Genomic DNA, 57,671 nt, shown 5'->3' on the forward strand with positions numbered 1-57,671 from the left:
AATAAAACCGTTGTTTTATTGTAACATAGTTCCAATGGAGTATAAAACTTATTTTTGCGCCGTAGCATGTAGAAGTTTGTAATTTTGCACCGAATGGCGTTGGAAAATGATATAATGATAGACAAATTGTTGAGGGAATAGAGGAGAAAACGGGATGGCCAATTACCGTATTTTATTAGCGGATGATGAATTAGCGCTTCGGTTTTTATTAACTGAAACTCTAGCAGACGAAGGCTACGAAATAACGGAAGCCGAGGATGGCAAAGAAGCGCTGTTAAACATACAAATCACCCAATATGACTTAATCATTTTGGATTATATGATGCCGGAGCTAACGGGAGTGGAAGTATGTGAATGGCTGCGCAATCAGTCGAACCCAAACCAAGCTACTCCAGTTATATTGCTGACCGCTAAAGCATTGGAGAAAGACCGCGAACGTGCGAAAAAGGCTGGGGTTAGCTCTTATATTGTGAAGCCGTTCAGTCCGCTTCAGCTGGTTGATACAGTTCAGCAATTGATTGAGAGCAGGCAGCAGGATGTTTAGTAACTATCTATTTTGAAATGACTGGAAGTGAAAGGTTTGCGTCAATTATCGCCTGAGGAACGCTTGCAAAAGGAAGCAAGACTGATGAAGGAAGGGCGTAAGCGGTATGTGGATGAGCTCCGCAAACAGCTGAAGGAGTTTCACGACATGGGTGAGGTTTGCGAGTCCGAGCGTACGCTTGAGACAGCCAAGCGTATCTATAGAGTGGTACATACGATCAAGGGCAGCGCACCTATATTTGGTTTCATGCGCATTGGTTTTGTTGCTGAGAAGCTTGTCCGTCTCTGGGAATGGACTCAAGATTCGGCTAACGACTGGGATGCTGAACGAATTGCATTGGAATTCCAGCATGGTGTACACGCCGGGGCGCAGTGGAAGCAGCAGCTGCTCATGGAGTTTGATCTATATTGTCAGGAGATGGAACTGGACGAGCATCAGGAGCAGTTCGGGAAGCTCACGCTTGCTCCTTCGGGGGGCAGGCTGCTCATAATAGATGATGATGAGGCTCTTCGTTCTTATCTAGTGCGGCGATTAAAACTGGAAGGCTATGAGGTGGATCATGCTGCTGATGTTGTAACAGCTCAGAAGCTGCTTCGCGAGCATAATTACGATCTGATCACCTTGGATCTGATGATGCACCCGCAGTCTGGCTATGAACTGTTTGAATTTGTGAAAGAGGACCCCACTTTAAAATGGGTACCGCTCGTAGTGCTATCCGGCCGGGATGATATTCATGATAAAGTGCGTTGTTTTTACTTGGGCGCGGATGATTTCGTCACTAAGCCTTTTCAATATGAGGAATTGAGCGCACGCATCTACAGTCTGCTCAAGCGCACCAAAAACTTCGAGCAGATGGCGTTTCGCGACCCTTTGACAGGTATTTATAACCGCAGGTTCTTCGATCATCAAATTCAGGTGGAGCTGCAGCGGGTGACCCGCTATCCGGCTCCGATTTCACTTGTATTTATCGATATTGATAGATTCAAATCTATAAACGATACGCATGGGCATCACGTAGGGGATTTGGTGCTGCAGGGATTGGCGCATGTGCTGCAAAAGCATCTGAGGTCAACCGACCTGATTGCGCGTTTCGGCGGGGAAGAGTTTGTGGTTGTACTTCCGGGAAGTACAGCACCGGATGCGCAAAAATCGATTGAATTCATTCTGCAGCAAATTCGTTCCGAACCGGTGGCTCAAAATGATGGACTTATCTTTCATATTACTTTCTCTGCGGGTATCTCTGCATGGTCCCAGGGAATGACTATAGAAGAGTGGATTAAGCGTTCCGATGATGCCATGTATGCTGCGAAGCAGGCTGGAAGAGACCGTGTCATGATTTATGCTGATGAGATGGGTGAATTTGGTTCTTCCTTGTCGGATGGAGCCGATGAGCATCGTCTGACGGTTTTAATCGCCGATGATGACCGTATTCTTCGCTCGATTCTGGTCTCTAAGTTGCAGCATCTTCCGGTCAGCTTCCTGGAAGCATCGGATGGTGAAGAGGCCTACAGCATTCTTACGCGACAGTCCGTTGATTTGTGTATTTTGGACGGCGTGATGCCTCGATTGGGAGGGTTTGAACTGTTGGATAGGTTCGAGAAGGAATGCTCAAAGCCGTCGAATTTGTCCATCTTGATGTTGTCCGGACGAAGCCGTGAGGATGAGCCAGCGAAGGGAATGTCGGCGGGGATAGATGTGTTCATGCACAAGCCGTTTTCGATGGTGGAACTTGAAATGAAAGTCAAGCAGCTGCTTCATATCCAATAAGGATTAATAGCTCATACTTTATTATGATAGTCGTTGAAAATGAAAAGCCCCTTGCTTCCGCTGTGGAAGAAGGGGCTCATTTCTTATTACAGGTCGTCCCAGTTCATGTTGGACGATTTACTGTAGTTGGTCACTTTCTGCTCGAAGAAGTCCGTTTTTATGCCGTTCATGTTACTGAACGTTTCAACCCATTTCATCGGATGGTCTACAACTTCTGGGAACAAAATTTCGAGACCAAGGTTTCTCAAGCGCTCGTTAGACAAGTACTTGATGTATTGATCAATGATTTCGTTGCTGAGGCCGTTAATGTTGTTGTTAGTAATATATTGGCCCCATTCGATTTCATGCTGAACAGCGGTTCTCATCATTTGACGCAGCTCTTCGACGAGCTCGTCGGTGAAAACTTCCGGATTTTCCTTACGGATTTCCCGGAAAATATTTTGGAACAACGCCAGATGGGTAAGCTCATCGCGTTGAATGTACTTAATTTCGGATACAGTGCCTAGCATTTTACCTTGACGTCCGAGTGCGTAGAAGAAGCTGAAGCCGCTATAGAAGTAAATGCCTTCCAAAATATAGTTGGCCATAATGGTTTTCATCAGGTTCGGCGTAGACGGTTCCTCGATAAAGTTTTCATACAAGTCGGTGATGAACCGGTTGCGGCGCAATAAGTGCTTGTCTTCACGCCATTGGTTGTAAATATCGTCACGCGCTTCAGCTGAAACTACGCTATCCAGAATGTATGAATAGCTCTGGCTATGAACAGCTTCTTGGAACGTTTGTACCGTTAGGCACAGATTAACCTCGGATGCCGTAATGTATTCGTTAATGTTAGGCAGGTTCGCTGTTTGCAGTGAGTCTAGGAAAATAAGGAAGCTGATGATTTTATCATAGCTTTGGCGCTCTTGAGGCGACAAGAATTTGTAGTCTTTAGCGTCTTGAGCCAAAGGAATTTCTTCTGGAATCCAGAAATTGTTCATCATCGTACGATACATTTTCGTAGCCCAATCGTACTTTACATTGTTAAGCTCAATCAGATTCGTCGTATTACCACCGATCATGCGGCGTTTACCCCAGTCACGATCACCGTGCTCGTTAAACAATTTTTTCTTCTGTAATTGGTCCAAAGAAGAGCTACCCCCTAAATCCCCCTGCAAGGGGGACCCCATGGGGCTCTGCCCCCTGGACCCCCTCGGCTATGGGAGTTACTTGTTGTTGGTTTGGAGCGCGTCCGTACCCCTGATATTCGGCTTTTTCGCCGATATCAGGGGTACACGCTTTACGTTGGTGCGATAGTGCGTTTTGGTGTCAGGTTGGTGGAGCTGGGCGCTTACGTAAGTGCTTGCTCATTCGCTGTCGCTAATGAGAGGGCACCTACACGCTTAACGTCCTGAAGGTTTGGGCAGGGAAGGAAAGAGAGGCAGTTCGCTTCGCTGCTGCCAAAACCAAGAGCCCAAGAGCCAAACCCCAAACTCACAGAACCTAACCTGCTACATTACTTGTAATGCTTACATTATTATGCCATTATGCCGAGCAGCTTACGCAATCTTCCACTTCAAGGCTTTTATTACGTACGTAGTAAACAGTTTTTAAGCCGTTTTCCCAAGCAGCCATATACAGCTCCAGGAATTCTTTAGCAGAAAGTTCAGGAGTGATGTACAGGTTGAATGATTGTGCTTGATCGATATGACGTTGACGAACGCCAGCGGCTTTAATACTCCAATGTTGGTCAATACGATGAGCTTCTTTATAGAACCACATCGTTTCGGCATTCAAATTAGGAGCAGTTTGCGGAATGACCGCGTTTTTCTTTTCTTCCACGAAAAACTTGTTGAAGATCGGGTCAATACCGGCGGTAGATCCTGCGATCAACGAAGTGGAAGCCGTAGGAGCGATAGCGAACATCCAAGCGTTACGCACGCCATTTTTAGCAACTTGTTCTTTCAATTCGAGCCATTCCGGGCTGTTGTATCCGCGGTCTTCAAAGTAAACGCCAGTTTGCCATTCGCTGCCTTCGAATAATTTGAAGGAGCCTTTTTCTTTAGCGATTTCCATAGAAGCCTTGATCGCGTAGTAGTTCATCCACTCATAAACTTCATCCGCTTTTGCAATATGCTCATCGGATTCCCATTGGATTTTCAGCTGAGCTAGCATTTGATGATAGCCACTAGAGCCGAGACCGACAGCACGGTATTTTTTATTCGTAATTTCGGCTTGCGGGATAGGGTAGTGGTTCAAATCGATAACATTATCCATCATACGCATTTGCGTAGTTACGACACGCTCGATATCTTCTTTCGTGTACACGCGACCCAAGTTAAGGGAAGACAGGTTGCACACGACGAAGTCGCCACTCTTCACTTGATTCGTGATAATGCCGTCTTCATGGTGGCTTTGAACCAGCTCGGTTGGGCTCATGTTCTGGCAAATTTCAGTACACAGGTTAGAGCAATATACCATACCTGCATGTTTGTTAGGATTAGCTCGGTTGACGGTATCGCGGAAGAACAAGAAAGGTGTTCCTGTTTCGAACGAGCTCGTCATAATGCGCTTCATGATGTCGATAGCAGGAATTTCTTCTTTAGAAATTTTATCGTCATTTACGCACTCCCAATAGCGGCGTTCCCATTCCTCGCCCCAACTGTCTTCGATCGAGTAGCCTTTTGTTTTACGAACCTCATGAGGGTCGAACAAGTACCAAGTGCCTCTCTCTTTAACAGTTTTCATGAACAAATCGGGGATACAAACGCCAGGGAAAATGTCGTGAGCTTTCATACGATCATCGCCGTTGTTTGTTTTCAAGTTAAGGAAATCGAGAATATCTTTATGCCATACGTCCAGGTACACGGCTACCGCACCAGAGCGCACGCCTAATTGATCTACCGCGACAGCTGTATTATTGTAGTTTTTGATCCACGGCACTACGCCGCCTGCAACGCCCTTGTAACCGCGAATGTTTGAGCCGCGGCTGCGCACCTTGCCGACATAGATTCCCATGCCGCCGCCATGCTTGGATACTTGAGCAAAGCTTTGGTCTACGTTATAAATGCCCCACAGGTTGTCCGGCACAGTATCAATAAAGCAGCTGGACAGCTGATGCAGCGGTTTGCGAGCATTAGCCAGCGTCGGTGTAGCTACGGTCATTTCCAGGTTGCTGAGCACATCGTAGAATTGTTTGGCCCATTTAAGCTTGTCCGCTTCTTTCATGGCCAAATGCATGGCTACGCCCATGAACAATTCCTGCGGCAGCTCCAGAACTTCTTTGTCTACACCGCGAATCAAGTAACGGTCGGACAATGTTTTGAGACCAATATAGTTTAAGAGGTAGTCGCGCTCCGGTTTGATATAAGCGCCCAGCTCTTGAATTTCTTCCTTGGAATAGTTCTCGACTATGTATTTTCCATACAGTCCCATATCGGTTAAGTAAGTTATGAGGGAATACAGGTCGCCGTAGCCGAAGTGGCCATATTTACGGTTCAAACGGGCTTCCTTGTACAAATCGTAGGTGAGAAGCTTTGCAGCGACATACTGCCAGTTCGGTTGTTCGACGCTTGTTTTTTCCACAGCTACTTGTATAAGCAAACGTTGAATTTCTTTAGTAGAAATACCGTTGCGGAACAGTGGCAGCAATGCGGTTTCCAGCTCCAGCTGATCGCATTCCGGGTAAGATTCGCAGGCGAAATCGATAACCTTCTTCATTTTGGAGAAAACAAGTTCTTCCTTAGTTCCGTCTCTCTTTACGATAATCATAAAACCTACTCCTTTTTGAGCAAAGATGGGAAAAATGCGCATTGAAAAAGCATGCGGCCTGCTTAGAAATAAGCGGGCGCATGCCAGCAGCTAAGTAAGCCTAATTGGCAATGCATTGATGTGGTGCGGGTTCGCACGGCATGTACTACCGAATCTATGAAACCGCTGAAAGCGAATTGTGTCGTTTATGAGAGATATTCCCACAATATATAGTTGTGTTTGAAGCTGTAAATTGAATTTACCTCAATATATGGTGTCTGTCAATTGAATAATTTTCGACAAATACTACGGTTTAGGAGGTGCTTTACTAGCTCTAAAATGGGGGAATTCCCGTGGATAAGGGCTATTTTGGGCTTAAATCAGCTTGCAGGAAGACTCCAATTAGCGGTTTTTTCGACATAAAAATAGGAGCTTAGACCTACGTGTGCTATCTCTACTAATTCTAATGCTAGTTCAGTATAAACAAGATAGAAGTGAGAATCAATCTCAATAATATAATTTGTCTTATAACTTCCGAAGATCTGAGGAAGGAATTTCTAATAACCAATAGAATATATGTTCGTATAAATTATTATGGAGGTTCTGTCCGTATGATTCCATATTCCAAAAAACAATTAGCTCGATCTTACGATGCTGATGCTATACGTCGTTCGCAATCGTCCATAGCGGATTGGAAAGCTGGTGAGAGACGATATTTTGTAGGCCGTTTACGTGAGCAAGGCGGCAAGACAATATTGGAGATAGGGGCAGGGACGGGGAGGGATAGTCTTTATTTCAAGGAATGCGGATTTGAGGTTACCTGTATTGATTTATCAGAAGAGATGGTTCGTCATTGTAAGGAGAAGGGTTTGAATGCAGAGGTGATGGATTTTTATCAGCTTGATTTTGCAGATCAATCGTTTGATGCCGTTTACGCTTTAAACTGTTTATTGCATGTGCCGAAGCCGGAGCTGGGACAAGTGTTTGCTGAAATCCGCAGAGTGTTAAAAGCTGATGGCCTGTTCTACATGGGTGTATACGGGGGCCGTGACTCGGAAGGGGTGTGGGAGAACGATACGTGCGAGCCTAAACGATTCTTTTCCTTCTATACGGATGAAGCCGTTCAAGTAACGGTCAAAACGTATTTCGAGCTGGATTACTTCCGCGTAGTCCCTCTTCAGCCGGACGAGCCCCATTTTCAATCCTTATTATTAATTAATAAATAAAAGAAGCCCTGCAGTGTTTGCTGCAGGGCTTCATAATCTGTTGAGAAGTCAATTGATTCATCAAATATAAGGACGGTAAACGCTCAGAAGCCCTGCAGCATCATCTGCAAGGCTTCACCGCCTCAGCCGAACTGTGCATGATGAAGCTTAGCATACGCGCCTCCTACGGCAAGGAGCTCTTCGTGACGGCCTTGCTCGGCAATACCGTCCTCATTGACGACGATGATTCGATCAGCGTGACGGATCGTCGCGAGTCTGTGGGCGATGACGAGCGTTGTGCGGTTTGCCGACAACTCGCTAAGAGCTTGTTGGATGACCGCTTCCGTCTCGGTATCGAGGGCAGATGTCGCTTCATCGAGTATAAGGATCGGCGGATTTTTGAGGAACATCCGCGCGATGGCCAGGCGCTGCTTTTGCCCGCCTGACAGCTTAACGCCACGCTCGCCTACGGGCGTGTCCAGCCCGAGCGGCAGTGAGTCGATGACTGCCTCCAGATGTGCTCTGCGGGCGGCAGCGACGATCTCGGCTTCGGTTGCGCCGAGCTTGCCATAGGCGATGTTGTCGCGGAGCGTGCCCGCGAACAGGAATACATCCTGCTGCACAATGCCGATTTGTGCGCGCAGGGAGCGCTGTGTCATCTGACGGATGTCGATGCCGTCGATGGAGATGCTCCCGCTCTCGATTTCATAGAAGCGGGGGATGAGGCTGCACAGTGTCGTCTTGCCGGCTCCGGAAGGGCCGACGAAGGCGACTGTTTCGCCGGCGCGGATATGCAGATCGACGTCCTGCAGCACATGTGCATGATTTTCGTAGCCGAAGGTAACTCCATTGAATTCAATATCCCCGCGTAGCTTTTTAACGTCAACCGCATTCGGAGCATCGGCCACATCCGGCTCCACATCCATAATTTCAAGGAACCGCTTGAATCCGGCCATTCCCTTCGGATACTGCTCCAGAAGCGCAGTTATTTTCTCGATCGGTTTGAAGAAGATGTTGACGAATAGGAGGAAGCCGACGAGTTCACCGTAAGACATGCCGCGGTAAATGACGAGCCAAGCCCCGCACAGAAGCACGAGCAGAGTAATGAGCCTCATGAGCAAATACATACCGGAGGAGCTGTAGGCGATGATCCAATACGACTGCAGCTTGGCAAAGCGGTACTTTTTGTTGTTTTCCGCAAACTTCTTAATTTCGTGCTGCTCATTTGTAAACGACTGTACGACGCGAATACCGGCTACACTGTCTTCTACCTGTGCGTTTACATCGGCAATATTGGTGTACATTTGATTGGCGGCCTTAACCAGCTTCCCGTTGCAAAGAACGATGAGCCATATTAATAAAGGCAAAGCAATAAAAGTAATGCAGGCTAGCTGCCAGTTCAAGTAAAGCATAATGGAAAAAGCACCGATAAAGGTCATGACGGCAATAAACAAATCCTCCGGACCGTGGTGCGCCACTTCCCCGATTTCGAATAGATCGTTTGTCATTCTAGACATCAGGTGTCCGGTCTTATGATTATCGAAAAAGCGAAACGATAATTTTTGCACGTGCTGAAACAGCTTTTGACGCATGTCGAACTCAATTTGAATCCCCAGCTTATGTCCCCAATAAGTCACGACAAATTGCAGCCCGCTGCTTATCAAATACATAGCGAGCAGCCCGGCGCCCGCCCACAGGATCCAAGGCCAGTTATGATCAGGCAGGAGCGTATCGACGATCCATTTGACGGCAAGGGGGAAGCACAGCTCAAGCAGCGCCACGAATAAAGAGGCTGTAAAATCGACGGCGAACAGCTTCCAATGAGGCCGATAGAAGGCAATAAAACGGCGTATCACAAAAGATTCATTCCTTTCCATAACAATGTATTTCCGTATTTTAATGGGGAAAAGGCTTTCCGGCAAGATAAGAGATCGTCATAATTATTTTTTCCATCTCCGAGAGTATGACATTACGGTGAAAAGTTTGGTTAGCCCCGTCCGAGTATGCTACATTAGAAAGAAGAATGCGGTCACGGAACGATAGTGATGCTATAGGCATCAAAGAAAAGGGGAGAGCAAGGTTGACTGAAAAAGATGCACTTGTTCGATTCGGCATCTCCATGCCGCAATCATTAATTGAACAGTTCGATGCACTGCTTGCGGAGCAGGGATATGACAACCGTTCTGAAGCCATAAGGGATTTGGTTCGCAAAGCGCTGTTGGCGCCTTCACAGATCCATCCTGATCAGATGGCGGCAGGCACGATAGTGATGGTCTACGATCATCATGTGAGCGATTTGCCTATCGTATTAACGGAGCTGCAGCACGAATACCATCACGAGATCAACTCGACCATGCATATTCATTTGAACCATCAGCAATGCCTTGAGGTTATTGTAGTTCGTGGCATTGTAAGCAAGCTGCGCGAGCTTCAGCAGCGTATCCAAGTGCTCAAAGGAGTTTTCTACGCGGAGCTGTCCGTAACTCATATGGATAATCAGGAAAAGAACGGCTCGCATCACGGGCATGGGCACTCTCACTCCCATTCTCATGGTGAACACGGGCATTAAGCTTATAGAACGTTATATGACTTGAACTTTAGCATCAAAAAAGAGTAGATGGGAGGACTTTGAATGGGCAAGACCTATTTCACCCTGGCCGAAGCCAATGAGATACTGCCGATAGTTAAGCGGGATCTGGAGAAGCTGCAAGAGATCAAGCGCCAGTTTCGCATTAAATACGAGGAGCTTCACCAGCTTAAAAGCTACCATCGGCAGCAGGGTGTCGTCGTCCAAGGTGATCCTTATTTTACGCTGGAATGCGAAATGGATTTCATGCAGGTGGAGGGCAATGCCGTTCTCCAAAGCTTTGAACTCAAAGGTGTTGAACTGAAAGATGTGGATACAGGTCTTGTAGATTTCCCTGCCCTTATGAACGGTGAGGAAGTACTGCTGTGCTGGAGGCAGGGAGAAGAGCGTGTTGAGCATTATCACGGGCTCTATGATGGATTCGCAGGCAGAAAGAAGCTTAAGGGTGAACAGCCCTAGGTACGGTCAAGGAGGATTTTCTCACAATGAGCAGCACTAAGTCGGCCGACATGCATCGGCATCGGATAATGAAGAGGCAAAGTCGTTGGCTTGCGCCATTACTTTGCTGCTTATCTTTCATTTTTTATTTCATCGCTTTGCCGAATCCCGTTTCGGCGCATGCCAGCTTAACCGAATCGGTGCCGGCGGCAAACGCCGAGCTGGATCAAGCTCCTTCCAGTGTTATCCTTACATTTAACGAAAGATTGGAAGATGGCATTTACTATGTCCGGGTACTAGATAGCAGCAAGAAGCAGGTTACTTCGAACAAAGCTCAGCTGAACGCAAACCGGACGGCGGTTGAACTGCAGCTTCCCAAGCTTGGTCAAGGAAGTTATTTGGTCACATATCATGTCATTTCAGCAGACGGACATCCTGTCGAGGGAACCTATTTGTTTGCTGTAGGTCAAAGCTTGACCAATCAACCGGGAGACGCGCTAGCTTCCATGGAACATATGCACTCTCATGGATTATCTACACAGCTGGGCTTCATGGAGATTCTTCAATATATATCGCGGATTGTATATTATGCTCTGATGCTTGCATTTACGGGCTGGATTCTGTGGCTTCGATTCGGTGGCAGTCGCAGTGAAGCCGTGTCGGCTTTGCTTCAAGATTGGGGTACCCAACTGCAGCGTGGATATTTGCTCGCCTTTTTGTTTTTTATGTTCACCCATATCTTCGCGCTTATAGGAGACGGGGGGCCAGATGCGTTCGCGGTCATTTTCACGAAGACGGCAATCGGCTACATCTGGATGGCTTCATTAGTCATATCGTTACTAGGCTTCGTCTTACTGCATCGTCGTTTCTGGCTGGACCTTGTATGGGTAGCACTCATATGGTTGACCAAAGGTTTGAACGGCCATGCGGCTGCGTTTCAGCCCTTGAAGCAGACTCTGCTGCTCGACATCATTCATTTGGCTGCAGCAGCCTTATGGGTGGGAGGACTGCTAATGCTGTTAGTCCTGTGGCGCCGTAATAAAGAAGAAGGGCTGAGGTTCTTCCAGCGTTTCTCTTCAGCTGCATTAGCTTCCATCTTGCTGTTGACGGCATCGGGAATATTGTCCGTGCTGATCTTTTTGCCGGATATTGAATACGTAGTAGAGACACAATGGGGTAAGCTGCTACTAGCCAAGTGCGCTCTTGTCTTGTTGGTTGTGTGTACGGCTGCGCTGCTTCGATGGGTGTTTCGCAAGCGTGAAGAGGGTAAGGCAGCTATCTTGCTTAAAGTCGATGCCGTACTGGCGCTTCTTATCGTTTTCATTGTAGGGGTGTTCACTTACCTAACTCCGCTGCCCTCGAATGAGCCTTTAAATTGGCATGTGATGGGCGAGAAAATTCATATGACTGCGCAGATTACGCCTAACGTTCCGGGTGTGAATGAGTTTACGGTGAAGGTGTGGCTTCCTGAATCGTTAGGTAAACCTAAACAGATGATCCTGAAGCTCCACGACGCGAATGCCAAAGATATAGCACCTATTGAGGTGCCGCTCCAATATACGGAGGACGTTAGTGTGGAGGACAGCTTTGGAGGTCTGAAGAAACATACGTACAAAGCTAAAGGAGCCTACCTCCCTTATCCTGGTTATTGGGATATCGAGGTCCGGGTGATGGATAGCAATGATGATGAAACGGTATATGACAAACAAATTCGCCTTTTTTAGAAGGTAAAAGATGAAAACCCAATGGGGTGCTTAATAGGCAGCCCATTGGGTTTTATTGTTATTAACCGTTAGCCGAATGGAGCTTGGCTCGTTGCTCTTGTGTCTCAGGTTCTTTGACGGAACGATAGGTTAAGTAAAAGCCAACGCGGATAATGGCAATCACAATGAAGCATCCCCATAGCGGTAGAAAAGAAATTAGAGCACCGGCAAATAGTGCACCAATGGCGTTTCCAGCGTTCATTACAAGCTGAAAGTCGGAGAAATAAGCCATTTCCTTACGGTGTTTAGAGGCTTCTTTCATCATGATCGTTTGAGAAGCTACCTCATGAACAGCAAGGCAGACACCAACCCAGCCTTGAATGACAAGCAGCAGCCAGAACGAGTGAATAAATCCGTAAGGCAGTACAGCAAGCGCCATTCCGATAACGGCTGTTCCGTACACCTTCATCATACCGAATTTTTCCATACAGTGTCGGGCAACCGGCAGCAGCAGAGTGGACACAATTCCGGCAATAACGACGAAATAGGCGATTTGGGAATTGGTCAGTTTAAGTACATTGACGTGGTAGATGACGAACAGCGGAGGTACCATTGCAATGCCGACATTATTGAGTCCCATCCACCAGGTTTTTCGATCGCATTCTTGAAACGGCTTCATCCAGGTCAGGCGAATTGGCTTCCTCTCTTTAGGAGCCAGTTCCGCGATCAAGGACATCCCTGCAAAGGTGGCCAAGCACCCAAGCAGCATCGATATTACGTAGTTTTTTGGGAACATCCAGTCGAAGGCATCGAGGTATTGACCGATTCCAAAGCTACCGAAGGTTACGATAATAATGCCGATTATTTTATTGTTGCTAAAAATTTTCGGGAACTCGTCAGGAGCGATCCATCTGCGCATAATGGCGGGCTGCTGCGCGCCTGTTATCATGACGGCCACAGCATTGATGCACCAGAAAAATAACAGAAAAGGGATAGGATGAGGCAGCAGTGCGGCAAAAGCCATGCACAAAAACGCCAGCTGCCGTATGTAGCCGCTGACAAGAAAGACACCTCTGGTTACCGGGAGCTGTCGGGTGAGAAATGCTAACGACAACGCGCAGAACAGAGGTGGCAACGAATTGGATAATGCGATTTCGAAATTGCTCGCCCCTAAACGGGCGATAAGTACTTGAAGGAACGTGAAAAAGCTGACGCTTTTCATATTTTGCAAAGCGGCATCCATGTAAATTCGTGTCGTAAGCTTCATCGGTTTCAAGACCTTTCTGTTCTAGCTGTGAATGGCATAAATGCTTTCATGATGCGTTCACGAACTAGCATACCTTAAACCTGCGACCGAATAACATGGACGGTACTGTCTAAAAACATGGATTATATTGCTTAGTCTTTCCAGCTTTGCTTATGCAGATCGGAAACATATTGTGCAGCTGCTGCGTTGGAGATAACCTGCTCTGGACTTTTGCAGCCTGGAATAACGGCTGTTACGGCAGGATGCTTCAAGCACCAGGCTAATGCCCATGTGGCCATATCCATCCCTGCAGGCACCTCGTTCTCGCGAATGCGTGCAGCTTCCTCCAGACGAAGAATCGTCTGATCGCGATCGTGACGGTTGCGGACGTCATTATCCGGGAATACGGCACCCGGCTTATATTTGCCGCTCAAATAGCCGCTAGCCAACGGTACACGTGCTAGCACACCCAAGTCTTGCTCTTCGCAGGAAGGAAATACGCGTTCCTCCGGTTTGCGGTCCAAACGGTTATAAACGACTTGAATAGCTTGCGAATTCACTTTGGTTGAAGCCGCGGTTTGATGAAGATTATCGTTGCTTCCGATCGAGGTACCCAGGTGACGGATTTTGCCTGCCTGTACCTGTTTGTCTAATAAGGTCCACAGCTCATCCTGGTCGAAGGCTTCATCCGTACCCGAATGAAACTGGTAGAGATCGATATAATCGGTCTTTAGCGCTCTAAGAGAAGCTTCTAACTGATCTAATACTTCCTTCGGCGACCAGTGCTGTGTGCGCTCCTGGTGCCCGTGGAAATGATGGCCGAATTTCGTAGCGATGACCCAATCCTCGCGGCGGTTGCGTGACACGTAGCCTCCAATGAGCGATTCGGAGGTATGATCTCCATAGCATTCAGCCGTATCGATCAAGTTAATGCCGGATGTCTTGGCTTGATCCAGAATCGCGTCCGCTTCAGCCTGAGTGAATGCCTTACCCCACTCTCCCCCGAACTGCCACGTGCCGACTCCTATGACGGATACTTTCAAATTGGTTTTGCCAAGTCTGCGGTATTTCATGCGGATCCCTCCCTGAATATGGATGACTGTCTCCTTTATTTAACGACAACACCGCAAGGATGTCAAAATTCCCACCGCTTGAAATGAGCTTTTATTTTCGAATAAAATAATGCAAGCAGATTCAAAATAAACCTAAAGCAAGTTGGGAGGAACAACCTTATGAAACGAAGAACACTCGTTCTTTCGGCATTATCGCTTTTCATAGCAGTAACAGCACTAACTGCATGTAACAAAAATACCGCCAACTCCAATGACCCTGGCGCTAAGCCGGCGACACTTCAAGGAGAATCGGAGCATTGGAAAGTAAAAGTTGACTATACGGCAAAAGGCTCCAAGCTGCAAGAAGCGCTTACGGTTGAATATAAAATAGATGAAAAACTCGGTGAAGCAGCTTTTTCTGTTGTTCATACTAGTGGAAACCCGCTGATTAATGCTGTTGCTGAGCCATCTTTGCTCAAGCCGGAACAGCCGATGACCCTGGACAGAAAAGGGGAAGTAACTAGCTGGAAGGATACCGAACAGGTGCAAGTCGAATGGACAGTTGGACAAGAAAGAACGAAAGAATATATAACGGTAGTCAACAAAGCCGCAGCCGCGACTCCTTAGTTTTTTGAAAATTTATGTTACATTAATCTTTCCTTTGCCGAAATGATGTATTGTGAACAAGAGAAACGGCAAAGGAGCTGAAACGATGCAACGGGTGAAACGATGGATCAAAGATTGGGTTCCAACGTTGGCAATCGCTGTGATTGTCAGCTTTTCCTTCAATACGTATGTTGCCCAGGGAATGAAAGTGCCGACCGGTTCGATGCTTCCTACCATCCAACTGGACGATAAAATATTGGTCGAAAAGATGGTCAAGCTGACCGACTTTCAATTCGGAGATGTTGTCGTGTTCTATCCTCCGCTGCCGGATCAGGCTGATCAGCGTTTTGTAAAGCGATTAATCGGCCTTCCAGGCGATACGATAGAAATTAAAGACGGCAGTTTGATCCGTAATGGGGAGAAAGTGGACGAGCCTTATTTGAATGAGAAAATGAAGTACACCTACGGGCCGATTACGGTGCCTGAGGACAAATATTTCTTCTTGGGAGATAACCGCAATGATAGTCTCGATTCCCATTTATGGCCAACGACGCCTTTTGTAGATAAAAGCAAGCTGGTGGGAAAAGTTATGTTCCGGTATTTTCCGTTCAATCATATTGGCACACTGGATTGATTCATAGGGATAAGCAAAAATAGTAAATACCTTCTACCGTTTATGGTTAGGAGGTATTTTTTGGTATAATCAGCTGTATGACAATAGAGGCATCAGATTCTGCGTTCTGAAGCTATGGGGAGTGTATATATGAACAAGGAGCTTATTACGATTCAGGCTATGAAGTACGGCAACCGTCTCCATTACGAATGGAATACGATGCTGCTTGAGAAGACAGATACGCACATCTTTGTGCTGAGCGAGCGGGGCCGGCAATTGCATCATTACACGAGAGGCAAAACCTTTATTTGTGATCATTGGACGATTGAATTTTTCTCCTTTGATTCTTGGTACACCGTGAGTGCAGATGTTGCGGACGGCAAGATCTTTCAATATTATTGCAATATTAATCAGCCGGCTGTATGGAACGGAAATACGGTGTCGTATGTCGACCTGGACTTGGATTTTGTACAAAGAAACAACATATGGAAGGTCGTCGATGAGGACGAATTCGCCGTTAATTCAGTAGAGCTATCTTATCCTCCTGATTTGGTGGAAAGAGCGAGAGTGGAATTAAAGAGTCTTCAGCAGCGAGTGGAGAATAGGCAGTTTCCTTTTGATGGAACGATTGAAAGGTTTATTGAGGCAATACCTGGAAGAGGAGGTGTGGAGAATTGAAGGTTTCAGCGATCGTGTTGGATTTGGACGGAACGTTATTGAATTCCCGAAAAAAGGTCAGTCCTCGTAATTTGAGCGCTGTTTTAGAATGCTACAACAGAGGGATTCCGATCATTATCGCTACTGCCCGTCCCCCGAGGTCTGTTAAAGACTTGCTTCCTGAACAATTACGGAGCATAGGAGTCAAGATTTATTATAATGGAGCATTAGTGATTAGCGAGGTATTGAATCTAAGAGAGCATTACCCACTAGATGATTCTATTAACGCAGAACTGATTGATTATCTCATATCAAGTGAGAGTGACCCCCATCTTTCTGTTGAGGTTGAAGATAGTTGGTATAGTAATAGAGAATTGGATTACACCGAATTAATGCAGATTAAGACTAAGCCGGATATTGTCGGGATTGAAGAAATGCGTCAACTCGCAGCCTCTAAACTACTAATAACCAACTTCAAAGAAACTGGGAAATTATTAGAGCAGTTCCTGCATAAAGTGAATATTGTAATAACGGATTCCGGATCACTAATCCAAATCTCCTCTAAAAAGGCATCCAAAGAAAACGCAGTTGCACAAATATGCGAAAGGTTGGGCTTTCTACTCGAGGAAGTTATGGTGTTTGGAGATGACTATAACGATTTGGGACTTTTCCGTTTATGCGGCTTTCCGATTGCAATGGGAAATGCGATTGAGGAATTAAAAGATATTGCCTATGAGGTTACGGAAACAAATGACCATGACGGAGTAGCTGTGTTGCTGGAACGAATAATTAGTTGAGTTTGGAGTGGTCAATGCTTTTTTGGAGAAGGTTAAAGAGTTATCATAGACAAGTCTGCGTAAACTGTATATAATTGGATATATATTTCTTTGTGAGCCATTCCCATATGCGGGTGTAGTTCAATGGCAGAACTCCAGCTTCCCAAGCTGGTGGCGTGGGTTCGATTCCCATCACCCGCTTACAAGAAAAACCCTTGATTTATAAGGGTTTTTCTTCTTTTTATATGGGAATTATGAGGAGTTATTTTAGATATTGGGGACAGATTGGTGCCATTTACTTTCGGATCGACAATTTGCTTCTATTTAAAACCTTATTAAGGGAGGGTGTTATGAACCTAATGGAACTAAGAATACCCCAGGGCTATGCAATTGGATATAACAAATTTTGTGATGTCGAACCGAAGCTAGATACAGAGGATAGTACTTTCTTGGCTAATTGGCATTACTTCACTGAGGATCTTCTCCAAATATATAAAATGGGGCTTAAAAATGGCAAATGGCTTATACCTGAAAAGGGAAAAGAAAGAATAGTAATTGACTTAGGCTGGTATCCAGATTCAAGCGCTGAGGGAGAATATATATTGGTTATAGTAAATGAAAACTGGAATGTACTAAAAGAGAAGCGAACAAAAGATAAATATGAAATAAAAGAAACATTAGAGGATTGGTTAGAAAAGCTATATTCTAATCCCAAATGGCTATGAAAACCAAAATTATAAAAGAGGATTGAAAGAAAGGACAACAACAATGAGCAAAGATGATTTTGGAAATCGGATGAAAGAATACGAATATGCCTTCCGCCACAGTTTGCCGCGGCGTCTACCTGTCATCCTGAGAATTGATGGCTGTCACTTTCATACCTTTACACGGGGAATGAACAAGCCATTTGATGAGCAGCTAACCAGTGCATTATGGGAGACTTGTAAGTATCTTGCCCAAAATATGATGGGCTGCAAATTAGTTTACCACCAAAGTGATGAGATTTCGATCCTTCTCACCAATTATGATAAATTGACTACACAATCGTGGTTTGAAAACAATATACAAAAGATGGTATCCGTCTCTGCCTCTATGGCTACGGCTAAATTCAACGAGGTGTATAGAAAGCATGACCCTGGCAAGGAGTTAGCAACCTTTGATAGTAGAGCTTGGGTATTGCCTCACGATGAGGTAGCTAATTATTTTCTTTGGCGACAGCAGGATGCGACGAAGAACAGTATTTCAATGGTTGCGCAAGCACACTTCGCACATAAAGAGCTTCAAGGACTAGATGGGAAGCAGCTTCAAGATAAATTGTTTTTGGAAAGAGGCATCAACTGGAATGACCTTCCTGTTTGGCAAAAACGGGGAGTTTGTATTACGAAGCAGCATTATTTTAAGGGCGAGGTTCAAAGAAGGAAGTGGGACGTCGATTATGATACTCCTATCTTCTCACAGAATAGGGATTACATTAATCAATATGTATATTTGGATAGGGATGAATAGTTGTGGAATGTATCATTTTTATCGGTATTCAGGCTTCAGGGAAATCAACCTTTTTTAAGGAGCGATTTTTCAACTCCCATATGCGATTAAACATGGACATGTTCAGGACCAGACATAGAGAAAATATTTATCTGGAGGCGTCCTTCCAAGCCAAGCAGCCTTTTGTTGTGGATAATACGAATCCGACGGTTGAGGATAGGAGCAAATACATAGCCCTTGCTAAGGAGAACAAGTTTCGGGTGGTAGGGTACTACTTCGAGCCCGACTTTGAAAAGTCAATTAATCGAAATGAGGTACGCAAGGGGAAGGGAAAGGTACCAGAAGTTGGGATCCGGAGTGTTATGAACAAGTTGCAGGTTCCTGATTACAGTGAGGGATTTGATGCGCTGTTTCGAGTCAGGACGGATGACGGTATGTTTCATGTTGAGGAATTTAAGAGCTGATTTGGTACTTCACCGGATCAGCTCATTTTGTATTCAAATTATACCCACAACACCCCCATCGTAATACTTTCACCCTGTTCGCAAGCCGCACGAAATGCGATGATAATACTCGAAAGGCCGGCGACACGGACTTTCAATTACCTTCAGGCTATTGTGCTCCTTCCTTCTAAACTTCTCTGGTGATCTAGGGGCTCAACTTTCTTGAAGGTAGATCAGGCTATCGCATCTCTTCCTTCTAAAAACTCTGTTAAAGTATAGAGATGCGAATTTCCTGGTTTATTCTATCAATGGAGAGGAGGCATCCAGGCTATTATATTCCTTCCTTCTACAGTAATAAGCCCATGATAGGGATATTCATTTCCTGGAGTCTTTTATATGAAACATGTCATTTATTTGCGGAGAGCAAGCAAGCTTATAGTGGAACCGGGCTCGGGTTCCAATCCGATTTCCGATAGATTTTTAGCTACAGCGATGAAAAATATCGAATACCTCGGCTTTACTTTTTCGAAGCAGCTCATGGATACGGTACGAACTATGTCTATTGAAGAGTTCACGACTCTGTATGATCAGCTAGTGGTAGACTTGAAGACCCTCATAGGGGCCCATGTGAACTACAGGCCTATGTACCCCGATTTTCCTCGACAAGTGATGCTGGCAAGTGAAGCCGAGCTCTATATCAACGCTATCCTTCACTATATAACCCTTGAATTGCCGGAATACGAGGCCATAGATCGTTTTCCACTGTTGGATCAAGTGAATTTGAAGGTCATTGATCTGGGAAGTGAAGCGGAATTCGATCAAATGATTCGACAGCTTATCCAAGCGAAGGTCTCCATCTCGGCAGCAGACAAGGAAGACATGGATTGGGCTATTGAGCATTATGAGGATTTGGAGCCTATTATGCCACCAGAAATCCCGCTAAAAGAAAATGTGGGCTTCGTTGTCGGGGCATTAATGAAACACGAGAGAGCTAATACCAAACTCATTGGAAAATACATCAAAACCGCAACGGATGTGCTGCGTCTAGCCGTAGCGCTATCGGATGGAGACGTCAGTCTCGCCAGCCCTACGAAATTCCGGAAATTCAAGCGCTCCGAGAGACGCTTGCTTTTGGGCTTGCTGGAGCAATGCTTTCCAATAACTGAAGATATGCTCAGGTACAAGCATCGCTGGATTCGGCTCGGGGAAATTTTGCATCCTTCGGAATATAAAAACCAGTTTTTCTATTGTAAAGAGGCTTTCGATATTCTTCGCAACAATAAGCCTTTTGAGACTTTTAGAGGAAGTCTTGAGCTGGCGCTTCTATATAACAATGTATGGACTGCGGTGGATTTGTTAAAAACTCGTCCAGGCGAGTTTGCCAGAAGGCTGGATCATCTATTAAGAATTAGTGACGATGCCTCCCCTATTATAGAAGCGTTTGGAGAGGTGATCGATCAAGTATCGACTCCCGTGCTGCTGCAAGTAAGAACTCATTTTAACCATAGGAATGAACTGCAGGAGCTGCGTACGTTTTTCCCGAAAGGTAACGTGGCCAAAGCGGTAGCCATTGAAAACAGGCTTGCCGACTTAGACTCGGAGGCTTGCCAAGCCGTTGTAGATTTGTGCAGCAGTGCCTTGGTACGACGGTTCTCAGCTCTGCCTTCATTAGGAAATATTTATATGGATGAACGGCTGCAGTCTTACATGGTACCTTTCTCCCAAAGATCCGCTAGCAAATCTCTACGGACGATTGTAAGGGGAAGCAAGCTGCGGATGCCGGAAGGTAATACGATTCGGTTTTTTACTTGGTGGAAGGAAGGCGTAATCGACGGTAGGGCTACAGGACGGATAGATATTGATTTGTCGGCCGTTATGTACGACGATAATTGGCAGTATGTCGAGCATATCTCCTACACGAATCTTCGTTCTGATAAATATAAAGCGGCCCATAGCGGGGATATTACATCAGCACCTCACGGGGCTTGCGAGTTCATCGACATCCATATTCCTTCTGTTGTCAGCTATGGAGGAAGATATATTGTTGCTTCGCTGAATTCGTTTACTGAGCAGTCTTATTGCGATCTGCCGGAATGCTTTGCAGGTTGGATGATAAGATCGAATCCCGGGACGGGAGGCATATTTGAGCCTTCGACTGTAGTAGATAAAATCGATATAACCGCGGACACGCAAATTGCGATTCCTGTTATTCTGGATGTGGTGGAGCGAACGGTTATTTGGACGGACTTGGCTCTTACCAAACATCCTAACTACTATAATAATGTAGAAGGCAACCAAAAAGGGATGGTTCTAATGGGAAAAGCAATGACAACCTTAACGAAGCCTAACCTATACGACTTATTCATGCTCCATGCCAAGGCAAGGGGTCGGCTTGTGAAGAATGCAGCTGAGGCGGATACGATATTTTCGGTAGATCGAGGCATTACGCCTTTTGATACCAGTAAAATCATGTCGGAGTTCATTGTTTAGTGGTGCATGATGCCTCGGAGGGGTTTCGCATCAATCTGGGAACAGCTTTAAAAGTTGTTCCTTTTTTTATTTTGTGAATCGTGGATATGGAGTGGGGAATACTTCCTTTGAATCAAAATGGTATATAGTAGAACATAGAACGTAAAAGAGGTGAAAAGATGAATATTGCAACATCAGTAGACCTGGGAGCTTTTATCCAAAAGTTACTGCAGACCAAAGGAAGCCAATACGAGCACAGTCTGGAATCTTACCTAAGGTCCCTTTATACAAATGTACTGCTTCATGAAAATAATCTAATGTCGTACTCATTGTTGGGTGAGTTGCTGGAAGCGAGCTTTGATACCTTGCCATCGGATTACGATGAGCATTGGAATAGATACAATAGACCACCGTCCCCAGACACGGCTGCCAATGGTTTTATGTATGCAAAGGAAGTGCTGCTGTTTCAAATTTATGATTTGAGGGAGATGGAGCGTCAAGAGCAGGAGAATAAGTACCGATTTTTGGGTACAATCTCAAGGACCAATCATACTTGGTATAACTTTGATATTTTCTCTTATTTGGAATGCGGAGCGTCGGGCTTGGAGGATCATTTAGGGGAAGTAACGCAATGCGATTGGTTCACTTTCGGTAAGTTCCTGGAGTTAGGTCGTTTGTACGAGTAAAATTCTACACAAAACTCTAATATATTTTAAGAAAATGATTCCATCCTACCTATTTTGCCATTACACTGTTCTTACACTACATCATTTTCAATGGGGCTAGAGTATGAACTTTCTAATAAATAACAACGTGCGTATCCAATATGAATACTACTCTAAGGAGCAAAATCACACCAAAGAAACGATCGTTCTCATCCACGGAATGGGTTTGAATATGAAAACCTGGGATTATTTCATCCCCCACTTGAACTCGAAATATAACGTATTATGCTTTAATATTCGTGGGCACGGGAAGAGTGACATTGATCAGGATAGCTTTGATTGGAATGTACTCTGCGAGGATTTGTACAAGCTTCTAAATGAGCTTGGAATTGAGGATTGTCATATTGCTGGTCATGGGCTAGGAGGCACCTACGCAGTTTGCTTTACTAATCGCTATCCTGAATATGTGAAGCGGCTAATATTGATATCTACCCTTGCCTTTTATCCCGCGGAAATTGTGGAGGAGTCCAAGCAATACCGGATGAAATTATTTCAGCCGGGCAACGTGCATGCGCTTGCGGAACATCTAATCAATCTGATAACGATTAAGCCTATAGATAGCCCTGAAGGCATGACACTGCTGAATGCTTATGAGGAAACGACCTTTGAGACTTATTTTGCGATGGTGGATTTATTTCTTCGCTCTACTCCGGCTGAGGACCTCAAGAAACTTGCTGTTCCTACTCTAGTCCTAGCGGGCGAGCTTGATATTTTATTTCCACACTATTTATCCAGCATCACAAGCAGCTACATACCGAAGTCTACTTTTCATATTGTTCCGGATGCTTCCAACATGACGTTCATAGATCAGCCAGAGCATACTGCAAAAGTCATGGATCATTTTATGAGTAATACAAAAGATTCGAGTACTATCCGACCTATTCATACGGATGATCCGGTAGTCAACGGGATGCGCTCGAAGGTAATGGACCTTATATTTGAAGGAAAAGCAAAGGCTTCGCCTAGAAAATCATTGCAGGTTCAATTGATGAATGGGTTCAAAGTCTATGTAAATGGCACGGAAGTGCTTCAAGGGTGGAATCAGAGGCTTGCCAAAAGATTGCTGGTGTATTTGATTTTTCATCCTGCCTGTATTAGGGAGAGCTTATATAACGAGTTTTGGCCTGACAGTTCATCCAAGCAGTCCAGCAATTACTTGAGCGTATGCCTGAATCATTTGAAGCAGCTGCTGAAAACGGAGGATCAAGCCAGCCTGCTTGCAGCTGACAAGGAGCACATTTATTTACATGGAATGCTGGAATGCGACCTGGTTAGCCTGAATCATGAAATCAACGATTTTTTTTCCGAGACGGATACTATGCGTAAAAAGAGGCTTGCCGAGGAAGTGATTCATTCTCTTCCAGAGTCATTAAACTTGGATATTTATGACGATTGGTTTCTAGAAAAGCTGGATGCAATCAAGGAAAAGCTGCGCAAGGTGGTGGTGTGGTTAATCCTGACTTACGAGCAGCAGGAAGAGGAAGATAAGATTATTTCCTGTATTGAAAAGGTACTGCCTTTACAGCCCGATTATCTGGAATATTACGACCATGTAATCACCATTTACGAGCGCAGGGGCATAAGAGCACTAGTGTCCAAGTGGATGAAGAAAAGAGAACAGGTGCTAGCGGACTTTTATTAAACAGTGCTGTGTGCTAGAGAAAATGGGAAGCAGCAGCAGCTTCTATAGCAGTTTATGTAAGGATATGGTAAGATTTAAACGCAGAAATGAAGTACAATGGCTGTAACTCTCTTTTTTTGACACATAAACGCATCATTCATTATCTCTACGAAATTACGGTGATCCCATGCAATCGATTTTTACATCCAGCGTCATTGATGAAGCTCTATTTCGAATCGAATCGTACAAGAAGCTTGCCGCATTGTTGCAATCGACGAAGAATAACGAAGGCATTTGCAGCTTGTCCGTCAAAGTATTAAGCAACTTTTTGGACTCGTCGCATGAAGAGGTTACTAGCTCTCTGTTGAAGCTCACCGATTTCGGCATTATTAAAAGCAATCGTTCTCTAAACGAATTCAAAGTGCTTCAAACGGATTTGGAGCAATCCCCTATAGGCCTGACGGAATCGCTCCTGCAGCTGTTGATCGACAAGCCGGAGTGCTCCTTTCAGCAGCAAGCCAACGAGCTTCAAGTATCGTTAAAAGAGCTGGAAATCATCTACGGTTATTTTGTTTTTATTTTGCAATAACAGCCTTATGCGAGCGGAGCCTATGACGTTCAAGTGAATGGAAGTTATCCACCTGCAACCCGCTGGCTTAAGCCGGAGGGTTATTTTACATGATGGCCTGCAAAGGGAATCTATCTTTTCGATGCAGGGGGTGGTGCCTCCTAAATGTAAGAAGAAGATTAAGGATTATGAAACAATCATGGGCTATGCAGATACTTGCTAGATGGAGAGTATAGCTGATAAGGTAGGATTAGGACAAACGAAGCAGGAGGCGACCCGTTGATGCCAGTGGATTGTTTGTAGTTAAGACCCCATTTATGGTTTTACATGGCAAAGGGTGAATCAAGTTGTTCTAAAAAAGCTTCCGATGCGTGTGATTAGACCCATTACGGCTCCACCGACAAAGAAATAACTGATGACGACGCTAAATGCAACAAGAAAAAGGCTTTTCAACACTTTGATAAAAATGATAACTCAACTCCAATTCGAATCTATTAAAATAGTGCACGAGTAAAGGCACCTTGTCTAAGGTACATGATTATGAAGGAAACCGCAAGTTTTACAGTTTCAGGGAATACTTGAGTTGAGGCGTCAGGAGGGACTGAAATGAAAAATAAATTTGAAATCGACTCGGCATGTTACATACTCGGTTTGCAGTTGGAGCATGCGTTGAATTACTTGGCAGATCACCATATGGTAGTGCATGAAATGGACGGAAAGCATTATACCGATGATGTTGGCATAGAGGAGTTGGAGAAGCTGGCGCATGCCGAACGCGCTTAAATCAGCAGATTTGCATGAAAGGTTTTACCTAAAGAAAGAAGGTTTCTTATGCTATTTTATAGTATAGCGGTTGTTGTCATTGCTATTGATCAGCTGGCGAAAATTTGGATACGTGGTTCAATAGCGGTGGGAGACTCGGTTCCGTTTTGGGATTCCGTACTGAATTTAACCCATTACGAGAATAGTGGCATGGCTCATAGCTTGTTTCAAGGCTACGGGAGGCTCTTCGCACTTTTTGCCATTTTATTTATCTCAGGCGTGCTTTATTACCGAAAAAAGGGCGACGTCAAAGGAAAGCCGATGGATATTAGTATGGGTTTCTTGGTAGGCGGTGCGGCCGGTAATGCAATTGATCGAATTTTATTCGGTAAAGTGACCGATTTCCTGGAGTTTACTTCGGGTCATGGCATTCTTAATTTGGCGGATGTTGCTATCAATATCGGCGTTGTCCTATTATTAATAACTGCGGCAGTGTCCATTATAATGAGAAAAGAATTTTTATGACTATAGGACCCAACTTAGAATAGGAGCGAAACAAATGGATTCGAACTTGCAAGCAATGCTTTCCGAAAATCCCGATATGGTTTTTGAAGAGGTCGTTACCATTACGATTGATAAGGATGATATGGATTTTTGGCTGAAGTTCACCTCGGAGTGGGGGGGCGTACTGTATTATCTGGACGAGAGAAATTCAAGGCAGCACGAGCAGGGCCATATTGGACAAGATCAGTATGAATTTATTAGAAGAACATACCGGTTAGGTTTAATTACAACGACCGGACTGCACGATAAGCTGAAGCTGAGCAAGGATGAGGCAGGGGAGGACGAGTACGCCTTTTCAATGGACTCGTTGGAATGTTACTTTATTCCTGCTTATCTAAGAGAGTACTGCAGCTCGAATAATGTCCTCAAAGCATTGGGAGAGAAGTATATTCAGTCGATGCTGCAAGGGCTGGAGAGCTATGGAAAGCCGGAAGAAAAGCTGGCTTCCATACAACAGCTGGTCGAGGAATACATTACGAACATGCACAACTATGCGAAGCAGCAATAAGCTTGAGCGGGGCTTCACCGCCCCGACTCGTTCATTCAAAGACTAATGTATTATGATCAATGCCTAAGAAGCCGTAGGCCTGGGCTATGATATCTTCATTGTTGTCTCCATAAAAATGCTGGGAGATTTGGCTCATGCCGGTTCGTTTGCCGAGCCGGTCGAGTTGATTTTTCATCAGCTTCGAATTGCATAAGACCGCAACCTTCTGGCAGTGGGGGAACATCCACTTCTGAAGCTCCTCAATCCGCTCATTCACATCTGGCGAAAAAACAAAAGGATGCCCGTTCGCCACCATCCCTCTGTTGTCGATCAGCAGCTTAATGTGGCCTTTGGTCAAGTAAGTACACGCTATCTTAAGATCAAAAGCGGTTTTGTTAACATCCTCCACGCTAAGTATTCCTTTGACCTGCCATGAAATAACCTGCTCATCGAAATCAATATGATAAACAAACCGTTCGCTTAAGGCTCTCTTATATTCACTTTTTACATAAGCCGTGTGCATAGAAAAGCGCTCATTGTCAAAAAAGTAGCTCATATCAACGTCCAGCGCATTTGTAATGATCGATATATTTTCCAGCGAAATGTTCCGCTCGCCCCGCTCTACGCCTCCGATGTAGGAACGGTCCATTCCGCAGCGTAATGCTAGCGCTTCCTGTGACATCCCGGTCTTAAGTCTAAGCTCTCGTACTCTTTGTCCAAAGTTAGTTAAGATGGTCATACCGATCCTCCTTATCCGATATGGATAATATAAGTATCATTATGCAAGAAATAAGGGGTAAAGTCACCAAATTTCGACAAGCAGCTCACATAAAACAAGTGAAGAGCTCTCCTTCCGACACCAACGGAATCATAAAGAATCCGCGTGGAAAGGGAGCTCTTCACCTGCACAGTCGATAGCAAATTATAATTTAAAAGAACGAATATTTTGCTGCAAATCGTCGGCGAGCTTGGACAAATGAGAGGCGGAATGGAATATTTCTTCCGTCGATGCCAGCTGCTCCTCGGATGCCTTGGCTACACTTTGCGTATTTTCGCTTGCGCTTCTCGCGATGTTTGCGGTAGATAGGATAGAAGCGGTAATTTCTTCGGTAGCCGCAGCCATCTGCTCAGATGTTGCAGATACCTCTTGCAGCTCATGGTTAATCGTTTGAATGTTTTCAAGTATTTGTCCGAACATGTCTCGGGTCGTGGCAGCGACGGAGATGCCGTCCGTAATTTCTTGGTTAACGGATTTCATCGAATCAATGGCCAGTCGCGTCTCGGACTGAATCTCACCGATCAAAGCCGATATCTCATCGGCCGAAGAGCTGGACTGTGCAGCGAGTTTCTTCACCTCGTTGGCGACAACGGCGAAGCCTTTTCCTTGCTCACCTGCACGAGCTGCTTCAATAGAGGCGTTGAGAGCAAGAAGATTCGTCTGATTGGCGATTTGGGCAATGATCGTTACAATCTCGCCTATTTCATCGGATCTTTGACCCAGCTTCTGGATAAATTCAGCCGTAGTGCTTGCCGAGCTTTGAATGGATCCCATTTGACGAACAACCTGCTCGACAGAATCGTTTCCACTTGCTGCATGATGCGAAGTTTCAATAGCTTTCTCGGAAACAACGGAGGATGTTTCGGCAATTTTACCGATGCCTTGAGCCATCTCTTCCATTGCTTTAGCGGTTTCTTCCGTGCTGGCAAGCTGTTCGGCTGAACCGCCGGATACTTCCTGCATAGCGGCAGCAACTTGTCTGGATGTGCCCGCCGATTGATCAGCGCTTGCCGCGAGCTCCTCGGACATGGCGGCTACCTGAGAAGATGTGTTGGACGTCTCTGTCACCGTGTGTCTCAAGTTGGTGACCATGGAAGCAGCGGCTCCAGCCAGGTCGCTCAGTTCGTCTTTACTCCGTACGGCTACGGGCTGAATGCTCAGATCCCCCGCAGCGACCTGAATAATATGTCCGGTCACTTTACGTAAAATGACAACGATGCGCAGGTGGAGTATCCAGAGAACAATGATGCTGAAAAGAATACTGGCGCCTACAATGGAATAGATGAAGATGCTGCCGCCTTTATGCGTGTCTGCGACTTCCTGAGCGGCTGCTATGGCCCCGTCATGATATGTTTTTTTCAGATCATTAAAAATCAGCTGCATATCATCGAACCTCTTTTGTCCCACTCGCAACAAATCCACGGATTGGGCCATCTGTCCACTGCGGCTTGACTCCAATATCAGCTTGTTATTGTCTTTAAACTCGGTCCAGGAAGCTTTAAGCTGGTCAAGTTTCTTCTTTTCTTCATCCGTAGTAATGGTTTTCTCGTAGATTTCGAGATTGGAGTCAAATTTATTGTACAGCTGGGAAATGCTGTTGCTCAGCATATCCATCGTCGGAACGTCCTGCTCGTCCTTGTGCCTGTAGGTCAAATTCAAGATGTGCTCCGCTTCAAAATTCAATTCGTTAATGGATTCGACACCTGGCATCCAGGTAACGGTAATAGCGTCAACGCGCCCTTTCATATAATCCATCGTCCCAACTGCAAAATACCCAAGAACAAAAAGAAGCAGTAAAACAATTCCGAACCCCGCAATTAATTTTTTGCCGACCGTAAAGCGCATGGACTTCACCTCATGTATTAGTCATAGTAGTAGAAAGTAGGTACTAGATATTTATTCGACAAATTTTTGCCAAATGTTTATGACTATTTTCACTATTTCTCATGAAAAATAGGTAACATGTCCGGGGAATCCGAAATTTAGGCAGGAAGAAGAAGACCGCCACTTGCATTAGAAGCGCAATTTTCATATAATAAGCTAAAGTTTCATACCTAAAATGCGTTGACGGAGTAAAGTAAGCAGTGCCTCTTTACAGGGAGGAGCCGCCGGAGATTGAGAGCGGTTCTACAGAAACAGGCTGCCGAAGTTCCCTCCTGAGCAGTCCTTTGAAACCACAGCGGATGCTGGAGGTAAGTAGGAGGGAGCCGGCCAAGAACTCATGTTCGGAACCGTTACATTCAATGAAGTGAGAAGGAGAATCCTTGTCCCTGCCGAGCGCTGTGCGCTGTGATGTAAGGGTGTCAAGATGCCTTCTAACAAGGGTGGTACCACGGCTTATTCGTCCCTTTATTGGGATGAATAGGCCTTTTTTTGTTGCCTAGGGAATGTTGTGAAGCAAATTTCCGTGTATAACGGGGGACTCCCCAAAAATGTCTAATCTTTGATTGAAGTGTTTCAGGATGAAGCTTCAGAAAGATTAGACGCCGAGCGAGCTTGCTCGCTGCGGACGGAATTTTCTACACAGCAGCACTTCACTTTCGGGGGATTTGTTCCGTTTTGTTCCGTTGAAGTCGGGGGTTATGAGTAGGTTGAACCACAGCGCTATACGGCGGCTACGAGGAAGATAAAAACTATAAGGAGGATGAACACATGAAAGAGCGTTTGGAAGCTCTAAAAGTCGAAGCTCTGCAGGAGCTGGCGCAGGTGACGAACCAGCAGCAGCTGAATGAAATGAAAATCAAATATTTGGGCAAAAAAGGTCCGTTGACCGAAATTTTGCGCGGAATGGGTGCTTTAAGCGCTGAGGAACGTCCGGTTATCGGGCAAGTGGCGAACGATGTACGCGGTGCAATCGAAGCCGTCATCGAGAGCAAGCAGGAGGAGTATCTAAAGGCCGAGACGGAAGAACGTCTTCGCGCTGAAACGATCGACGTTACTTTGCCGGGCAGACCTGCACCAGTAGGCGCAACACACCCTATCAGCAAAGTCATCCAGCAGATCGAAGATATTTTCATCGGCATGGGTTATACGGTAGCGGAAGGTCCGGAGGTTGAGCAGGACTACTACAACTTCGAAGCATTGAACCTGCCTAAGAATCACCCGGCCCGCGATATGCAGGACTCCTTTTACATTACAGATGAAATTTTGATGCGTACACAAACTTCCCCTGTGCAGGTCCGCACGATGGAGAAAATGAAAGGCGATGTGCCGGTCAAAATCATTTGCCCAGGTAAAGTGTACCGCCGTGACGACGACGACGCGACTCACTCGCATATGTTCACACAGATCGAGGGTCTTGTTATCGACCGCAACATCCGCATGAGCGATTTGAAGGGTACGCTGCTGCAGTTCGTGCGCGAGCTGTTCGGGCAAAATACGCAAATTCGTTTGCGTCCTAGCTTTTTCCCTTTCACTGAGCCTAGCGTTGAGGTTGACGTGACTTGTGCGATGTGTGGAGGCTCCGGCTGCCGCGTATGTAAGCAAACCGGTTGGCTCGAAATTCTCGGTGCGGGGATGGTTCATCCGAACGTTCTGGAAAAAGGCGGTTATGATCCTGAAGAGTACAGCGGCTTTGCCTTCGGTCTCGGGGTAGAACGCGTTGCCATGCTGAAATACGACATTGAAGACATCCGTCATTTTTATACGAACGACCTGCGTTTCTTGAAGCAGTTCGCCCATTTGTAATCGAGAGGAGTGTTAAGAGGACATGAAAGTATCTTACCAATGGTTAGCCCAATATGTGGATGTTACTGGATTCACAGCCGATGAGCTGGCAGAGAAGCTGACGCGGAGCGGTATTGAAGTGGATATTGTGGAAAAGCGCAACAAAGGGGTAGAGAAAGTACTCGTAGGTTTTGTGAAAACGCGCGAAAAGCATCCGGATGCTGATAAATTGAGCGTATGTACTGTAGATGTAGGGCAAGGCGAAGATTTACAAATCGTATGCGGAGCGAAGAACGTAGACGCAGGCCAAAAGGTTCCTGTAGCTATTGTAGGTGCCAAGCTGCCTGACGGATTGGTTATCAAACGCGCGAAGCTGCGCGGTGTAGAATCCCAAGGGATGATCTGCTCGGCGAAGGAGCTAGGCCTCAACGATAAGCTGCTGCCAAAAGAAATTCAAGAAGGCATTCTTGTACTGCCTGAAGATACTCAGGTTGGCGAGAGCATTCTTGATGTTCTGGCAATCAATGACGAAGTGCTTGATTTCGATCTGACACCGAATCGTTCTGACTGTCTGAGCATGCTGGGAGCAGCGTATGAAATCGCAGCGATTCTAGGACGTCCGGTTCAACTGCCGGATGCGGAGCAGGGCTTGCAGAAGAACGGTACAACTGGGCAAGCTTCGAATCATATCTCTGTGGAAATCACAGCAAAAGAACAATGCTCGCACTATGCTGCGCGCTATATCGAAAATGTTAAAATAGGTCCTTCCCCGCTATGGATGCAAAATCGTCTGATGGCTGCCGGCGTTCGTCCGATCAATAACATTGTGGACATCACTAACTTTGTCATGCTTGAGTACGGCCAACCGCTGCATGCTTTCGATGCGGATAAATTGGCTAACGGACACATTGATGTACGCATGGCGAAGTCTGGTGAAAAGATCGTCACTCTTGATGGAGTGGAGCGGGATTTAGAGCCTCACATGCTGCTTATTACGGACGGAACGAAGCCAGTAGCACTGGCTGGTGTGATGGGCGGAGAAAACTCCGAGGTAACAGACGGAACTGTACGTATTTTGCTCGAGTCGGCGAAGTTCGATGGGGGCACTGTGCGCAAAACATCCCGTCAGCTCGGCTTGCGTTCGGAAGCTTCCCTTCGTTTTGAAAAAGAAGTGAATCCGGAGGCGGTCATTCCTGCACTCAACCGTGCTGCTTCTCTTATGGCGGAATACGCTGGAGGTCAAGTTGCATCGGGTATTGTTGAAGCAGTGACGAAGGACAACAAAGTGGTACAAATCGAGCTTAGCGTAAGCAGAATCAATCAATATTTAGGTACGGAATTGTCCGCTGAGCAAGTAAGCGCGATATTTGACCGTCTGCATTTTAACGTGGAATCGCAAGGAGAAACCTTCACTGTTCATGTGCCTAGCCGTCGAGGTGATATTACGCGGGCTGTCGATCTGATCGAGGAAGTGGCTCGTCTGTATGGCTACGACAACATTCCAACGACGTTAATGAGCGGCGTTACGACTCCGGGAGCATTGACGAAGGATCAGGCTGTTCGCCGTCTGGTACGCAATGTGCTGACAGGAAGCGGCTTGCATGAAGCCATTACTTATTCCTTCACACATCCTGATCAAATTGCCGAATTCCCAGGAGCTTATCCAACTGCTAAGCCGATTACCCTGTCGATGCCGATGAGCGAGGAGCGCAGCACGCTTCGTACGAGCTTGATTCCTCATTTGCTGGATGTGGCTGCCTATAATCGGAACCGCAATACGGATAATGTAAATGTATTTGAGATCGGCAAAGTGTTCGTGACGGACGAAAGCTCGCTTACGAAGCTTCCGGAAGAGCGATTGATGCTATCCGCACTCATTACAGGCAAGCGCCATGAAACGCACTGGACGGGTAAATCCGGAGATGTTGATTTTTACGACCTTAAGGGCGTATTCGAAAGTGTTGTAAGCTACCTGGGCTTGCAAGGCATTGGCTACAAAGCTGCTCAGCCGGATGGCTTCCATCCAGGTCGTACAGCTCATATTACATTACAAACAGCAGAAGGAACACAAGTCATCGGTACTTTGGGTCAACTGCATCCTTCACTTCAACAGAAAAAGGATTTGGCGGACACTTACGTACTAGAGGTTGAGTTCTCCGTACTGGCAGAGCAAGCGAGCGAGCGTATTACCCACAAGCTGCTGCCACGCTATCCGTCTATCGGACGCGATATTGCCGTTGTAGTAGGCAGGGAAGTACAGGTCGGTGATCTGATGGCCAAGGTGCGTGAAGTGGCTGGTAGTCTGCTCGAATCGATCCAAGTATTTGATATTTACACGGGCGACCGTTTGGGCGCCGATAAGAAGAGCGTTGCGCTAGCTCTTGTGTACCGGACTCCTGAGCGTACATTGACCGATGAGGAAGTTAGCGAGCTTCATGCTAAGGTTGTTGAGGCATTGGAGCAAACGTTTGGAGCCGAGCTGAGAAAGTAAGAAACAGCTGCTCGTAATTTGTCATAAATATGCCTGCTACAGCAGGAAAAAAGGTTCCCCGTATCGAAATAAATGGAGATACGAGGAACCTTTTTTTTGTATTTCCAAGTGTTTACAAATGTCCTCCGATTATCATGGAAAAAATGGAGCCTTGGCTGCTGAAATAAAGCAACAAAATGGCTTGCAAAACCAATCAAGACCACCGGATGTCCGGTGTATTCCGAGCGGAGACTTTATAGACCTCCTCTGTGAAGGTAAGAAAGGAGAGTTTACTTGTGAGCAATGAAGAAAAAATCCGAATGACGGTAGATATATTTGGCACCCCCTATAAGCTGGTTGCCAGAACAAGCGCGACGAATATGAAACGAGTTGTTGCGCAGGTGAACGATCAAATGCATAAAATCGCCACGGGGTCCCCGCGGCTGGATACACCGAAAATAGCCGTTTTGGCGGCGGTACATATATCAGACGACTATTATAAAATGCAGGATGAATTTGAAGAGCTTATCGAGAAGCATAAGCTGCTTGAAAAGTCGAAGGAAGAGCTGGGTCAGCTAAAGGAGCGCCATGCTGTTCTTCTACAGGAATTAGAGGTGGAGAGGGAACGGCTTCAGGAGTTGGAGAACGATAGCCGTAAGCTCGAAGAAGAGCGTACGCAAGCTCAGGCTGAGGCTGCAAAGCTTCAGGAGGCGTTAAAGCAATCCGGACAGGAACGTGTGCGTTTAGAATCCAAGGCTAGAAGCGAGCAAGAACGCAGCCAAAGCTTGGAAAAGCAGCTCGAGGAGCAGCGCAAAGCGCTGTCGGAACTCGAAGAGCTAAGCTTAATGCAGGAAGCGGAGCTCGCAGCACAGATCGAGCAGCTGGAGTCCGAAACAGCCAGACTTCAAACTGAATTGGCACAGCTTGATCAGGAACGCGAGCAGCAGCTGGAAGAGCAACGCGGCTTGAATGCGAAGCTGCAAGAACAGGTGAAGAGTGAGCGTGAACGCAGCAGCGGCCTAGAGCAGCTGAAGCAGGAACGGGACCAGGAGCTTGAGCAGCAGCGTGGTTTGCAAGCGGAGCTGGAAGAGCAGTTGAAGCTGGCCCAAGAACGCGGCGGTGATCTCGAGCAGGAGCTCGTGAAGCAGCGTGAGGCAGCATCCGAGCTGGAAGAGCTGAGCCGGATGCAGGAGGCAGAGCTGACCGAACAGTTGGAGCAAGCACGAGCTGAAGCGTCGAAGTTTCAATCGGAGCTGGCGGTCCAGGCAGAGCAAGCGCAGGTAGAGGTAGCGAAGCTGCAGCAGCGGCTGGAACAGCAGAAGCGTGAACGGGAGCAGGAGTTAGAACGTCAGCGCAGCTTGCAATCGGAATTGGAAGAGCAGTTGAAGCACGAGCAAGAACGCGGCAGCGGTCTCGAGCAGGAGCTGGCGAAGCAACGCGAATCGGCAATCGAGCTGGAAGAGCTAAGCCGAATGCAGGAGGCGGATCTGACCGAGCAGTTGGAGCAGGCGCAAGCCGAAGCGGCGAAGCTGCAAGCAGAGTTAGCGGCGCAAGCAGAGCAGGCACAGGCCGAATCAGCGAAGCTGCAATCGGAGCTGGCAGCCCAATCGGAGCAAGCGCAGGTGGAGGTAGCGAAGCTGCAGCAACGGCTGGAACAGCATAGGCGCGAACGTGAGCAAGAGCAGGGACTTCAGCGCAGCGTGCAAGCGGAGCTCGAGGAGCAGCTGAAGCATGAGCAGGAACGCGGCAGCAGCCTTGAGCAGGAGCTGGCGAAGCAGCGCGAATCGGCAATCGAGCTGGAAGAGCTGAGCCGAATGCAGGAGGCAGAACTGACCGAGCGGCTGGAGCAGACGAGAGTCGAGGCAGCGAAGCTGCAAGCAGAATTGTCAGCGCAAGCGGAGCAAGCACGAGCCGAGGCGTCCAAGCTGCAAACGGAGCTGGCAGCTCAATCGGAGCAAGCACAGGTGGAAGTAGCGAGGCTGCAGCAACGGCTGGAGCAGCAGAAGCGCGAGCGGGAGCAAGAGCAGGAGCATCTACGCAGCGTGCAAGCGGAGCTGCAGGAACAGCTGAAGCGTGAGCAGGAACGCGGCGAGAGCCTCGAGCAGGAGCTGATGAAGCAGCGTGAATCGGCATCGGAGCTGGAAGAGCTGAGCCGGATGCAGGAAGCGGAGTTGAACGAACTGCTGGAGCAGGCGCGAGCAGAAGCAGCGAAGCTGCAGGAGGAGCTAGCGGCGCAAGCAGAGCAAGCACGAGCAGAAGCAGCGAAGTTGCAGGCAGAGCTAGCAATTCAAGCGGAGCAAGAGCAGGAGAAGCAGCGCAGTGTGCAAGCGGAGCTGGAGGAGCGGCTGAAGCGTGAGCAGGAACGCGGTGAAGGCCTCGAGCAGGAGCTGGCGAAGCAGCGCGAATCGGCGTCGGAGATCGAAGAGCTGAGCCGGATGCAGGAAGAAGAATTGACTGAGCAGCTGGAGCAAGCACGAGCAGAAGCGTCGAAGCTGCAGGCGCAGCTAGCGTCACAAGCGGAGCAAGCGCAGTCGGAGTCAGCAAGGCTGCGTGAGGAACAGTTGTCACAAGTGAGCAAAGTGCAATCCGAGCTCGAGCAATTGAAACTCAAGCAGGAGCAGGAATTGGAGCATCAGCGCAGCGTACAAGCGGAGCTGCAGGAACAGCTGAAGCGTGAGCAGGAACGTGGCGGAAACCTCGAGCAGGAGCTGGCGAAGCAGCGCGAATCGGCGTCAGAGCTGGAAGAGCTGGGCCGAATGCAGGAAGCGGAGCTGAACGAGCTGCTGGAGCAGGCGAGAGCGGAAGCAGCCAAGCTGCAGGAACAGCTGTCGGCACAATCCGAGCAAGCGCGAGCCGAAGCAGCTCAGCTGCAGACGGAGCTGAAGGCTCAAGCGGAGCAAGCGCAGGCCGAATCGGCAAGGCTGCGTGAAGAGCAGTTGACACAAGCGAGCAGAATGCAATCCGAGCTGGAGCAATTGAAGCTCGAACAGGAGCAGGAACTGGAGCATCAGCGCAGCCTGCAGGTAAAGCTGGAAGAACAGCTGAAGCAAGAGCAGGAGCGTGGCGACAGCTTGCAGCAGGAGCTGGCGAAGCAGCGTGAAACGTCGACGGAGCTGGAAGAGCTGGGCCGAATGCAGGAAGCGGAGCTAACAGAGCTGTTGGAGCAGGCACGAGCCGAAGCAGCCAAGCTGCAAACACAGCTGACGGCGGAAGTGGAGCAAGCGCAGGCAGAGTCTGCAAAACTGCATGAGGAACTATCTGCTCAGATAAATCGTACGCACTCCGAATTGGAGCAGCTGAAGCATGAGCGTGAACTGGAATTGGAGCAGCAGCTCGGCCTGCAAGCGGAGCTGGAAGAGCGAGTGAAGCTCGAACAGGAACGCAGCCGCGTTCTGGAGGAACAGCTAAGCAGCCTGCAGCAACGACTTGAACTTCAGCAAAGAGAGGCATCGGAGCTGCAAAAACAAAGCGATGAACAACTGCAGCGGTATGAAGAGCTTGGATTGTTGAACGATCAGCTGAATGAACAAATTCAGCTTCAACAAAAGGAATACGAGCTGCAGCTGGAGCGGAATCAGGAGCAGCAGAAACAGTCTCGTGCTGAGCAGTGGCAGGCTAAGGCATTGACCGATCAACTGCAGGAGCAGCTGGTGGAAGCATTGGAGCAGAAGCAGCTGCTTGAAGCTCAGCTTAATGATCAGGCTGTGGAGAGCAAGACGATTCTTGAGCGTTTGGAACAGCAACGGCAGCACAGCGATGTATTGACAGCTGAGCTGCAAGCGGAACGGGAGCAAGCTGGAGAGCTTCAGCGCAAGCTCGCTAGCCAGCTGGAAGAAACACAGCTCCAAGAGGAGTTGTACGCGGAGCTCCAGGGCTTACACGACGCAGCAGAGCGCGAGTTGCAGGAGCAAACTGCTCGCAGCGAGGAAGGGCTGCGAGATAGCGAGCAGCAGATCGCCGCGCTGCGAGAGCAGCTCGGGCACCGGGAAGTTCAGCTGGCAGAGCACCAACAGCAAGTGGCTTCAATGCAGGAAGAACTGCGCGGGTTGATGGCGCAATTCCGCGAGCAGCAGTCATACCAGCTGCAGCTGCAAGAAAGCGCGGGCCAGTGGCAGCGTCGCTATGAAGATCTGATGGCGCAGGCGGATGAACTTCGCAAGCTTAGTGGAGAGCAGCGGGAAGAGCTGGAGCTGCAAGAAGAGCTGTATAAAGAGCTTGAGGATCAGCTTGCTGAGCTGCAATCCCGGATGAAGAAGCAGGAAAGCGTGAGCCTGGAGGAAAACAGTCAGCTCGAAGCAGAGAGAGCGGCACTGCGGGAGCAGCTGCAGGGACAAGCGGAAGCGGCTGCGGCATTGGAGGTTCAACTGCTTAGCGAGAACGAACGATTGGCTGAGCTGGAGGAGCGTTACCAGCAGCAGGTTGAGCGCAATCAAAGCTTGCTGCACAATCAGGAGCAGCAGTTGGCTCGTATCGAAGAGCTTGAACGTCAATATAGTGTCGGACAACAGCTTCAGAGTGAGTTGTCGACCCAGATTGAGCAATCTCGAATCCAGTTTGCAGCTCATCAAGAGGAGCTGCAAATCCAGGTGGAGCTTTATAACGAGCTGCAGGAGCAATTCAAAGAGCAGGCTGCGCAAAATCTAGCTTTGCAAGAGGAGTATAATGACCACCGTGAACGGGCTCAACAGGTTTATACCGAACTGCAAGAGCTGAAATCCGAGTATGAGAAGCTGCAAATCGAGTATAACGAGTGGATTGAACTAGTTGTTGAAAATGATTAACGTCTTAAGGCGGGGGTCCCAATGAACGGATTGGATTGGGCTGCGGCTGTGATTACTGTGACGGGTACGGTATTGGGCTATTATCGAGGTTTGGTTAGCCAAATCGTATCCGTTGCGGGCTTGTTTATTGCTTACCTGGTTGCATTTGCTCTTTACCGGCAAACAGCTCCATTGGTAGCAGGAGTCCTTGCCCTGCCGGCTAATGAATCGTTCCAGAAGTATGAGAACCTCATGAAAGGTCTCCATCTCGATACCTACATATACAATGCCATTGCGTTCGCATTGCTTCTTTTTGGAGTGAAGTTTGCTTTAAGTCTGGTTGGTCGTATTTTGAATTGGATCGCCTTAACGCCGGGTCTCAAGACGATAAATCAATGGAGCGGAGCACTGTTAGGTTTGGCGGAGGCGGTGCTGCTAATAGTTATTGCCGTACAAGTGATGAGTGTAATTCCTAATGAAACGGTACGTCATTTGTTGGATGGCTCCAAATCGGCCCCTTATATTTACAACGCATTGCCGTCGGTGACGGACAAGCTTCATGAGCTTTGGAACAAAAAGGCCGCATAAACGAAAGACCGATCTCTAGGATTTCTAGAGATCGGTCTTTTTTTGCATGATTGGCAATCTTAGGATTCAACAATCAGCTTCGATTTCATATTGATATGGCCGGAACCGCAAGGAACCGTACAAATAATGTCGTAAGTACCTTCTTTGTCAGCTTTGAACGTTTTTGTTTTTGTGCTGCCGTCCAGCTTAACGTTCAGTCCCTTAATCTCTACGCCGTGCATACCCTCTTTATTTTCCAAGGTGACGGTAATGTCTTGCCCTTTTTTCACTTTATATTCAGCTTGATCGAACTTAAAGTTCGAAGCGACAAGCTTCAAATCGTTAGAAGCTCCAGTAGATGCCGTACCTGATGCTGCGTTAGAAGCCGGCGCAGGCGCTGTAGCCTCTTCTTTTTTGCCACAAGCGGATAATGCGAATACAAGACAGACAGCCACTGCCAACACGATTAACTTTTTCATTCTGTACCCCTCCATCAAACAATTATGGTTACCACATTGTTCATGATACACGAGCGATGTACAGAATGCAGTGACAAACCGGTGAATAATGGAAGGCGATTTTGCAACAAAATCCATAAAAAAATCAGTCTTACGGAATCCCGCATGACTGATTTTTAAGACTGCGAACGCCTAAAGTATGTTACTTCATTACTTACTCACGTCCGCCGTTTCCTTGCTCAAACGGAGTTTTGACCGGAATGAACAAGTCGATAATCCCGATGACCAATGCAGCCAGAATAGCGCCGATGAAGCTCGTCGAAACTCCACTTACAACAAATTGGGCCACCCAAATGATGACGGCACTCGTGATGAACCCAACGATTCCCCGGCCAAAAGGCGTAATCTTTTTGCCGAAGATACCTTCAATGACCCATGCTGCAATCGCAATGACCAATGCCAGGAAAAATGCGCTCCAGAATCCCCCGACCTTAAATGCAGGTACGATGAAGCTTACGAACATCAGCACCAAAGCAGATACGATAAACCTGACGATATGTCCAAGCAAATGCATCAGCTTATAACCTCCCTCTGTAGCGATTTTGGATGTCACGACCTTGAATAGCATTAAATTGACGATTTTCTCGCTGCACATAGTATTATGGCCTGCAAGGGTATGTTTATGTGAGCCAGATTTTAGGATGATGGAGAAAACGGCTATAGTTGAAAATTAGCTTATCCCTAAGGGTTCGGATATAATATAATGAATAGATCTGTAACGGAATAGAAAGGTAGGATGGAATTGAACAGCAAAATATTAAAGACTCTGGACTATGCCTCCATTTTAAATAAATGTGCACATCATGCGGAAACCGTATTAGGGAAAGAACGGGTCGAGGAGCTTCTTCCGAGCGGTGATTTTGAAGAAGTGAAGAGACGTCTCAAAGCGACCGACGAGGCGGTTAACGTTAATCGACTTAAAGGAAGCGCTCCATTCGGAGGCATTCGCGATATTAAATCCGCAGTCCATCGAGCGAGAATCGGAGGGATATTGAGCCCATCCGAGCTTTTCGATGTTGCTAATACGATTTATGGCGGCCGCAGGCTTAAACGGTTTTTGGCGGACGTGCATGAGGATTATCCTATTCCGTCCCTGATTTTGCTCACGGAGCAAATTGAAGAGCTGAAGACAACTGAAGATAGAATTAAGCAATGTATCGACGACAATGCGCAGGTGGTGGACTCGGCAAGCCCTGAGCTGGCCCGTATCCGACAGGAGCTGCGAACGAGCGAAACTCGTGCTCGCGACCGTCTGGAGCAGATGGTGAGAACCCCATCTATACAAAAAATGCTGCAGGATAACCTCGTTACAATCCGTAATGATCGCTATGTCATTCCTGTCAAGCAGGAGTACCGCGGCCATTTCGGCGGCATGATTCACGACCAATCCGCATCAGGCGCTACTCTGTTCATTGAGCCTGAAGCTGTAGTTCAATTGAACAACCGAGTGCGGGAGCTGAAGCTCAAGGAAGAGACGGAGATTGAAAAGATTCTTCGGATTCTTACCGAGTTGGTTGCAGAGTCTGCTGACTTTCTGCTGGGAAATATCGATGCGTTGGCCGAGCTGGATTTCACCTTTGCCAAAGCAGGTCTCTCTCACGAGATGAAGGCGACGCTGCCGGTATTGAATGACCGAGGATTTATTAAAATCAAACGCGGACGCCATCCCCTTATTCCTGCGGATGCGGTCGTTCCGCTGGATATCGAGCTTGGGAACCGGTACACGACGATCATCGTAACCGGTCCGAACACTGGCGGTAAAACCGTCTCACTCAAGACGATCGGTCTGCTCTCCTTAATGGCGATGTCAGGGCTGTTCGTTCCTGCGGAGGAAGGCAGCCAGCTGTGTGTTTTCGATGCTATTTATGCTGATATCGGCGATGAGCAAAGCATTGAACAAAGCTTAAGTACATTCTCAAGCCATATGACGAATATTATTCGAATCCTTCGCGATATGACCCCTAAGAGTCTTGTGCTGCTGGATGAGCTCGGTGCGGGTACTGACCCGGCGGAAGGCTCGGCGTTGGCGATATCGCTGCTGGAGTATATTCACAAAATGGGCTGCCGCATCGTCGCTACGACCCATTACAGCGAACTCAAAGCTTATGCCTTTGACCGTCAAGGAATCATTAATGCCAGTATGGAGTTTGACGTTCAGACTTTAAGCCCTACGTATCGTTTGCTAGTCGGAGTACCCGGACGAAGCAACGCTTTTGCCATTGCCGAGCGATTGGGATTGGCCAAATCGATCATCGACCATGCCCGCGGCCAGGTAGGCGAGGAAGATCAGCGCGTGGAATCGATGATTGCCACGCTGGAAGAAAACCGTTTGACTGCCGAAGCGGAGCGTCAAACGGCCGAACAACTTCGTCGCGAAGTGGAAAGCCTGCGGACAAAGCTCGAAGGTCAGCAGCAGCGCTTTGAAGAGCAGCGCGACCGGATGTTGGAGAAGGCGGAGCGGGAAGCTCAGGAGGCTGTAGCCAAGGCTCGCCGCGAGGCCGATGAAATCATCTCTGATTTACGCCGTATGCAGCGGGAAGCGAATTTGGTCAAGGATCACCAACTAAGCGACGCTAAGCGCAGACTGGATCAGGCGGTGCCCGAGCTTCGTCAGAAAAAGGCTTCCGCCGCGACGACCAAGAAGAAGCAGGATAAGCTTGAAGCGGGTGATGAGGTGCTCGTAACGAACCTTCGGCAGAAGGGGCATATCGTCGATGTGGTTAGTGATACTGAAGCTATGGTTCAGCTCGGAATTATGAAGATGAAGGTTCATTTAACGGATCTGGAGCTCGTTAAGGCTGCCTCCGCGGCGGCCAAAAAACCGCAGCAAGCAGCAGCGAGCCTCAAGCGTACACGGGATGAGAACGCCAGAATGGAATTGGATTTACGGGGATCCAATCTGGAAGATTCCATCATTGAAGTCGACCGATTCCTGGATGAATCGTACTTGGCTAATTTTGGCCAGGTCTATATTATTCATGGTAAAGGTACCGGAATTTTACGGACGGGAATTCAGGAATTTTTGCGTAAGCATAAGCACGTCAAGAGTTTCCGCATCGGCAATTATAATGAAGGCGGTACTGGGGTAACTGTAGCCGAGCTAAAATGACAAAAAATTTTCATATGCGATGAAACTCTAGGAAGGGTTACCTCGTATGTATAGTGTAAACATCGATGTTACTGTAAGATAGGATGTAAGACTTTTTAAAATACAAACTACTATTCATGGGAGGAATTTTAGGATGGGAATCTTTAAAAGACTGCGTGATATGACGATGGCTTCGATTAATGATTTGTTGGATAAAGCGGAAGATCCGGTAAAAATGCTGAATCAATTTTTGCGCGACATGGAAGAAGATATCAACGAAGCCGAAGTGGCTGTAGCGAAGCAAATCGCGGTTGAGAAGAAATTCAAGCAGCAATATGAAGAAGCATTCGAAATGGTGCAAAAGCGTGAAGAGCAAGCTTTGAAAGCCCTGGAGCAAGGTAACGAAGACTTGGCTCGCCGTGCATTGCAGGATAAGAAAGAGCATCAAACTCGTTATGATGAAATGAAAAATCAATACGATATTGCAAAAGGCAATGCCGATCGTCTTCGTAACCAGCTGCAAGAGATGAAAGACGAGTTCGGCAAAATGAAAAACAAGAAAGATTTGCTCGTAGCTCGTGCTGAAGCAGCTAAAGCCCAAAAGCAAATCAACCAGGCTATGTCCGGATTTGGAACTGACAATGCGGCGAAAGGCTTTGACCGTATGTCGGAGAGAGTATTGCAAATGGAAGCAGAAGCGGAAGCAAGCAACGAGCTTCGTTCCAAAAATCGCAGCCTCGACGACGAGCTGGATCAATTGGGCAAAAACGATGGCGTTGACGATGAGTTAGCTGCTCTGAGAGCTAAGCTACAAGCGAAGAAGCAATCTTAATCCACCCCGAAATAGTATCGACTTAGAAGAGAGACTGCGGCTGCCGGCCACAGTCTCTTCAACCGTTAACGCAGTTTCATATTCAGTCCCATTCCCGAATATGCTTTTCTTGTCCGGGGAGCTCCCCAAAATGTAAACGATTTAGCTTCGGAGATTCGCTATACTTTTGAAGTTTTTAGGGAGGTGTCGATACTTGAATGAAGAGGTGGATGTGTTGTTAAATAATCCTTATATTGAGACATTAGCATTTTTCTCCGTTGCTGTAGTAGCTCTGATCGTTTTCCTTGCCATATTCGAGGTTGTGACCAAATATAAGGATTGGGAAGAGATTAAGAACGGTAACTTGTCTGTTGCGATGGCAACCGGGGGGAAAATATTCGGAATCTGTAATTTGTTCCGTTTCGCTATACTGAATAATGATTCCGTGCTCCATTCGCTTATTTGGGCCGGATACGGTTTTGTGCTGCTGTTGGTCGCCTATTTTATTTTTGAATTTTTAACGCCATATTTTAAAATTGACGAGCAAATTCAAAAGGACAACAAAGCGGTAGGATTTTTGTCTATGATCATTTCGATATCCATATCTTATGTTATCGGTGCCAGTGTAACATAAAGAGGATTGGGCTATAACCGGAGGGCATGCAATGAAATATTTATGGGGTAGTTTATTAGCCTTGGCGCTTGTGTTTTTTGTCTGGGGCACTTATTATTTTATTAAACACGGCTAGTAAGTTGAATCGGAGGTAGGTACGGTGTCGCAATCGCATGATCAAGTATGTCCTTGGTGCCAAACGGAGATTGTGTGGGACCCCGAAATCGGTCCGGAGGAAAGCTGTCCGCACTGCTTTAATGAGCTTGGCGATTACCGCAGCATTAATTTGAAAGTAGGACAACACGAGCAGGATTCGGATTTGGACGAAGAAGATGTCGATGATAATGACATCGAAGATGACAGTGACGAGTATGAAGAATATGAGGAATTTGATGGTATCGACGATTATGAGGAAGGCGTCCAACGTGTGCTGGATAGCCAAGAGGATACGCCGGAATGTCCCGTCTGCCACAGCTACATGCTGTTAACAGGTACGCGGACGATGGCGCTAGGCTTCGTTCCTGCAGTACCCCAAACGTTGAAGCAGCCATTAGTCAAGGCTGCCCATAGCACGAAAGTATTCGTGTGCCCGTCCTGTTTCAAGGTTGAACAGGTATTGTCTGAGGAAGATCGTCTGGGTATGATCGAGCTGTTAAAGCAGCACGGCAAGCAGTAAGCGCTGCTCGAGAAAAAGGAAATTCTCACAGGATGTGAGAATTTCCTTTTTTTTCATTCCCTCATGTTTTTCATAGAGAGGGGAAGGTTAACAAGGACGTCATATCCTACATAACAGGTGAGTACGATGCATTCGGGAACAAAACAATTTCCGCACAAATGGGTGCGAAGCAAAGAGCAGCGTACAGGCTGGCGCTATGGAGGCCGCGGGAGCGACACTTCTTCCAAGAAAGGAAGGGGCGCGCTGACCGGACAGTCACGGCTGCTTCTAACCGTTCATGGCTTGGTGGCGGCAGCCAACGCTTTGTCTGGTACGTTTGTCAACGTTTACTTATGGAAAGCTCGCCAAGACTTTGCGTTGATCGGGTGGTTCACACTCATTAATCATGTGATGATGGCCTTAACCTTCTGGCTTGCCGGCAAATGGGTGAAGGAGCATAACAAGATGAACTGCCTGAGGGCAGGGGTTGTTGTTTCAGCGATGTTCTATACGCTGGTACTATGGTTTGGAAGCGGGGCGGTTAACTACTATTTGCTTTTGGGAGTCATTCTGGGGATGGCTTCCGGATTGTTCTGGCTTGCTTTTAACGTCGTATACTTCGAGGTAACGGACCCGGGGAACCGGGATCGGTTTAATGGCTGGGCAGGACTGTTGGGGTCGGGGGCGGGGATGATTGCTCCGTGGATCTCGGGCTTTTTGATCATATATTTGAAGCAGACGAACGGATACAGAGTTATTTTTACGATATCGCTTGCTATTTTCGTCGTCGGTGTGGTGTTCAGCTTTTTCTTGAAAAAAAGAAAGTCCGAGGGTCATTATGAATGGCTGCTCACGCTGCGCTGCTTGAGGCAAAAGGAAACGTTGTGGCGTACCGTATCCCTTGGCTTAATTGCTCAAGGAGCACGCGAAGGTGTCTTCGGATTTATGATCGGATTGCTCGTTTTCGTTCATACCGGCAATGAGATGAAGCTTGGAAATTTTGCGCTGATTACATCTGCTGTTTCTTTAGTCAGCTTTATGATTACAGGACGGCTGTTGAAGCCGAAGTACAGGAAAAAGGCGATGTTGATCGGCGCACTAATGATGGTGATTGTCATATTGCCTTTCTTTTGGAAAGTGAATTTTTTGACACTGCTCATTTTCGGTATTGGTGTAGGGCTTTTCTTTCCTCTCTACTCCATCCCTATGACCTCATCTGTATTTGACCTGATTGGGAATCATGCGGATAGTGTGCAGCACAGAGAAGAATACATTGTGATGCGTGAGCTGGCCCTGAATGCGGGTCGAATCAGCGGGACGGCTGTTTTCATTGTGGTAGTCGCTATCACTTCATCTCCTTCAGCAATGAATTGGCTGCTGCTTGGAATCGGAAGTACACCGCTTGCCGCATGTTTTTTCATGCGTAAAGTACCGATGGATAAGCAAGCTAAGGCCGTTGATGGTGCTTGATCTTGCGGGTCCAGGTGCTATTGGAAGTGTGCGGCCCGCCTTGACAAAATAAGGAGTGCCGTTACAATTAGGACGAAGGTTGTAGAGCATAGAGCGACGAGTCCTGTGCGGAGAGGAGTGGCATAGATGAGTAACAATCGAATGGTAAACAGCATTACGGAACTTATTGGAGATACGCCGGCTGTACGTCTTAACAGGCTGACAGGCGACAATGACGCCGAGGTATATGTGAAGCTGGAGTATTTCAATCCGAGCGGAAGTGTGAAAGACCGGGCGGCAATGAACCTAATTGCACAAGCGGAAAAAGACGGGATTTTGAAACCCGGCGCTACGATTATTGAGCCTACCAGCGGTAATACGGGAATCGGACTTGCCATGAATGCTGCGGCTAAAGGCTATCAAGCCATTTTGGTTATGCCGGATAATATGACAAAAGAACGTATTAATATATTGAAGGCTTATGGGGCTAAGGTCGAGCTGACGCCGGCAGACCAGAGAATGCCAGGTGCTATTCGCAAAGCCTTGGAGCTTAGAGAAGAAATTCCGGGCAGCTTCATCCCGCAGCAGTTTGAGAATCCGGCGAACCCGGAAATTCACAGAACGACAACGGCACTGGAAATTATCGAGCAGATGGATGGAAAGCTGGATGCTTTTGTTGCATCGTCCGGTACAGGAGGCACAATTACAGGTACAGGTGAGGTGCTCCGGGAGAAAATACCAGGCATTCAAATCTATGTCGTTGAGCCGAAGGGATCTCCTGTATTGTCCGGCGGAAAACCGGGACCTCATAAGCTTGTTGGGACAAGCCCTGGGTTTGTTCCTGTAATCCTTAACACGGATGTGTATGATGAAATCGTGCAGGTTGCTGATGAGGATGCGCTTAGAACGACTCGTGAGCTTGGAAGCAAAGAAGGCATTCTCGTTGGACCTTCTGCTGGAGCCTCGGTCTGGACTGCATTGCAAATTGCCAAAAAGCTTGGTAAAGGCAAGCGGGTTTTATGCATAGCTCCGGATACGGGAGAACGTTACTTGAGCATGGGGATTTTTTCTTGATATAGGTTTAGGCAATGGTACAAGCACCTCACGAGAGGTGCTTTTTTGCAGTTTTATCTTGGGTAAAGCCGCCTCATAAATTGGAGAAATTTTTTTTGAAAAACATTGAATAAAAATACATTAAGATGTATAATTATAAATAAGAACATATTAGTGGGAAGGTGATTTAGTTGGTTATTGCATTGGAAAATGAACCTCCTGCACAAGGACAGTTTGAGCAATTACTTGCATCTGTTGAGGAGCATGAAAGCAATGCGGAACTACTGTATCAAACGTACTGTCAAAGCTCCTATGTGATTGCTGCTTATGATAAAGGTCGATTGATCGGCGTCGGAAGGGTGACGGGAAAAACCGATGCGAACCATGAGCTGCAAATTACGGTGCTTGAGGACAATCGCTACCGGGAGATCGAAGCGTGTATGCGCAGATTGTTGTCGATTCACCGCTTTTAACACGCAGCCATTCCAGATGAAAATCCTATATAAATGAGTAGCCTAAGGAGTGAAATGTGCCTTTAGGCTATTTTTGCTTTTGGAACAAGGCTGCCGAATGCTTGCTGTGCCGAGCAGGATGAATTTTATTTTGCAAAAAGTCGCTTGTTGGGTGTAATATGGAGTAATAATTTATAAATCCATGACACGGTAAGCATGAGAGACAAGTTTGCTAAAATGCAACACTCTAATAAAGCTTACGAGGCACAACTCTTAGGAGGGTTAACCACCGATGGAACAGTTTAAAATGCGAATTATTGAGCTGCTTAAGGAAGACGCGAGAAGAACTCCAGCGTTAATAGCGACTATGCTGGGGGCACCGGAGGCGGAAGTGGCGGAAGCGATTCAGCAATTGGAGCAATCGCATGTCATTATTAAATACGCTCCGATTGTGAACTGGGCGAAGGTGGACAACGAGAAGGTTACCGCATTGATTGAAGTCCAGATTACGCCGGAACGCGGCCGTGGCTTCGATGCGATTGCCGAGCGTATTTATTTGTATCCCGAAGTCAAATCTGTATATTTGATGTCCGGAGCCTACGATTTGCTGGTGGAGATTGAAGGGAAAACATTGAAGGAAGTCGCTTCATTCGTTTCTAATAAATTATCGCCGGTAGACCGCGTTTTATCTACCAAAACACATTTCATACTTAAAAAATATAAGCAGGACGGCATCACCTTTGAAGACCATGAAGACGATCGCCGTATGTTAATCTCCCCGTGAAGGATGATGAGTGATGATCAAACAACATGAACCTTCTACAAAGTCGATGTCGGGTTATTTGGCTCCCTTGGTAAGAGAAATTCCTCCGTCAGGGATCCGCAAGTTTTTTGACTTGGTTAGCGCAAGCAAAGATATTATTTCCCTTGGCGTCGGGGAGCCTGATTTCTGTACGCCTTGGCACGTTCGCGAAGCCTGCGTATATTCGTTGGAGCGCGGTAATACGAAGTACACACCTAACGCGGGGATGCCTGAGCTTAGAGAGGCGATCGCCGAGTATTTGTACGATTCATTCCATGTGCCATATGAACCATCTGACGAAATATTGGTTACGGTAGGCGGGAGCGAAGCGATCGATTTGGCGCTGCGTGCCTTGATCGTCCCTGGAGATGAAGTACTCGTTCCAGAGCCTTGCTATATCTCGTATTCTCCGATAACGACGATCGGCGGGGGGATCCCGGTTGGTATCGAAACGTTTGCCAAGGACAACTTCAAACTGACTCCAGAGGCGCTGAAGGCAAGCATTACGCCTAAGTCAAAAGTACTGATCCTTTGCTACCCGAGCAATCCGACAGGCGGAATTATGACATATGAGGATTGGCTCCCCATTGCGAAAATTGTTGAGGAAAACGATCTTATCGTCATTTCAGATGAAATTTATGCAGAATTGACCTACGAGCAAAAACATGTAAGCTTCGCCGCAATGCCTGGCATGCGTGATCGTACCATTCTGGTAAGTGGATTTTCCAAAGCGTTCGCCATGACCGGCTGGAGAATGGGCTATGCTTGCGGGCATCGCGATTTAATATCCGCTATGCTCAAAATCCATCAATACACCGTGATGTGCGCTCCTGCTATGGGGCAAGTAGCCGCGCTTGAAGCTTTGAAAAACGGCATGGAAGAAAAGGATCGGATGGTAGAGTCCTATAACCAAAGACGCCGTCTGGTTGTACAGGGCTTTAGAGATATCGGATTGGAGTGCCATGAGCCGCAAGGCGCATTCTATGCCTTCCCTTCCATTGCGTCTACAGGCCTAAGCTCGGAAGAGTTTGCCCAACGTTTGCTTCATGAAGCCAAGGTGGCTGCGGTTCCGGGGTATGTGTTTGGTAAGGGCGGAGAAGGCTTCGTGCGCTGTTCTTATGCGACTTCCGTTAATCAATTACTTGAGGCTATTGATCGGATCGGAAATTTTATACGTAAATTATAGTTTCGACAAAAGTAGTCATTTCCAACCTCGACAAAAGCTGGTATCTTTAATAGTATAGAAGTTTCATATCATTATTTGTTTATGGGACTTCCGTATCTAGAGATATGGCTAAGGGGGGATGAAGAGTGGCTTTTCCGGAATATCAGCTTAGGCATTACCCACAAATTGGTTGGATTCGCGAGAATAACCAGCAAGCTAAGTGGTTTTTTGGGAAAAAGAAGCAGTCATCTTCTGACGTATCTTTGGAAGAAGAGATTTATAGTTTACGTCAGGAGCTGGAACGGCTAGTTCAGACTGAAAAATGCCTGACTTCACCTAATGTCGTGAAGATCAGCATGATCCTGGACCAAAAGATAAATGAATATATGAATCGCATTAAGAGGGACCGTTAAGCGGTTCCTTTTTTATGTTTGGATATGGAAGATGCTGCTGCTGTGGTTTCGTCTCTTTTTTTGAAAGAAACTAGACTTTTATGATATGATGAGGGCTAGTAGCAATCCAAGTAAGCGCATCTATAAGGAGAGGGAACATGAGAGGGAAATTCATGCTGATCATCATGCTGCTGCTGGTACTTGCCGGTTGCGGCGGGGGGCCAAAGGCGGATGTGTTGGTTTTTATGACGGGCTCCAACGGAATTCCAAATGAAGTCGGAGATAAGCTTCAGGCCGCATTGCAAACAAAGCTCGGCGAGGCTCCTACCGTGAAAATTCAGACCACACCGATGTTTTCGATGGATAAGTTGGTCGTTGAGATTGCAGCGGGGGATAACGGCATTATTATTTTGCCGACAGAGCAGTTTAAAACGATTGGTCAGCAGGGCGGTTACGTCAGTCTGGATGAAGTAGCGAAGCAGGAAGATTTTCCGGGCGGCGTGCTGGAGCTTCCGGTTGATTCGAAAGAAAAGGATGCTGCGCCCAAGAAAGAGAAGCATTTGTACGGGATTCCTTTAGAACAAACCAAATGGTTCACAGAGCTTAAGCTGAACGGCAAAGACTTGGTAGCCTTTGTTCCGGCAAATGCCAAAAACCAGGATAAAGTGATGCAGGTAATGAAGGTCATTGCTCAAAAGTAATCAAAAGAAGGTTATTCGGGTAACGGATATACCTGAGGATAATTTCATAGACTTGCTCGAAAAGGTGCCTGTCAGCTTCATCGCCGGCAGGTTAAAAGGGAAACCGGTGTGAATCCGGTGCGGTCCCGCCACTGTATTTGGAGAGGGTGCCTTATCATGCCACTGTTCTTGGAGAAGGATGGGAAGGCGAGGCTGCCGTTACGGCTCCATAAGTCAGGAAACCTGCCTTCTCGGGAGTGGACCGAACCTTTCGAGGAAAAAGGAGTGTCGCTTGCAAACGTCTTGCTCGGATTAGCCGGGAACGTTTGAAACCGCATGCCCTCTGTTTCCTAAATCTAGCGATCAGGATCAGAGGGTTTTTGCTGTGGATGCATATAGGATAGTAACCAATGGCTTGAGCCAGGAAATGGACTTTAAAGGGGAGTAAGGATGAATATGTGGAGTGAAGCGAAACGAAAAGGTGCGAAGAAATGGCTTACTGCTGTGCTTGGTCTTGCGTTGGTGTTCAGTGCCGCCGGCTGCGTGCCGAAGGAGACTAAACCGTCAGGGACAGGAGACTTGGTGGATCCGCCGAAAGCAAGCAGCGGGGACCAGGCAAGCTCGCCTGCAGCAGGCGCGAAGTCTACCGTGTATCCGTTTAAAGTTAAGGATGCGACAGGCAAGGAATTCACCTTCGAGAAAGCGCCGACCAAAATTGTATCGGTATCTCCAAGTGAGACGGAGACGTTGTTCGCGCTTGGATTGGGAGATAAGGTCGTTGGCGTGTCAGACTTTTGCGATTATCCGGAGGAAGCGAAGAAGAAGCCGAAGATGGGAAGCATTGTAAAGCCCAACGAGGAAGCGTTGATCGCCGCTAATGCGGATGTAGTGCTGTCGGGCGTGTCTCTGAAAGTCGCTGCGGTCGAGCAGCTGAGAGGCTTGAATGTGAACGTGTTCAAGGTTGAACCCAAGACGATCGATGATGTAATGAACAACATATTGAAGTTCGGGCAAATTTTTGACAAGCAGGAGCAGGCGGAGAAGCTGGTAGCCTCCATGAAAGCGGAGCGCCAGAAGGTGACGGATGCTGTAAAGGATTTGAAGCCGGAGCAAAAGAAAAAAGTATTCATGGAGTTTTCTCCAGGCTGGACAGTAGGTAAAGGCGAGTTCATGGACGAGCTGATTACTCTTGCAGGTGGAATAAACGTTTCTTCCGATGTAACAGGTTATGCGAAGCTGAACGAAGAAAAGGTCATTGCAGATAACCCTCAGGTGATCCTTTATCCTAAAAATTTGATAGATGAAAACTCCAAGAAGTCAATGGATCAAATCATTAGAGAGCGGAGCAGCTGGGCTAATGTCGATGCAATTAAAAACAACAAGCTGGCCGGAGTGGATAAAGATTGGATTAGTCGTCCGGGACCTCGCATTACGGCAGGCTTGGTGGATGTAGCCAAAGGCATTTATCCGGAACTGGTGAAATAACATGAAGCGGAAGCTAATGGTGTGGGGAGGAGCGGGCGTACTGCTCCTTCTTCTTTCCGTGACGATCAGTTTGTCCATCGGAACGGTACACGTGCCACTATGGCATGTATGGGGGATATTAGCGCATCACCTTCCCTGGGTTGGCGGTACGGTACCGGTAGAATGGCAACCGGCATCGGAGCAAATTATTTGGCGGGTCAGGCTGCCTCGCGTCCTGCTGGGCGTGCTGGTCGGAGCGTCGTTGGGAATAGCAGGGGCGGCATTTCAAGGTGTGCTGCGCAATCCGTTAGCAGATCCCTACACGCTTGGGGTATCCTCCGGCGCTTCGGTCGGAGCCGCATTCCTGATCTTGTTCGGGCTGCAGTTCGCCCTGCTAGGCACAGGGACAGTGCCCGTAGTAGCCTTTATTACCGGAGCATTGTCGTTGGTAACCGTCATCCTGTTAGCAAGATCGGGCGGCAAAATGCGAATGGAGGCACTTATTTTATCCGGTGTAGTAATGCAGGCTTTTCTTGGTGCATTCGTATCCTTCATGGTTGCGATGTCCAAGCAGGTCATTAACGAAATTGTGTTTTGGCTCATGGGCAGCCTGGCTCTCCGGGGATGGATGTATTCGCTTGTGCTGCTTCCTTATTTGGCAATTGGCGTAATCATTCTACTCGGATACGGCCGAGCGATGAATTTGTTTGCGCTCGGTGAGCAGCAAGCGGCCTATCTGGGGGTCCGTGTAGAGCGGACGAAGCTTGTTGTGCTTACGGCAGCGACGCTAGTTACTGCAGCAGCCGTGTCGGTCTCCGGTGTTGTCGGGTTTGTCGGTCTGATTGTGCCGCATTTGCTTAGATTGATCGTAGGGCCGGATTACCGGCTGCTGCTGCCGCTTTCGCTTATCGGCGGTGCCGTCTATGTACTATGGGCGGATACGCTGGCACGCACGCTTCTAAGCCCGACGGAGATTCCGTTGGGGGTTGTTACGGCCTTTATGGGTGCACCGTTTTTTGCCTATTTATTAAAAAGAAACAAGCGGTTATCCGGTGAATAGAAATTAGTGATGCGGCTGAAAGGTGAAGGGAGGGACGTACATTGACAATGGACGTGACGGATGTGACTGATAAGATCATCAACGTGGAGGAAGTAGGAATAGCTTATCAATCGAGGCCAGTACTTGAGAAGGTTAGCTTTTCGGTGGCTGCTGGAGAATGCTTCGGTATTATTGGACCGAACGGCAGCGGCAAATCCACGCTGCTGAAGCTGATTTCTGGCGTTGAGAAGCCGTCAACAGGCCGTGTGCTCCTGCATGGTAAGGATGCGCACGGATATCCACGAAAGCCGCTTGCCAGATGGGCTGCAGTGCTTCAGCAGGATGCGCTGCCTCCGCTTGGCTTTACAGTACGCGAGGTCATCTCCATGGGTCGTTATCCCTTTCAAAATTGGCTCGGAGATGAAGCGGGAGCGGTCAATTCGGAGCAGCTTATCGATGACATCATCGATCGGCTGGAGCTGCGTCAGCTGCAGCACCGCAGCATGGATGCTTTGAGCGGCGGAGAGCGGCAGCGTGTGGCGCTCGGGAAAGTGATGGCTCAACAGCCGAAGCTGCTGCTGCTTGATGAGCCGACGACCTATTTGGACATCGGCTACCAGGTCCAGATGATGGACTGGATACGCTCTTGGCAGCGAGACTCGGGTCTCACAGTTGTTGCCGTATTGCACGAATTGAATTTGGCCGCTCAATATTGCGGGAGGCTGCTGCTGCTCCAAGATGGTCGGGTAGCGGGTATCGGCAAGCCGGAAGATGTTCTGCGCAGCGAGCTGCTAGAGGATGTGTATCGCACTCAGCCGATCGTGCTCAAACACCCGGTCGCTGGCGTTCCGCAAATTCTTTTACAGAGCGGGGACGGTCGATAACCCTGATTTGTAAGCTTCAGATCAATAAAGTTGAAGGAGACTTTGAACATGTATAATAGAACATCACTGAATCATACGGTTTCAGAAATAACGCCGCTGGATCAGGCTGCGGTGGAGGCGGCAGGCCGTCATCTTGATCAGCTGACCAAGCCTCCGGGAAGTCTGGGGAAGCTGGAGGAAGTGGCAAGGCAGCTTGCAGGGATGAATGGCAAAGTGTTGCCAGAGCTTGGCAAGAAGGCCGTTATTGTGATGGCGGGAGATCACGGCGTGTGCGAGGAAGGCGTTAGTGCGTTTCCTGCTGAAGTGACACCACAAATGGTGCTTAATTTCCTGAATGGCGGGGCTGCGGTCAATGTGCTGTCACGGCATACCGGAGCGGATGTCGTCTGTATCGATATCGGGGTTAACGCGGATTTGGAGCATCCTCAGCTGTATTCACGCAAAGTTCGTAAAGGCACTCGCAATATGGCAAAGGAAGCTGCGATGACCGAAGAAGAAGCCATTCAAGCTATTTTCACGGGGATGGACTTGGTCAAAGAGCTGGCGGGCCAAGGCTATACTATGTTTGCAACCGGAGAAATGGGGATCGGCAATACGACTCCAAGCTCCGCTCTATTAGCCGTTTTAACCGGCACTGACATTGGTGTTACGGTAGGAAGAGGCACAGGCATCGACGACAAGAAGCTGCTCCACAAGCAGGAGGTTATTGAACGATCGATTGCCGTCAATCAACCGAATCCTGATGATCCGATCGATGTGCTCGCCAAAGTAGGCGGCTTAGAAATCGCAGGATTGACGGGCGTCATCCTTGGAGCAGCGGTACAGCGTAGACCGGTTGTGATCGATGGCTTCATATCCTCTGCGGCAGCGTTGGTGGCAAGCCGGATTGCTCCGCTTAGTGCATCGTATATGATTGCTTCCCATTTGTCACAGGAGCAGGGGCATGCACGTTTACTGGAAGCTATTGGCCTATCGCCAATGCTGCGTATGGATATGAGACTTGGCGAAGGCACCGGGGCTGTTCTGGCATTCCCGCTTATTGAAGCGGCAGTGAAGATCATGAAGGAGATGGCTTCATTTGCGTCTGCAGGCATATCTACATCGAGTAACTGAGGGGAGGGGTGAAGCGTGCGATGTTGGTATTGGTAACAGGCGGAGCCCGCAGCGGGAAAAGCTCGTTCGCTGAAGCTTACGCCTCGCGGCTAGAGAATCAGGGCATTTACATCGCTACAGCTCAAGCGTATGATGAGGAAATGAAAGAACGGATCGGACTGCACCGAAGGCAGAGAGACGAAGCAGGATTTCCTTGGACGACGGTCGAGGAGTCGTTCGAGCTGGATGCATTGTTGAGTCGTTGGACTGGAGAAGTGACTTTACAAGGCCAGACGTATGTGGAGCAGCCTTGGCCAACAGATGCAACAGGAACTGTGGTCTTGGTCGATTGTCTTACTTTGTGGTTGTCCAATTGGCTGCTCCGATACGAGCAGGAAGCGGACGCTGAGCAGCTTGTGAAGCAGAAAATAGATGCATGCGTCGCCGCCAGCCGCCGGTTTGCGGATCAAGGGCATCATCTGGTGCTTGTCACTAATGAGGTTGGTTATGGTCTGGTGCCGGAATATAAGCTGGGCCGTCAGTTTCGTGACCTGTCAGGAATCATGAACCAAAGGCTGGCGCGTGAGGCGGAACAGGTATTCCTCGTTACAGCAGGCATCCCGATGGAGCTTAAGAGCCAGCAATTCAAGTGGTAAATCTTCAATAATTATACATATAGGTCGGTTATCAATATTTTAACCAAGCTAATATCATGAATCAGGTAGTACAAGCAGGCAGGTGGATTTATTGTTGTTTTATTCTTGGCGGGAGACAGCGATTATGCTGGTTGCCGCGATTATCATCGATTGGTTGATAGGGGATCCACGCTGGCCTACGCATCCTGTCATCCGGATAGGGCAATGGATACGCTGGGTTGAATTGAAGCTGCATCCAGAGGCGGTAAGTCGAGACTCGAGCCGTGAACGGCTAAGAGGCGTGCTGCTGACCGTATCGACGTTAACCATTTCCTTCGCAGCCATATGGCTCTTACTATGGGTGGCGAGGCAAATTCATCCGTGGTTAGGTTATGCGGTGAATACGTGGTTCATCTCAACAACGATTGCTATTAAGGGCCTTAAGGATGCAGCAATGAAGGTTTATGTTCCTTTGATGGACGGACGGATGGATGAGGCCCGAACCTATACCGGCTATATTGTCGGAAGAAATACGTCAGAACTGGATGAATCCGAGCTTACGAGGGCAACGGTGGAGACCGTAGCGGAAAATACGGTGGATGCGGTGGTATCTCCGCTGGTTTACGCCTTCTTGGGTGCAGCACCCTTAGCCATGCTGTATCGTGCCGCTAATACATTAGACTCAATGGTCGGCTATAAAAATGATAAATATATGTTCTTCGGATGGGCTTCCGCGCGATGGGACGATGTGATGAACTGGGTTCCCGCGCGATTGACGGGGATACTGCTCGTGCTCGTTGCAGCGGTTAACCGGGGCTGCTCGGCCATGAGGTCTGCCCAAGCGATTCGTCGCTTTGCCAGGCTTCACCCGAGTCCGAACAGTGGTATTCCAGAATCGGCGGTAGCGGGAGCACTCGGAATCGAGCTTGGCGGCGTGAATGTTTATCATGGACGGATAAGCGAGCGTGCTCGGATGGGCTGGCCGCTTCGCGAGCGCTGTAATGACGATATATTAAACACCGTCCGACTGCTGTACGGTGTTAGTATTTTGATTGCTGGAGGGCTGTTGTGCGCATACTGCTGGACTTTGTTGTAAAAGGATTGGCTGCGTGTGCAGCAGCCTTTCAGTTTTTGACTCGGCTGCCAGTGCCGGTTACGTTGGAGTATAACGATGCTTTGTTTCGCCGCAGCGTTGTCTTTTATCCACTGGTAGGAGCTGTTATCGGACTGCTGATAGGAGCAGCTGGATGGCTTCTGCAGGGCTGGCTTGCACCGGGTGTTACCGCTGCTCTATTGCTAGCTCTGTGGGTAGCAATGACAGGGGGACTGCATCTGGACGGGTTGATGGATACGGCGGACGGCATATTCAGCTACCGGTCCCGCGAGAAGATGCTGGAGATTATGAAGGACAGCAGGGTAGGTGCTATGGGGGTTATCGCCTGTGTACTTGTTCTGCTGTGCAAGTGGACACTTCTGCAGCAGTGGCTGCCGCTTTCTTGGAGGGGATCTTTGCTTGCACTGCCTCTTGCGGCTCTGTGGAGCCGATGGTATATGGTGGTCGCGATCGCCTTCTGGCCTTATGCAAGGCAAGATCAGACAGGTAGCAGTCGTTTGGGAGCTTTCTTTCGCGGCCTAGGCGCGAAGCATTTAATTCTACACACGGGACTGGCTGTGCTGCTGTCCTGGATTGTGGTCTGGATGATGGGAGAGCCGTTCATATCCTTACGGGGATTAATGCTCGTAGGTTTGGTAGCGGTAGGCTGTGCAGTTATCGGGGTGTTGATCTCCGTGTTCATCAGCCGCAAGCTGGGCGGCTTGACTGGAGATACTTACGGGGCAATCAACGAATTATTGGAGACATTTCTTTTGTTATTTCTATACATCATCATTCATGGGATGAATCGTTGAATTATAATACTGTAGTGCTTTAGAGAGAGGGGGAACTACAATGCTGGAACGATATGGGCATGGAGGGGACTTATGGACGGCCGCCGAGGCGTTCGGTAAAGACAAGGATGAATTTCTTGACTTCAGCTCGAATATGAATCCGTTAGGACCGCCTGCAGCGGTTGAAGCCATATTGAGAGATCATTGGCGCGATGTGGTTGCTTATCCCGATCCAGCAGTTCGCGAGCTGCGCCTTAAGCTTGCGCATCGCTATAACGTGCCTATGGAGTCGATTCTCGTAGGAAATGGAGCAGCAGAGCTTATTGACCTTGCTGTCCGCGTTCGTCAACCTCGTCTGACGGCGTTGGCACGGCCGTCTTTTTCCGAATACGAGGAAGCGGTGGACAAGACGAAGGGGCGTATTCACGAGCTGCTGCTGCGGGAAGAGCACGGCTTTATCATGCAGCTTCCTGATGTTGAGAAGGCTATTGCGGCCTCGGATATGCTCTTCTTCGGTTCGCCGAACAATCCTACGGGACGCCTGCTGCCGGAAGGTGTTCGCGAGCTTCTCTCGCGAGCTAATAAACCTGTTATTCTTGATGAGGCATTCATCGATTTTTGTCCGGACGAGGATAAGTTGACGATGATACGTCAAGCGGCAGCTTCATCCCACTTCATGGTCATTCGCTCCATGACGAAATTTT

The 57,671-nt window shown here is 47.7% G+C and carries 52 protein-coding genes, 1 tRNA gene and 1 riboswitch (1 of these 54 running past the window's edge); of the genes, 44 read left to right on the forward strand and 9 right to left on the reverse strand.

Going from position 1 to position 57,671, the window contains the following annotated elements; all coding sequences use genetic code 11:
- The first annotated feature begins 154 nt into the window (after positions 1-154).
- Together BP97_RS0122110 and BP97_RS0122115 are read left to right on the forward strand one after the other, a co-directional pair.
- Positions 155-544, forward strand: a complete 390-nt coding sequence (locus tag BP97_RS0122110) for a response regulator (protein WP_028551068.1) — start codon at positions 155-157, stop codon at positions 542-544.
- Between the two features lie 36 nt (positions 545-580).
- Positions 581-2,311 carry a diguanylate cyclase gene (locus tag BP97_RS0122115; RefSeq protein ID WP_036746361.1) on the forward strand — a complete coding sequence of 577 codons (1,731 nt, stop codon included), beginning with the start codon at positions 581-583 and terminating at the stop codon, positions 2,309-2,311.
- 86 nt (positions 2,312-2,397) lie between these two features.
- Here BP97_RS0122115 and BP97_RS0122120 read toward each other — a convergent pair whose 3' ends face one another.
- Both BP97_RS0122120 and BP97_RS0122125 read right to left on the reverse strand, forming a co-directional pair.
- Positions 2,398-3,438, reverse strand: coding sequence for a ribonucleotide-diphosphate reductase subunit beta (locus tag BP97_RS0122120; protein ID WP_028551070.1), 1,041 nt, complete (start codon positions 3,436-3,438; stop codon positions 2,398-2,400).
- A gap of 397 nt (positions 3,439-3,835) precedes the next feature.
- Positions 3,836-6,061 carry a ribonucleoside-diphosphate reductase subunit alpha gene (locus BP97_RS0122125; protein ID WP_028551071.1) on the reverse strand — a complete coding sequence of 742 codons (2,226 nt, stop codon included), beginning with the start codon at positions 6,059-6,061 and terminating at the stop codon, positions 3,836-3,838.
- Positions 6,062-6,651: 590 nt separating this feature from the next.
- Here BP97_RS0122125 and BP97_RS0122130 point away from each other — a divergent pair.
- Complete coding sequence (locus BP97_RS0122130; RefSeq protein WP_028551072.1) at positions 6,652-7,266, forward strand: class I SAM-dependent methyltransferase; 615 nt, start codon at positions 6,652-6,654, stop codon at positions 7,264-7,266.
- Between the two features lie 122 nt (positions 7,267-7,388).
- Here BP97_RS0122130 and BP97_RS0122135 read toward each other — a convergent pair whose 3' ends face one another.
- Positions 7,389-9,101 carry an ABC transporter ATP-binding protein gene (locus BP97_RS0122135; protein WP_028551073.1) on the reverse strand — a complete coding sequence of 571 codons (1,713 nt, stop codon included), beginning with the start codon at positions 9,099-9,101 and terminating at the stop codon, positions 7,389-7,391.
- Positions 9,102-9,325: 224 nt separating this feature from the next.
- On the opposite strand from BP97_RS0122135, the gene nikR reads away from it, so the two are divergent.
- The 3 genes from nikR to BP97_RS0122150 all read left to right on the forward strand — a co-directional run bounded on the left by nikR (position 9,326) and on the right by BP97_RS0122150 (position 11,994).
- The gene (gene nikR, locus BP97_RS0122140; RefSeq protein ID WP_028551074.1) at positions 9,326-9,814 is read left to right on the forward strand and encodes a nickel-responsive transcriptional regulator NikR; all 489 of its coding nucleotides are present in this window, start codon (positions 9,326-9,328) and stop codon (positions 9,812-9,814) included.
- Positions 9,815-9,877: 63 nt separating this feature from the next.
- Positions 9,878-10,291 carry a DUF2203 domain-containing protein gene (locus BP97_RS0122145; protein ID WP_028551075.1) on the forward strand — a complete coding sequence of 138 codons (414 nt, stop codon included), beginning with the start codon at positions 9,878-9,880 and terminating at the stop codon, positions 10,289-10,291.
- A 26-nt stretch (positions 10,292-10,317) separates the two neighbouring features.
- Positions 10,318-11,994 (forward strand): copper resistance CopC/CopD family protein, encoded by a 1,677-nt coding sequence (locus BP97_RS0122150; protein ID WP_231506365.1) that lies wholly within the window; start codon positions 10,318-10,320, stop codon positions 11,992-11,994.
- Between the two features lie 61 nt (positions 11,995-12,055).
- Here the strand turns inward: BP97_RS0122150 and BP97_RS0122155 are convergent, their stop codons facing one another.
- Positions 12,056-13,240, reverse strand: coding sequence for an MFS transporter (locus BP97_RS0122155; protein WP_028551077.1), 1,185 nt, complete (start codon positions 13,238-13,240; stop codon positions 12,056-12,058).
- A 131-nt stretch (positions 13,241-13,371) separates the two neighbouring features.
- Positions 13,372-14,292, reverse strand: coding sequence for an aldo/keto reductase (locus BP97_RS0122160; protein ID WP_028551078.1), 921 nt, complete (start codon positions 14,290-14,292; stop codon positions 13,372-13,374).
- 159 nt (positions 14,293-14,451) lie between these two features.
- Between BP97_RS0122160 and BP97_RS0122165 the strand changes: the two genes are divergently transcribed.
- The 15 genes from BP97_RS0122165 (at position 14,452) to BP97_RS0122235 (ending at position 26,068) form a co-directional block, all read left to right on the forward strand.
- Positions 14,452-14,898 (forward strand): hypothetical protein, encoded by a 447-nt coding sequence (locus tag BP97_RS0122165; protein WP_028551079.1) that lies wholly within the window; start codon positions 14,452-14,454, stop codon positions 14,896-14,898.
- 85 nt (positions 14,899-14,983) lie between these two features.
- The gene (lepB, locus tag BP97_RS0122170) at positions 14,984-15,511 is read left to right on the forward strand and encodes a signal peptidase I (RefSeq protein ID WP_028551080.1); all 528 of its coding nucleotides are present in this window, start codon (positions 14,984-14,986) and stop codon (positions 15,509-15,511) included.
- Between the two features lie 129 nt (positions 15,512-15,640).
- Complete coding sequence (locus BP97_RS0122175) at positions 15,641-16,168, forward strand: DUF402 domain-containing protein (RefSeq protein WP_028551081.1); 528 nt, start codon at positions 15,641-15,643, stop codon at positions 16,166-16,168.
- Complete coding sequence (locus tag BP97_RS0122180; RefSeq protein WP_028551082.1) at positions 16,165-16,944, forward strand: Cof-type HAD-IIB family hydrolase; 780 nt, start codon at positions 16,165-16,167, stop codon at positions 16,942-16,944. Before BP97_RS0122175 ends, BP97_RS0122180 begins: the two co-directional genes overlap by 4 nt.
- Positions 16,945-17,053: 109 nt before the next feature.
- Positions 17,054-17,124 (forward strand) — tRNA-Gly (locus BP97_RS0122185).
- 149 nt (positions 17,125-17,273) lie between these two features.
- A complete protein-coding gene (locus BP97_RS0122190; RefSeq protein ID WP_028551083.1) occupies positions 17,274-17,648 on the forward strand; it encodes a hypothetical protein in 375 nt (124 codons plus the stop codon).
- A gap of 43 nt (positions 17,649-17,691) precedes the next feature.
- Positions 17,692-18,429 (forward strand): tRNA(His) guanylyltransferase Thg1 family protein, encoded by a 738-nt coding sequence (locus BP97_RS0122195; RefSeq protein ID WP_028551084.1) that lies wholly within the window; start codon positions 17,692-17,694, stop codon positions 18,427-18,429.
- Between the two features lie 2 nt (positions 18,430-18,431).
- Positions 18,432-18,872, forward strand: a complete 441-nt coding sequence (locus BP97_RS0122200) for an ATP-binding protein (protein WP_028551085.1) — start codon at positions 18,432-18,434, stop codon at positions 18,870-18,872.
- A gap of 375 nt (positions 18,873-19,247) precedes the next feature.
- Positions 19,248-21,341: a TerD family protein gene (locus BP97_RS0122205; protein ID WP_028551086.1), complete on the forward strand. Its 2,094-nt coding sequence runs from the start codon at positions 19,248-19,250 to the stop codon at positions 21,339-21,341.
- A gap of 158 nt (positions 21,342-21,499) precedes the next feature.
- A complete protein-coding gene (locus BP97_RS0122210; protein WP_051620875.1) occupies positions 21,500-22,006 on the forward strand; it encodes a hypothetical protein in 507 nt (168 codons plus the stop codon).
- Between the two features lie 103 nt (positions 22,007-22,109).
- Positions 22,110-23,687, forward strand: a complete 1,578-nt coding sequence (locus BP97_RS0122215) for an alpha/beta fold hydrolase (protein WP_028551088.1) — start codon at positions 22,110-22,112, stop codon at positions 23,685-23,687.
- A gap of 166 nt (positions 23,688-23,853) precedes the next feature.
- Complete coding sequence (locus tag BP97_RS0122220) at positions 23,854-24,255, forward strand: hypothetical protein (protein ID WP_028551089.1); 402 nt, start codon at positions 23,854-23,856, stop codon at positions 24,253-24,255.
- A gap of 585 nt (positions 24,256-24,840) precedes the next feature.
- Positions 24,841-25,017, forward strand: a complete 177-nt coding sequence (locus BP97_RS40290) for a hypothetical protein (protein WP_156043282.1) — start codon at positions 24,841-24,843, stop codon at positions 25,015-25,017.
- Positions 25,018-25,065: 48 nt separating this feature from the next.
- Positions 25,066-25,521 carry a signal peptidase II gene (gene lspA / locus BP97_RS0122230; protein WP_028551090.1) on the forward strand — a complete coding sequence of 152 codons (456 nt, stop codon included), beginning with the start codon at positions 25,066-25,068 and terminating at the stop codon, positions 25,519-25,521.
- Positions 25,522-25,555: 34 nt separating this feature from the next.
- On the forward strand, positions 25,556-26,068 hold the full coding sequence (locus BP97_RS0122235) for a hypothetical protein (RefSeq protein WP_028551091.1): 513 nt from the start codon (positions 25,556-25,558) through the stop codon (positions 26,066-26,068).
- Positions 26,069-26,099: 31 nt separating this feature from the next.
- Here BP97_RS0122235 and BP97_RS39425 read toward each other — a convergent pair whose 3' ends face one another.
- Both BP97_RS39425 and BP97_RS0122250 read right to left on the reverse strand, forming a co-directional pair.
- Positions 26,100-26,786, reverse strand: coding sequence for a helix-turn-helix domain-containing protein (locus BP97_RS39425; protein WP_081824314.1), 687 nt, complete (start codon positions 26,784-26,786; stop codon positions 26,100-26,102).
- A 183-nt stretch (positions 26,787-26,969) separates the two neighbouring features.
- Positions 26,970-28,670 (reverse strand): methyl-accepting chemotaxis protein, encoded by a 1,701-nt coding sequence (locus tag BP97_RS0122250; protein WP_028551092.1) that lies wholly within the window; start codon positions 28,668-28,670, stop codon positions 26,970-26,972.
- Between the two features lie 807 nt (positions 28,671-29,477).
- On the opposite strand from BP97_RS0122250, the gene pheS reads away from it, so the two are divergent.
- The 4 genes from pheS to BP97_RS0122270 all read left to right on the forward strand — a co-directional run bounded on the left by pheS (position 29,478) and on the right by BP97_RS0122270 (position 38,309).
- Positions 29,478-30,512 carry a phenylalanine--tRNA ligase subunit alpha gene (gene pheS, locus BP97_RS0122255; RefSeq protein WP_028551093.1) on the forward strand — a complete coding sequence of 345 codons (1,035 nt, stop codon included), beginning with the start codon at positions 29,478-29,480 and terminating at the stop codon, positions 30,510-30,512.
- Positions 30,513-30,534: 22 nt separating this feature from the next.
- Complete coding sequence (gene pheT, locus BP97_RS0122260; RefSeq protein ID WP_028551094.1) at positions 30,535-32,982, forward strand: phenylalanine--tRNA ligase subunit beta; 2,448 nt, start codon at positions 30,535-30,537, stop codon at positions 32,980-32,982.
- A 275-nt stretch (positions 32,983-33,257) separates the two neighbouring features.
- Complete coding sequence (locus BP97_RS0122265; RefSeq protein WP_028551095.1) at positions 33,258-37,742, forward strand: hypothetical protein; 4,485 nt, start codon at positions 33,258-33,260, stop codon at positions 37,740-37,742.
- A 21-nt stretch (positions 37,743-37,763) separates the two neighbouring features.
- Positions 37,764-38,309, forward strand: a complete 546-nt coding sequence (locus BP97_RS0122270; protein ID WP_028551096.1) for a CvpA family protein — start codon at positions 37,764-37,766, stop codon at positions 38,307-38,309.
- Between the two features lie 59 nt (positions 38,310-38,368).
- Here BP97_RS0122270 and BP97_RS0122275 read toward each other — a convergent pair whose 3' ends face one another.
- Together BP97_RS0122275 and BP97_RS0122280 are read right to left on the reverse strand one after the other, a co-directional pair.
- A complete protein-coding gene (locus BP97_RS0122275; protein WP_028551097.1) occupies positions 38,369-38,767 on the reverse strand; it encodes a cupredoxin domain-containing protein in 399 nt (132 codons plus the stop codon).
- Between the two features lie 193 nt (positions 38,768-38,960).
- Positions 38,961-39,320 (reverse strand): phage holin family protein, encoded by a 360-nt coding sequence (locus tag BP97_RS0122280; protein WP_028551098.1) that lies wholly within the window; start codon positions 39,318-39,320, stop codon positions 38,961-38,963.
- Positions 39,321-39,548: 228 nt separating this feature from the next.
- Between BP97_RS0122280 and BP97_RS0122285 the strand changes: the two genes are divergently transcribed.
- The 19 genes from BP97_RS0122285 to BP97_RS0122380 all read left to right on the forward strand — a co-directional run.
- Complete coding sequence (locus BP97_RS0122285) at positions 39,549-41,915, forward strand: endonuclease MutS2 (RefSeq protein ID WP_028551099.1); 2,367 nt, start codon at positions 39,549-39,551, stop codon at positions 41,913-41,915.
- Between the two features lie 133 nt (positions 41,916-42,048).
- A complete protein-coding gene (locus BP97_RS0122290; RefSeq protein WP_028551100.1) occupies positions 42,049-42,726 on the forward strand; it encodes a PspA/IM30 family protein in 678 nt (225 codons plus the stop codon).
- 193 nt (positions 42,727-42,919) lie between these two features.
- A complete protein-coding gene (locus BP97_RS0122295; RefSeq protein WP_028551101.1) occupies positions 42,920-43,339 on the forward strand; it encodes a DUF350 domain-containing protein in 420 nt (139 codons plus the stop codon).
- Between the two features lie 139 nt (positions 43,340-43,478).
- Positions 43,479-43,994: a hypothetical protein gene (locus BP97_RS0122300; RefSeq protein ID WP_028551102.1), complete on the forward strand. Its 516-nt coding sequence runs from the start codon at positions 43,479-43,481 to the stop codon at positions 43,992-43,994.
- A 126-nt stretch (positions 43,995-44,120) separates the two neighbouring features.
- Complete coding sequence (locus tag BP97_RS37120) at positions 44,121-45,443, forward strand: MFS transporter (protein ID WP_051620876.1); 1,323 nt, start codon at positions 44,121-44,123, stop codon at positions 45,441-45,443.
- Positions 45,444-45,569: 126 nt separating this feature from the next.
- On the forward strand, positions 45,570-46,496 hold the full coding sequence (gene cysK / locus BP97_RS0122310; RefSeq protein WP_028551103.1) for a cysteine synthase A: 927 nt from the start codon (positions 45,570-45,572) through the stop codon (positions 46,494-46,496).
- A 170-nt stretch (positions 46,497-46,666) separates the two neighbouring features.
- The gene (locus BP97_RS37125; RefSeq protein WP_036746364.1) at positions 46,667-46,948 is read left to right on the forward strand and encodes a hypothetical protein; all 282 of its coding nucleotides are present in this window, start codon (positions 46,667-46,669) and stop codon (positions 46,946-46,948) included.
- A 271-nt stretch (positions 46,949-47,219) separates the two neighbouring features.
- Positions 47,220-47,711, forward strand: coding sequence for an Lrp/AsnC family transcriptional regulator (locus BP97_RS0122320; protein WP_028551104.1), 492 nt, complete (start codon positions 47,220-47,222; stop codon positions 47,709-47,711).
- A 13-nt stretch (positions 47,712-47,724) separates the two neighbouring features.
- On the forward strand, positions 47,725-48,915 hold the full coding sequence (locus BP97_RS0122325; RefSeq protein WP_028551105.1) for an aminotransferase class I/II-fold pyridoxal phosphate-dependent enzyme: 1,191 nt from the start codon (positions 47,725-47,727) through the stop codon (positions 48,913-48,915).
- Positions 48,916-49,040: 125 nt separating this feature from the next.
- The gene (locus BP97_RS0122330; RefSeq protein WP_028551106.1) at positions 49,041-49,307 is read left to right on the forward strand and encodes an aspartyl-phosphate phosphatase Spo0E family protein; all 267 of its coding nucleotides are present in this window, start codon (positions 49,041-49,043) and stop codon (positions 49,305-49,307) included.
- Between the two features lie 137 nt (positions 49,308-49,444).
- The gene (locus BP97_RS0122335; protein ID WP_028551107.1) at positions 49,445-49,987 is read left to right on the forward strand and encodes a hypothetical protein; all 543 of its coding nucleotides are present in this window, start codon (positions 49,445-49,447) and stop codon (positions 49,985-49,987) included.
- A gap of 45 nt (positions 49,988-50,032) precedes the next feature.
- Positions 50,033-50,231, forward strand: a riboswitch (cobalamin riboswitch).
- Positions 50,232-50,422: 191 nt separating this feature from the next.
- Positions 50,423-51,451, forward strand: a complete 1,029-nt coding sequence (locus BP97_RS0122345) for an ABC transporter substrate-binding protein (protein ID WP_028551108.1) — start codon at positions 50,423-50,425, stop codon at positions 51,449-51,451.
- 1 nt (position 51,452) lies between these two features.
- On the forward strand, positions 51,453-52,490 hold the full coding sequence (locus BP97_RS0122350) for a FecCD family ABC transporter permease (protein WP_028551109.1): 1,038 nt from the start codon (positions 51,453-51,455) through the stop codon (positions 52,488-52,490).
- A gap of 47 nt (positions 52,491-52,537) precedes the next feature.
- Positions 52,538-53,353: an ABC transporter ATP-binding protein gene (locus BP97_RS0122355; RefSeq protein ID WP_081824315.1), complete on the forward strand. Its 816-nt coding sequence runs from the start codon at positions 52,538-52,540 to the stop codon at positions 53,351-53,353.
- A 48-nt stretch (positions 53,354-53,401) separates the two neighbouring features.
- Positions 53,402-54,466 carry a nicotinate-nucleotide--dimethylbenzimidazole phosphoribosyltransferase gene (cobT, locus tag BP97_RS0122360; protein WP_051620878.1) on the forward strand — a complete coding sequence of 355 codons (1,065 nt, stop codon included), beginning with the start codon at positions 53,402-53,404 and terminating at the stop codon, positions 54,464-54,466.
- Positions 54,467-54,486: 20 nt separating this feature from the next.
- Complete coding sequence (cobU, locus tag BP97_RS0122365) at positions 54,487-55,101, forward strand: bifunctional adenosylcobinamide kinase/adenosylcobinamide-phosphate guanylyltransferase (RefSeq protein ID WP_028551112.1); 615 nt, start codon at positions 54,487-54,489, stop codon at positions 55,099-55,101.
- Positions 55,102-55,192: 91 nt separating this feature from the next.
- The gene (gene cbiB / locus BP97_RS0122370) at positions 55,193-56,176 is read left to right on the forward strand and encodes an adenosylcobinamide-phosphate synthase CbiB (protein ID WP_028551113.1); all 984 of its coding nucleotides are present in this window, start codon (positions 55,193-55,195) and stop codon (positions 56,174-56,176) included.
- The gene (gene cobS, locus BP97_RS0122375) at positions 56,149-56,988 is read left to right on the forward strand and encodes an adenosylcobinamide-GDP ribazoletransferase (RefSeq protein ID WP_051620879.1); all 840 of its coding nucleotides are present in this window, start codon (positions 56,149-56,151) and stop codon (positions 56,986-56,988) included. Before cbiB ends, cobS begins: the two co-directional genes overlap by 28 nt.
- Before the next feature lie 40 nt (positions 56,989-57,028).
- Positions 57,029-57,671, forward strand: partial view of a cobyric acid synthase gene (locus BP97_RS0122380; RefSeq protein WP_028551115.1) — the beginning only. It continues 2,222 nt past the right edge of the window; 643 of the gene's 2,865 nt are visible here — the first part of the coding sequence; it begins with the start codon at positions 57,029-57,031; its stop codon lies off the right edge, out of view.

The sequence above is a fragment of the Paenibacillus sp. UNC451MF genome, from assembly GCF_000686845.1.
Lineage (GTDB): Bacteria > Bacillota > Bacilli > Paenibacillales > NBRC-103111 > Paenibacillus_S.

Coding starts and splice junctions, on each gene's coding strand:
- BP97_RS0122110 (WP_028551068.1), top strand. CDS start 155: ATGGCCAATTACCGTATTTTATTAGCGGATGATGAATTAGCGCTTCGG.
- BP97_RS0122125 (WP_028551071.1), bottom strand. CDS start 6,061: ATGATTATCGTAAAGAGAGACGGAACTAAGGAAGAACTTGTTTTCTCC.
- BP97_RS0122130 (WP_028551072.1), top strand. CDS start 6,652: ATGATTCCATATTCCAAAAAACAATTAGCTCGATCTTACGATGCTGAT.
- BP97_RS0122145 (WP_028551075.1), top strand. CDS start 9,878: ATGGGCAAGACCTATTTCACCCTGGCCGAAGCCAATGAGATACTGCCG.
- BP97_RS0122150 (WP_231506365.1), top strand. CDS start 10,318: ATGAGCAGCACTAAGTCGGCCGACATGCATCGGCATCGGATAATGAAG.
- BP97_RS0122155 (WP_028551077.1), bottom strand. CDS start 13,240: ATGAAGCTTACGACACGAATTTACATGGATGCCGCTTTGCAAAATATG.
- BP97_RS0122160 (WP_028551078.1), bottom strand. CDS start 14,292: ATGAAATACCGCAGACTTGGCAAAACCAATTTGAAAGTATCCGTCATA.
- BP97_RS0122165 (WP_028551079.1), top strand. CDS start 14,452: ATGAAACGAAGAACACTCGTTCTTTCGGCATTATCGCTTTTCATAGCA.
- lepB (WP_028551080.1), top strand. CDS start 14,984: ATGCAACGGGTGAAACGATGGATCAAAGATTGGGTTCCAACGTTGGCA.
- BP97_RS0122175 (WP_028551081.1), top strand. CDS start 15,641: ATGAACAAGGAGCTTATTACGATTCAGGCTATGAAGTACGGCAACCGT.
- BP97_RS0122190 (WP_028551083.1), top strand. CDS start 17,274: ATGAACCTAATGGAACTAAGAATACCCCAGGGCTATGCAATTGGATAT.
- BP97_RS0122195 (WP_028551084.1), top strand. CDS start 17,692: ATGAGCAAAGATGATTTTGGAAATCGGATGAAAGAATACGAATATGCC.
- BP97_RS0122205 (WP_028551086.1), top strand. CDS start 19,248: ATGAAACATGTCATTTATTTGCGGAGAGCAAGCAAGCTTATAGTGGAA.
- BP97_RS0122210 (WP_051620875.1), top strand. CDS start 21,500: ATGAATATTGCAACATCAGTAGACCTGGGAGCTTTTATCCAAAAGTTA.
- BP97_RS0122215 (WP_028551088.1), top strand. CDS start 22,110: ATGAACTTTCTAATAAATAACAACGTGCGTATCCAATATGAATACTAC.
- BP97_RS0122220 (WP_028551089.1), top strand. CDS start 23,854: ATGCAATCGATTTTTACATCCAGCGTCATTGATGAAGCTCTATTTCGA.
- BP97_RS40290 (WP_156043282.1), top strand. CDS start 24,841: ATGAAAAATAAATTTGAAATCGACTCGGCATGTTACATACTCGGTTTG.
- lspA (WP_028551090.1), top strand. CDS start 25,066: ATGCTATTTTATAGTATAGCGGTTGTTGTCATTGCTATTGATCAGCTG.
- BP97_RS0122235 (WP_028551091.1), top strand. CDS start 25,556: ATGGATTCGAACTTGCAAGCAATGCTTTCCGAAAATCCCGATATGGTT.
- BP97_RS39425 (WP_081824314.1), bottom strand. CDS start 26,786: ATGACCATCTTAACTAACTTTGGACAAAGAGTACGAGAGCTTAGACTT.
- BP97_RS0122250 (WP_028551092.1), bottom strand. CDS start 28,670: ATGCGCTTTACGGTCGGCAAAAAATTAATTGCGGGGTTCGGAATTGTT.
- pheS (WP_028551093.1), top strand. CDS start 29,478: ATGAAAGAGCGTTTGGAAGCTCTAAAAGTCGAAGCTCTGCAGGAGCTG.
- pheT (WP_028551094.1), top strand. CDS start 30,535: ATGAAAGTATCTTACCAATGGTTAGCCCAATATGTGGATGTTACTGGA.
- BP97_RS0122270 (WP_028551096.1), top strand. CDS start 37,764: ATGAACGGATTGGATTGGGCTGCGGCTGTGATTACTGTGACGGGTACG.
- BP97_RS0122275 (WP_028551097.1), bottom strand. CDS start 38,767: ATGAAAAAGTTAATCGTGTTGGCAGTGGCTGTCTGTCTTGTATTCGCA.
- BP97_RS0122280 (WP_028551098.1), bottom strand. CDS start 39,320: ATGCATTTGCTTGGACATATCGTCAGGTTTATCGTATCTGCTTTGGTG.
- BP97_RS0122290 (WP_028551100.1), top strand. CDS start 42,049: ATGGGAATCTTTAAAAGACTGCGTGATATGACGATGGCTTCGATTAAT.
- BP97_RS37120 (WP_051620876.1), top strand. CDS start 44,121: ATGCATTCGGGAACAAAACAATTTCCGCACAAATGGGTGCGAAGCAAA.
- cysK (WP_028551103.1), top strand. CDS start 45,570: ATGAGTAACAATCGAATGGTAAACAGCATTACGGAACTTATTGGAGAT.
- BP97_RS0122320 (WP_028551104.1), top strand. CDS start 47,220: ATGGAACAGTTTAAAATGCGAATTATTGAGCTGCTTAAGGAAGACGCG.
- BP97_RS0122325 (WP_028551105.1), top strand. CDS start 47,725: ATGATCAAACAACATGAACCTTCTACAAAGTCGATGTCGGGTTATTTG.
- BP97_RS0122335 (WP_028551107.1), top strand. CDS start 49,445: ATGAGAGGGAAATTCATGCTGATCATCATGCTGCTGCTGGTACTTGCC.
- BP97_RS0122345 (WP_028551108.1), top strand. CDS start 50,423: ATGTGGAGTGAAGCGAAACGAAAAGGTGCGAAGAAATGGCTTACTGCT.
- BP97_RS0122350 (WP_028551109.1), top strand. CDS start 51,453: ATGAAGCGGAAGCTAATGGTGTGGGGAGGAGCGGGCGTACTGCTCCTT.
- BP97_RS0122355 (WP_081824315.1), top strand. CDS start 52,538: ATGGACGTGACGGATGTGACTGATAAGATCATCAACGTGGAGGAAGTA.
- cobT (WP_051620878.1), top strand. CDS start 53,402: ATGTATAATAGAACATCACTGAATCATACGGTTTCAGAAATAACGCCG.
- cobU (WP_028551112.1), top strand. CDS start 54,487: ATGTTGGTATTGGTAACAGGCGGAGCCCGCAGCGGGAAAAGCTCGTTC.